The 57,671-nt window shown below is 55.7% G+C and carries 56 protein-coding genes (1 of these 56 only partly in view); 23 read left to right on the top strand and 33 right to left on the bottom strand.

The genetic code is table 11. The annotated features are described in order from the left end of the window. The 6 genes in view from U5J94_RS00740 to U5J94_RS00715 are tightly spaced (each overlapping or abutting the next) and all read right to left on the bottom strand, a layout consistent with a single transcriptional unit that may run on beyond the window. Positions 1-449 carry the start of a hypothetical protein gene (locus U5J94_RS00740; RefSeq protein WP_322563736.1) on the bottom strand. It extends 601 nt beyond the left edge of the window, so 449 of the gene's 1,050 nt are visible here — the first part of the coding sequence; it begins with the start codon at positions 447-449; the stop codon falls past the left edge of the window. Next, on the bottom strand, positions 443-565 hold the full coding sequence (locus U5J94_RS00735; RefSeq protein WP_322563735.1) for a hypothetical protein: 123 nt from the start codon (positions 563-565) through the stop codon (positions 443-445). The genes U5J94_RS00740 and U5J94_RS00735 overlap by 7 nt, the downstream gene beginning before the upstream one ends. Beyond that, a complete protein-coding gene (locus tag U5J94_RS00730; RefSeq protein ID WP_322563734.1) occupies positions 562-2,004 on the bottom strand; it encodes a sodium:solute symporter family protein in 1,443 nt (480 codons plus the stop codon). Before U5J94_RS00730 ends, U5J94_RS00735 begins: the two co-directional genes overlap by 4 nt. Further along, positions 2,001-2,753 carry an isochorismatase family cysteine hydrolase gene (locus U5J94_RS00725; protein ID WP_322563733.1) on the bottom strand — a complete coding sequence of 251 codons (753 nt, stop codon included), beginning with the start codon at positions 2,751-2,753 and terminating at the stop codon, positions 2,001-2,003. Before U5J94_RS00725 ends, U5J94_RS00730 begins: the two co-directional genes overlap by 4 nt. After that, complete coding sequence (locus tag U5J94_RS00720; protein ID WP_322563732.1) at positions 2,750-3,994, bottom strand: Zn-dependent hydrolase; 1,245 nt, start codon at positions 3,992-3,994, stop codon at positions 2,750-2,752. The genes U5J94_RS00725 and U5J94_RS00720 overlap by 4 nt, the downstream gene beginning before the upstream one ends. Then, positions 3,991-4,422 carry a hypothetical protein gene (locus U5J94_RS00715; RefSeq protein WP_322563731.1) on the bottom strand — a complete coding sequence of 144 codons (432 nt, stop codon included), beginning with the start codon at positions 4,420-4,422 and terminating at the stop codon, positions 3,991-3,993. Before U5J94_RS00715 ends, U5J94_RS00720 begins: the two co-directional genes overlap by 4 nt. Before the next feature lie 871 nt (positions 4,423-5,293). On the opposite strand from U5J94_RS00715, the gene U5J94_RS00710 reads away from it, so the two are divergent. The 4 genes from U5J94_RS00710 to U5J94_RS00695 all read left to right on the top strand — a co-directional run bounded on the left by U5J94_RS00710 (position 5,294) and on the right by U5J94_RS00695 (position 11,025). Further along, complete coding sequence (locus tag U5J94_RS00710) at positions 5,294-8,197, top strand: molybdopterin oxidoreductase family protein (RefSeq protein ID WP_322563730.1); 2,904 nt, start codon at positions 5,294-5,296, stop codon at positions 8,195-8,197. Next, on the top strand, positions 8,197-8,922 hold the full coding sequence (locus tag U5J94_RS00705) for a 4Fe-4S dicluster domain-containing protein (RefSeq protein WP_322563729.1): 726 nt from the start codon (positions 8,197-8,199) through the stop codon (positions 8,920-8,922). The genes U5J94_RS00710 and U5J94_RS00705 overlap by 1 nt, the downstream gene beginning before the upstream one ends. 113 nt (positions 8,923-9,035) lie before the next feature. Then, complete coding sequence (locus tag U5J94_RS00700) at positions 9,036-10,004, top strand: dimethyl sulfoxide reductase anchor subunit family protein (RefSeq protein ID WP_322563728.1); 969 nt, start codon at positions 9,036-9,038, stop codon at positions 10,002-10,004. Between the two features lie 391 nt (positions 10,005-10,395). Then, the gene (locus tag U5J94_RS00695; RefSeq protein WP_322563727.1) at positions 10,396-11,025 is read left to right on the top strand and encodes a response regulator transcription factor; all 630 of its coding nucleotides are present in this window, start codon (positions 10,396-10,398) and stop codon (positions 11,023-11,025) included. Positions 11,026-11,179: 154 nt separating this feature from the next. Here U5J94_RS00695 and U5J94_RS00690 read toward each other — a convergent pair whose 3' ends face one another. Then, on the bottom strand, positions 11,180-12,442 hold the full coding sequence (locus U5J94_RS00690; protein WP_322563726.1) for a diguanylate cyclase: 1,263 nt from the start codon (positions 12,440-12,442) through the stop codon (positions 11,180-11,182). 303 nt (positions 12,443-12,745) lie between these two features. On the opposite strand from U5J94_RS00690, the gene moaA reads away from it, so the two are divergent. Beyond that, positions 12,746-13,726, top strand: a complete 981-nt coding sequence (gene moaA / locus U5J94_RS00685; protein ID WP_322563725.1) for a GTP 3',8-cyclase MoaA — start codon at positions 12,746-12,748, stop codon at positions 13,724-13,726. A 436-nt stretch (positions 13,727-14,162) separates the two neighbouring features. Here the strand turns inward: moaA and U5J94_RS00680 are convergent, their stop codons facing one another. The 20 genes from U5J94_RS00680 to U5J94_RS00585 form a co-directional block, all read right to left on the bottom strand. Further along, positions 14,163-15,671 (bottom strand): cytochrome D1 domain-containing protein, encoded by a 1,509-nt coding sequence (locus tag U5J94_RS00680; protein WP_322563724.1) that lies wholly within the window; start codon positions 15,669-15,671, stop codon positions 14,163-14,165. A 115-nt stretch (positions 15,672-15,786) separates the two neighbouring features. Then, positions 15,787-17,010, bottom strand: coding sequence for a heme d1 biosynthesis radical SAM protein NirJ (gene nirJ / locus U5J94_RS00675; RefSeq protein WP_322563723.1), 1,224 nt, complete (start codon positions 17,008-17,010; stop codon positions 15,787-15,789). Positions 17,011-17,019: 9 nt separating this feature from the next. Then, positions 17,020-17,526, bottom strand: coding sequence for an AsnC family transcriptional regulator (locus tag U5J94_RS00670; protein WP_322563722.1), 507 nt, complete (start codon positions 17,524-17,526; stop codon positions 17,020-17,022). A 16-nt stretch (positions 17,527-17,542) separates the two neighbouring features. Beyond that, a complete protein-coding gene (locus tag U5J94_RS00665; protein ID WP_322563721.1) occupies positions 17,543-17,992 on the bottom strand; it encodes an Lrp/AsnC family transcriptional regulator in 450 nt (149 codons plus the stop codon). Beyond that, positions 17,982-18,560 (bottom strand): AsnC family transcriptional regulator, encoded by a 579-nt coding sequence (locus U5J94_RS00660; protein WP_322563720.1) that lies wholly within the window; start codon positions 18,558-18,560, stop codon positions 17,982-17,984. Before U5J94_RS00660 ends, U5J94_RS00665 begins: the two co-directional genes overlap by 11 nt. Continuing rightward, complete coding sequence (locus U5J94_RS00655) at positions 18,551-19,018, bottom strand: Lrp/AsnC family transcriptional regulator (RefSeq protein WP_322563719.1); 468 nt, start codon at positions 19,016-19,018, stop codon at positions 18,551-18,553. The genes U5J94_RS00660 and U5J94_RS00655 overlap by 10 nt, the downstream gene beginning before the upstream one ends. Continuing rightward, positions 19,015-20,202, bottom strand: coding sequence for a cytochrome D1 domain-containing protein (locus U5J94_RS00650; protein ID WP_322563718.1), 1,188 nt, complete (start codon positions 20,200-20,202; stop codon positions 19,015-19,017). The genes U5J94_RS00655 and U5J94_RS00650 overlap by 4 nt, the downstream gene beginning before the upstream one ends. Then, positions 20,199-20,534, bottom strand: a complete 336-nt coding sequence (locus tag U5J94_RS00645) for a cytochrome c (RefSeq protein WP_322563717.1) — start codon at positions 20,532-20,534, stop codon at positions 20,199-20,201. Before U5J94_RS00645 ends, U5J94_RS00650 begins: the two co-directional genes overlap by 4 nt. Further along, on the bottom strand, positions 20,524-21,315 hold the full coding sequence (cobA, locus tag U5J94_RS00640) for a uroporphyrinogen-III C-methyltransferase (protein ID WP_322563716.1): 792 nt from the start codon (positions 21,313-21,315) through the stop codon (positions 20,524-20,526). Before cobA ends, U5J94_RS00645 begins: the two co-directional genes overlap by 11 nt. A gap of 133 nt (positions 21,316-21,448) precedes the next feature. Beyond that, positions 21,449-23,182, bottom strand: coding sequence for a nitrite reductase (locus U5J94_RS00635; RefSeq protein WP_322563715.1), 1,734 nt, complete (start codon positions 23,180-23,182; stop codon positions 21,449-21,451). 254 nt (positions 23,183-23,436) lie between these two features. Then, positions 23,437-24,954: a 4Fe-4S binding protein gene (locus U5J94_RS00630; protein ID WP_322563714.1), complete on the bottom strand. Its 1,518-nt coding sequence runs from the start codon at positions 24,952-24,954 to the stop codon at positions 23,437-23,439. Positions 24,955-25,114: 160 nt separating this feature from the next. Then, on the bottom strand, positions 25,115-26,962 hold the full coding sequence (locus tag U5J94_RS00625) for a nitric oxide reductase activation protein NorD (RefSeq protein WP_322563713.1): 1,848 nt from the start codon (positions 26,960-26,962) through the stop codon (positions 25,115-25,117). A gap of 141 nt (positions 26,963-27,103) precedes the next feature. After that, positions 27,104-28,135 carry a 4Fe-4S binding protein gene (locus U5J94_RS00620; protein WP_322563712.1) on the bottom strand — a complete coding sequence of 344 codons (1,032 nt, stop codon included), beginning with the start codon at positions 28,133-28,135 and terminating at the stop codon, positions 27,104-27,106. 1 nt (position 28,136) lies between these two features. Continuing rightward, positions 28,137-28,538 carry a hypothetical protein gene (locus U5J94_RS00615; protein WP_322563711.1) on the bottom strand — a complete coding sequence of 134 codons (402 nt, stop codon included), beginning with the start codon at positions 28,536-28,538 and terminating at the stop codon, positions 28,137-28,139. After that, positions 28,519-29,337 carry a CbbQ/NirQ/NorQ/GpvN family protein gene (locus tag U5J94_RS00610; RefSeq protein ID WP_322563710.1) on the bottom strand — a complete coding sequence of 273 codons (819 nt, stop codon included), beginning with the start codon at positions 29,335-29,337 and terminating at the stop codon, positions 28,519-28,521. The genes U5J94_RS00615 and U5J94_RS00610 overlap by 20 nt, the downstream gene beginning before the upstream one ends. Before the next feature lie 10 nt (positions 29,338-29,347). Then, positions 29,348-29,659: a cytochrome C oxidase subunit IV family protein gene (locus U5J94_RS00605; protein ID WP_322563709.1), complete on the bottom strand. Its 312-nt coding sequence runs from the start codon at positions 29,657-29,659 to the stop codon at positions 29,348-29,350. Between the two features lie 6 nt (positions 29,660-29,665). After that, positions 29,666-30,253, bottom strand: coding sequence for a cytochrome c oxidase subunit 3 family protein (locus U5J94_RS00600; protein ID WP_322563708.1), 588 nt, complete (start codon positions 30,251-30,253; stop codon positions 29,666-29,668). Between the two features lie 68 nt (positions 30,254-30,321). Further along, complete coding sequence (locus U5J94_RS00595) at positions 30,322-31,710, bottom strand: cbb3-type cytochrome c oxidase subunit I (RefSeq protein WP_322563707.1); 1,389 nt, start codon at positions 31,708-31,710, stop codon at positions 30,322-30,324. Positions 31,711-31,724: 14 nt separating this feature from the next. Next, positions 31,725-32,159 carry a cytochrome c gene (locus U5J94_RS00590; RefSeq protein WP_322563706.1) on the bottom strand — a complete coding sequence of 145 codons (435 nt, stop codon included), beginning with the start codon at positions 32,157-32,159 and terminating at the stop codon, positions 31,725-31,727. Positions 32,160-32,294: 135 nt separating this feature from the next. Continuing rightward, entirely contained in the window at positions 32,295-32,978 is a 684-nt protein-coding gene (locus U5J94_RS00585; protein WP_322563705.1) for a Crp/Fnr family transcriptional regulator, read from the bottom strand. A 110-nt stretch (positions 32,979-33,088) separates the two neighbouring features. Here U5J94_RS00585 and U5J94_RS00580 point away from each other — a divergent pair, with 110 nt between their 5' ends. Together U5J94_RS00580 and U5J94_RS00575 are read left to right on the top strand one after the other, a co-directional pair. After that, on the top strand, positions 33,089-33,343 hold the full coding sequence (locus tag U5J94_RS00580) for a thioredoxin family protein (protein ID WP_322563704.1): 255 nt from the start codon (positions 33,089-33,091) through the stop codon (positions 33,341-33,343). 110 nt (positions 33,344-33,453) lie between these two features. After that, positions 33,454-33,939: a DsrE family protein gene (locus U5J94_RS00575; protein ID WP_322563703.1), complete on the top strand. Its 486-nt coding sequence runs from the start codon at positions 33,454-33,456 to the stop codon at positions 33,937-33,939. A gap of 100 nt (positions 33,940-34,039) precedes the next feature. On the opposite strand, the gene U5J94_RS00570 is transcribed toward U5J94_RS00575, so the two are convergent. Continuing rightward, on the bottom strand, positions 34,040-34,828 hold the full coding sequence (locus U5J94_RS00570) for a sulfite exporter TauE/SafE family protein (RefSeq protein WP_322563702.1): 789 nt from the start codon (positions 34,826-34,828) through the stop codon (positions 34,040-34,042). A 3-nt stretch (positions 34,829-34,831) separates the two neighbouring features. After that, the gene (locus tag U5J94_RS00565; protein ID WP_322563701.1) at positions 34,832-35,251 is read right to left on the bottom strand and encodes a hypothetical protein; all 420 of its coding nucleotides are present in this window, start codon (positions 35,249-35,251) and stop codon (positions 34,832-34,834) included. Between the two features lie 105 nt (positions 35,252-35,356). Here U5J94_RS00565 and U5J94_RS00560 point away from each other — a divergent pair, with 105 nt between their 5' ends. Next, positions 35,357-37,045 (top strand): EAL domain-containing protein, encoded by a 1,689-nt coding sequence (locus tag U5J94_RS00560; RefSeq protein WP_322563700.1) that lies wholly within the window; start codon positions 35,357-35,359, stop codon positions 37,043-37,045. A 103-nt stretch (positions 37,046-37,148) separates the two neighbouring features. Here U5J94_RS00560 and U5J94_RS00555 read toward each other — a convergent pair whose 3' ends face one another. Continuing rightward, a complete protein-coding gene (locus U5J94_RS00555) occupies positions 37,149-38,516 on the bottom strand; it encodes an NAD-dependent succinate-semialdehyde dehydrogenase (protein ID WP_322563699.1) in 1,368 nt (455 codons plus the stop codon). A 164-nt stretch (positions 38,517-38,680) separates the two neighbouring features. On the opposite strand from U5J94_RS00555, the gene U5J94_RS00550 reads away from it, so the two are divergent. From U5J94_RS00550 to U5J94_RS00525, 6 genes are all read left to right on the top strand, one after another. Continuing rightward, complete coding sequence (locus U5J94_RS00550; protein ID WP_322563698.1) at positions 38,681-39,646, top strand: complex I NDUFA9 subunit family protein; 966 nt, start codon at positions 38,681-38,683, stop codon at positions 39,644-39,646. Positions 39,647-39,833: 187 nt separating this feature from the next. Then, positions 39,834-41,057 carry a multifunctional CCA addition/repair protein gene (locus tag U5J94_RS00545; protein ID WP_322563697.1) on the top strand — a complete coding sequence of 408 codons (1,224 nt, stop codon included), beginning with the start codon at positions 39,834-39,836 and terminating at the stop codon, positions 41,055-41,057. 3 nt (positions 41,058-41,060) lie between these two features. Continuing rightward, positions 41,061-41,831: a class I SAM-dependent methyltransferase gene (locus U5J94_RS00540; RefSeq protein WP_322563696.1), complete on the top strand. Its 771-nt coding sequence runs from the start codon at positions 41,061-41,063 to the stop codon at positions 41,829-41,831. Between the two features lie 346 nt (positions 41,832-42,177). Next, positions 42,178-43,515 carry a 30S ribosomal protein S12 methylthiotransferase RimO gene (rimO, locus tag U5J94_RS00535; RefSeq protein ID WP_322563695.1) on the top strand — a complete coding sequence of 446 codons (1,338 nt, stop codon included), beginning with the start codon at positions 42,178-42,180 and terminating at the stop codon, positions 43,513-43,515. 157 nt (positions 43,516-43,672) lie between these two features. Beyond that, positions 43,673-43,933 carry a DUF4160 domain-containing protein gene (locus U5J94_RS00530; protein WP_322563694.1) on the top strand — a complete coding sequence of 87 codons (261 nt, stop codon included), beginning with the start codon at positions 43,673-43,675 and terminating at the stop codon, positions 43,931-43,933. 4 nt (positions 43,934-43,937) lie between these two features. Continuing rightward, positions 43,938-44,216 (top strand): DUF2442 domain-containing protein, encoded by a 279-nt coding sequence (locus U5J94_RS00525; protein ID WP_322563693.1) that lies wholly within the window; start codon positions 43,938-43,940, stop codon positions 44,214-44,216. 92 nt (positions 44,217-44,308) lie between these two features. Here the strand turns inward: U5J94_RS00525 and U5J94_RS00520 are convergent, their stop codons facing one another. Further along, a complete protein-coding gene (locus U5J94_RS00520; RefSeq protein WP_322563692.1) occupies positions 44,309-45,715 on the bottom strand; it encodes an integron integrase in 1,407 nt (468 codons plus the stop codon). A gap of 171 nt (positions 45,716-45,886) precedes the next feature. Between U5J94_RS00520 and U5J94_RS00515 the strand changes: the two genes are divergently transcribed. The 9 genes from U5J94_RS00515 to U5J94_RS00480 all read left to right on the top strand — a co-directional run bounded on the left by U5J94_RS00515 (position 45,887) and on the right by U5J94_RS00480 (position 51,972). Beyond that, positions 45,887-46,753, top strand: coding sequence for a hypothetical protein (locus U5J94_RS00515; RefSeq protein WP_322563691.1), 867 nt, complete (start codon positions 45,887-45,889; stop codon positions 46,751-46,753). 109 nt (positions 46,754-46,862) lie between these two features. Further along, positions 46,863-47,228 carry a hypothetical protein gene (locus tag U5J94_RS00510; RefSeq protein WP_322563690.1) on the top strand — a complete coding sequence of 122 codons (366 nt, stop codon included), beginning with the start codon at positions 46,863-46,865 and terminating at the stop codon, positions 47,226-47,228. Positions 47,229-47,337: 109 nt separating this feature from the next. Beyond that, positions 47,338-47,856 (top strand): DUF4468 domain-containing protein, encoded by a 519-nt coding sequence (locus U5J94_RS00505; RefSeq protein WP_322563689.1) that lies wholly within the window; start codon positions 47,338-47,340, stop codon positions 47,854-47,856. A 131-nt stretch (positions 47,857-47,987) separates the two neighbouring features. Beyond that, the gene (locus U5J94_RS00500) at positions 47,988-48,875 is read left to right on the top strand and encodes a hypothetical protein (protein ID WP_322563688.1); all 888 of its coding nucleotides are present in this window, start codon (positions 47,988-47,990) and stop codon (positions 48,873-48,875) included. Positions 48,876-48,975: 100 nt separating this feature from the next. Further along, positions 48,976-49,584 (top strand): type VI secretion system-associated protein TagO, encoded by a 609-nt coding sequence (locus U5J94_RS00495; RefSeq protein WP_322563687.1) that lies wholly within the window; start codon positions 48,976-48,978, stop codon positions 49,582-49,584. 125 nt (positions 49,585-49,709) lie between these two features. After that, the gene (locus U5J94_RS00490; RefSeq protein WP_322563686.1) at positions 49,710-49,916 is read left to right on the top strand and encodes a hypothetical protein; all 207 of its coding nucleotides are present in this window, start codon (positions 49,710-49,712) and stop codon (positions 49,914-49,916) included. Next, entirely contained in the window at positions 49,889-50,293 is a 405-nt protein-coding gene (locus tag U5J94_RS15175; RefSeq protein WP_416224139.1) for a nuclease-related domain-containing protein, read from the top strand. Before U5J94_RS00490 ends, U5J94_RS15175 begins: the two co-directional genes overlap by 28 nt. Before the next feature lie 479 nt (positions 50,294-50,772). After that, positions 50,773-51,168 (top strand): hypothetical protein, encoded by a 396-nt coding sequence (locus U5J94_RS00485; protein WP_322563685.1) that lies wholly within the window; start codon positions 50,773-50,775, stop codon positions 51,166-51,168. Positions 51,169-51,231: 63 nt separating this feature from the next. Then, the gene (locus U5J94_RS00480) at positions 51,232-51,972 is read left to right on the top strand and encodes a hypothetical protein (RefSeq protein WP_322563684.1); all 741 of its coding nucleotides are present in this window, start codon (positions 51,232-51,234) and stop codon (positions 51,970-51,972) included. 88 nt (positions 51,973-52,060) lie between these two features. Here the strand turns inward: U5J94_RS00480 and U5J94_RS00475 are convergent, their stop codons facing one another. Then, positions 52,061-55,807, bottom strand: a complete 3,747-nt coding sequence (locus U5J94_RS00475) for a translocation/assembly module TamB domain-containing protein (RefSeq protein WP_322563683.1) — start codon at positions 55,805-55,807, stop codon at positions 52,061-52,063. Then, positions 55,807-57,546, bottom strand: coding sequence for an autotransporter assembly complex family protein (locus U5J94_RS00470; RefSeq protein WP_322563682.1), 1,740 nt, complete (start codon positions 57,544-57,546; stop codon positions 55,807-55,809). The genes U5J94_RS00475 and U5J94_RS00470 overlap by 1 nt, the downstream gene beginning before the upstream one ends. Positions 57,547-57,671 lie beyond the last annotated feature (125 nt).

Genomic DNA, 57,671 nt, shown 5'->3' with positions numbered 1-57,671 from the left:
GCTTCCTCGTTGGAATCACGCAGGACCACCACATCGCCGTAATGGCTCATCATCTCGGCCACATCGTGCAATGACTCGCCCTTGGCCACGCCGGTGGTCGACGGATCGGTGATGGAGATCACGTCGCCGCCGAGGCGATGCCAGACGCTTTCGAAGGAGAGCCGGGTCCGGGTACTCGGCTCATAAAACGCACTGATCAGGATTTTGCCCGTGAGCGGAAACTGGCCCATGGTCTGGGTGGTCTCGAACTTGGCCGCCAGCCGACACAGCTGGATCGCCTGCCCGCGGGTGAACTGTTTGCCGGAGACCACCGAGCGATTGGCCAGATCGGCCAGGGCGGCCGGGTCCTCCGGGATCTGATCCATCAGCGACATCGGCATATCCAGCCCGTCCGTCCAGTTGGCAGGCTCGATACGTTCATCAAGTTTGGGATGTGTTTTATCTACCATAACTGCTCTTTTATCCAGTCTCTTATCCATAAATAAATCAGTATCAGCGGTGTCACCGCGGACATGGCCACGGCGGCGGTCACCACCACTGCGAGAAACGTCACACTTGCTGTCATGACGGGCTGCCCTCCTCACTCTGGCGCAACTGTTCCCAGTCGAACCGGCTTTGCGACAGGGCGGTGTTGATCAATACCACCGACATGGAAACCACGGCGGACACCAGCGCCGCCACATAAAAGCCAATGAAGTGATAGGCCAGCAGGCCGGTGGTAATCCCCAGTACCATCGCCAGCAGGGCACCACTGGCGGTGGTCCGTCTCCAGTATAGTCCAGCCACGACCGGCCAGATGGTGCTGGCCACAAATGCCCCCAGATAATGCAACAGACTGGCCAGGGTGGTGATACGCGGCAGACAGATCAACCAGGTAATAATACCCAGCATGATCACGATACGCTTGGCCATGATTCGCAGTTTTTCATCACTGGCCTGTGGGTTGAGATGCCCCCGATAGATATCCTGCAAAACCAGATCGCCGGTCGCCGCCAACAGGGAATCGAGGCTGGAAGCCAGTGCCGAGAAAACAATAATAAACACCAGCACCGCGCCGCCAAAGCCAAGCAGCTCCGCGGCAACCATCGGCCCCACCATGTCCGCAGCGGGCACATTTAGACCCAACGCCGGCGCGGCCAGAGCCACAAACCCGGCGACGATCGGGATCGGCACCCAGATGATTCCCGCCAGCAGGTAGGCGCGAAAGCCGACGTCCTTGCGAAAGGCGAAGGCGCGAGACCACCAGACATTGGAATGGAATATCTCGCCGACGCCGAATAAAAGATTGTTGAACAAAAACATGACCGCGGCCGGCATCAGCAGATTGAGCAGTTCCGGTCGCTCGGCCAGCAGGCTTTCATGCATGGCATCAAAGCCGATCTTGTTAATGGTCAGGATGGCCAGCGCCACCACGCCGCCGATGATTAACAGGGTCTGGATAAAGTCGGTACCGATGACCGCGCGCAAGCCGCCCAGCAGGGTGTACAACACGCAAATAGTCAGGATGACCGTCATCCCGAGCTGGTAATCGATCCCGGTCAGGGCATGGATTAGCACCCCGCCGGCCATGCCCAGGCTGATCAGCCAGCCGATGGCGTAGCAAAGCGAGATCACCAGAAAGACCCGCCAGGTCCAGATCCCGTAGCGCAGGCGAATAAAGTCACCGCTGGTATAACCGAAAGGCAGCAGCTGGCGAATACGCCGGGCCAGCGGAGCGAACAGCATCAGTCCCACCGAACCCAGCGAATAACCGAGCATGCCCCAAATGCCCAGTTGGAAAGCCAGTTGCGGCGCCACCATGGTGGTGTTGCTGGTGACCCAGGTGGCCATGGCCGTGGCGGTACCCAGCGCGATCCCCACCCGACGGCCGGCCAGCATGTAGTCGTCCAGCGCCTTGGCCTTGCGGCCCCAGAACCAGCCCAGCCAGACCCAGATGACGCTGAAGATCGCGAGGATCAGCCAGCCGACATTGGGGTCGAGTATCGCGGAGTTGACGCTATTCATGCCACGACCTTGTTGATCTCCTTGATGGCTTCATCGGTGGTCATGACCCGTGAGTAGCGATCCTTGACCGTACGAATCGTCGCCGTATGCAACTCGGGGGTCACCGTGGTGCAGCCATCCGCGATCAATGTGGTATAGAACCCGAGATCACTGGCATCGCGGATGGTGGTGGAAACACACTCGTTGGTATAGACACCGCAGACAAACAGGCCGGTGACGCCCATGTTGCGCAGTACATATTCCAGATTGGTGACATTGAATACACCGCTGGCGCTCTTGTTAATCACGATCTCGTCGCCAACCGGCGCCACTTCGGGCAGGAACTCCGCTTCCTTTGAGTCGGGAGCCGCATGCAGACCGAGACGCTTGTGGCCGGGACTACGATCGCGGCCATCCCGGGTCAGGGACTGGATACGAATATGGATCACTTCCAGTTTGTTGGCTCGAAAGCTGTCCTGCAGACGCCGCACATTGGGCAGCACCGTGTTTTCCAGCGAATCGAAATAAAACTCTTCGGCCTCGTGCGGCATCTGTTCCCGATCCACGTTGGCGAATACGCCGTAACCCCGTGCGGCATCCAGATATTGCAGATCGATCACCAGCAGGGCGGTATGGTGCTCCTCCAGCGACTGCTGGATCGCCTGTACCGGGGTGATCGATTTGCGGTATTTTTCCTCAAGCGGGTCGACCTCCAGAAACTCCGGATTCAGATCCAGATCTTCACTGAGATCATATGTCTCGTCGGTCATACCTGCTGTTCTCCGGCTAATTTATACAGGGCATTGAGCATCACATTGGCACCGCGCTCGATATCCACCAGCTCGGTCCATTCGGCCGACGAGTGACTGCGTCCGCCCTTGCTCGGCACAAACACCATCGCGGCACGGGCGATGCGGGCCATCATCTGGGTATCATGAGCGGCACCACTGGCCATCACCAATGGTTCCTGTTTCAACTGTTTGGCCACCTCTTCCAGATCATTGACCAGACCCAGATCGCATTTGACCGGCGCGAGTTCGCTCAGAATCTTGAACTCGAACATCAGATTGCGGCGCCGGGCGATGGCGGACAAGGCTTTGCGAAACGCGTGTTGCAGATCCTCCAACGTATGCTCGTCGGTATCACGCGCCTCCAATGAAAAATCTACCCGTCCCGGCACCACGTTGGGAGCACCCGGCCTGGTATCCACCCGGCCGATGGTGGCGACACTGCGTGCCGAGCCGTTCTCTTCCAGGATGCGCTGAATCTCGTTGGAAAATTCCGCCAGCCCCTGAAACGCATCGTTACGCATGTGCATGGGCGTGGTGCCGGCATGGTTGGCCGTACCGATCAGACTCACTTCCCACTTGAACAGGCCCGCGATGGCATCGACGACACCGACGCTCAGGCCCATTTGATCCAGAATCGGTCCCTGTTCGATATGCAGTTCCAGAAAGGCATGAATCGCTTCCGGCCGATAACGGGCGTGTAATGCATGCATGGCATCATAGCCGTTTTGTTGCATCGCCTCGGCCAATGTCACGCCATCGAGATCGACGGCCTGATGGATCGATTCGGGGGTCAACCGACCGGCGATCGCCTGGGAACCGACCATGCCGCCGAAGCGGCCCTCTTCATCCGTAAAGGAGATCACTTCCAGCGGGTAGCGCAGCGGCAGATTCTGCTCCTTGATACAGCGCAGGCACTCCAGTCCCACCAGCACGCCGAGCGCGCCATCCAGATGCCCGGCGCTGGGAACGGTATCCAGGTGCGAGCCGGTCACCACAGCCGGGGTCTCATCATCCCAGTTCAGCCGGCCATGAATGTTGGCCGCACCATCCTCATAGACCGCCAGTCCCGCCGCCTCAAGCTGCTCCTTGAACCAGGCACGGCCTTCCATATCGCCTTCGGTAAAGGCCATACGGTACAGGCCATGATCCTCCCGACGACCGATGGCCGAGAGCGTTTCAATATCCTGCTGCAGGCGGGCGGTATTAATCGATAAGGTCACACAGACTCCTTGATATGATAGCGGCGGTTGCCGATCAGAATGGCCACCAGAATCGCAATGAACACAATCGCGCCGATGCTGAAAAACCCCAGGGCGCGTGACAGGGGATGATGATCGACCTCTACCTTCACGGTATCAGACCAGCTGCCCGTTGGCCCGTCCACAGCGGCGATTCTGGCCCGGTAATAATAAATCCCGTCCGGGCGGCCGGTGATAACCGTCGCACGATCCCGGCCCTGATAAAGCCGGCGGGCATCGTCAAACGCAAGGTTATCGGCTTCTTCGATCTCAAAGCGGACATTTTTATCGGCATTCTGCCACTTCAGCTGGTAATAGCCGGCCGTCGCCACGTCGGTATCCGACTCCAGCTCCACGGCGCTGCAGATCGAGGTGGCGAAAAACAACGGAATAAAAATGAGAACAGTCAACCGTTCGCGCAGGGACTTGCGAACGGAACCACCATCAGACGATGATAGAAGCCTGGCCCGACGGGCTGTACGGCTTGTTGACTCAGAAGAATTCAATGAATTAGTCCATTATCTTCATTGCAACATGGCCCTGGGGATGTCCGGACAATGACAGCTGCCTTGAATGTGCAACGAAATTTGTTATCTATTTTGCCATGAGTGGCAATAAAATTCACATTGCCCCAAAAGTCTAGTTAAAAGAGTCACTTATTACCAGCCAGGGCAACCCGTCCCGGACCACACAACCTCGATGACTCAGTCACACCATGGACTTGTGCTGTCCCCTCAGCAAAGCCGGCCTCTCTTCAGCACGATCCCGGCTTGAGAGGATTCTGACCGCACCGTTGCGGGAAGTCGCGACAGATTCGCCCCGGGCACTCCTTATATTAATGGTATGTGACGGGCGCTTGGCCGGGTGATGACGATCCTGTCCCGCCGGGACGGCTTAAACTGGATTTGTTGTATCCGATTGGGCGGAATGAAAATGGCGCCGAAACGGGACCGTTTCGGCGGGACTTATACCTGATCTAAATATAAGTGAATTTTATTTCTGTCCTTCGAGGTGCACGGGGTTTAAATTTGCTCGTGATCGGCTATAGTTTGGCCGACCTCACCTGCAAGCTCAAAACTCCCGTAAAAACAGATGTTTAGTCGGGCTATGGCTATCTCTCTTCGGATAGGGAGCGGGCCCGGTCACTATCTCCGTCTGGATACGGTTATCATATAATCATTTTAGTATATAATGATTCTATAACCTTTTAATAACGCTGATTAGTCACTGTGCGACGAGCTACCTATAATCGCGCACCCCATTAAAAAGGCCAGGTTGACGATGGCAGTAATACACGACCCGATTCAGAAGCCCGCGGGGCGCACTGAAACCAAGAACACCACCTGTTACATGTGTGCCTGCCGCTGCGGCATCCGCGTGACCGTGCGTGACGGGGAGGTGCGCTATATCCAGGGCAATCCCGATCATCCGCTGAACAAGGGCATCATCTGTGCCAAGGGTTCCTCGGGGATTATGAAACAGTACTCCCCGGCGCGGCTGACCAGGCCGCTGATGCGCAAGCCCGGCGCCGACCGCGGTGATGCGCAGTTCGAGGAGATCAGCTGGGATCAGGTTTTCGACCTGCTCGAGGAGCGCCTGGGCAACATCCGCGCCACCGATCCGAAGAAATTCGCGCTGTTCACCGGCCGCGATCAGATGCAGGCGCTGACCGGGTTGTTCGCCAAACAGTACGGCACGCCCAACTACGCGGCCCATGGCGGCTTCTGCTCGGTCAACATGGCTGCGGGCATGATCTACACCATCGGCGGCTCGTTCTGGGAATTCGGGGGCCCGGATCTGGAACGCGCCAAACTGTTCGTGATGATCGGCACCGCCGAGGACCATCACTCCAACCCGCTGAAGATGGAACTGTCCAGGTTCAAGCGCAACGGCGGCCGCTTTATCTCCATCAACCCGGTGCGCACCGGCTACTCCGCCATTGCCGACGAATGGGTGCCGATCAAACCCGGCACCGACGGCGCGCTGCTGCTGGCCCTGACCCATGAGATTATCAAGCAGGGGCTGTTCGACCGGGATTTTCTGGTCAACTACACCAACTCCGCCGAGCTGGTGAACCTGGACGAAGAGAGCACCGAATACGGCATGTTCGTGCGTTTCGAAGTCCCCGAAGAGGAAGGCTGCTTCGATCCCCAGAACAAGCTGTGGTGGGATCGGGATCTGAACAAACCGATTTCCACCCATACCCCGGGTGCCGATCCGTATCTGCTGGGTAATTTCACCTTGCCCGACGGCACCCCGGTCAAACCGGCCTTCCAGATGCTGACCGAACGGGTGCAGCAGTACACCCCCGAATGGGCCGAGAACATCACCGGCATTCCGGCCGAGACCATCCGTCGCCTGGCCTATGAAATGGGTATCACCGCCCGCGACGAGAAGATCGAGCTGCCGATCGCCTGGACCGACGTGTGGGACAACGAACACGAGTCGGTCACCGGCAACCCGGTGGCCTTCCATGCCATGCGCGGTCTGGCCGCCCATTCCAACGGCTTCCAGACCATCCGCGCCATGAGCATCCTGATGTCGATTCTGGGCACCATCGACCGGCCCGGCGGCTTCCGCCACAAGGCGCCCTTCCCGCGCCCGATTCCGCCCTGCCCGAAGAACCCGACCTCGCCGGACGACGTACAGCCGAATACCCCGCTCAACGGCATGCCGCTGGGCTGGCCGGCGGACCCCGACGATCTGTTCGTCGACGACCAGGGCGAGCCGGTGCGGATCGACAAGGCCTTCTCCTGGGAGCATCCGCTGTCGGTGCACGGTCTGATGCACAATGTGATCACCAACGCCCACCGCGGCGATCCCTACAACATCGACACCCTGCTCCTGTTCATGGCCAATATGGCGTGGAACTCCACCATGAACACCGATGAAGTGCGCAAGATGCTCAACGACAAGGACGACAACGGTGAGTACAAGATCCCGTTTCTGGTCGTGGCCGACGCCTTCCAGTCGGAAACCGTCGCCTACGCCGATCTGGTGCTGCCGGATACCACCTATCTGGAACGCCATGACGTGATGTCCATGCTGGATCGGCCGATCTCCGAGTACGACGGTCCGGTCGACTCGGTGCGTATCCCCGTGGTGCCGCCGACTGGCGAGTGCAAGCCGTTCCAGGAAGTGCTCATTGAACTGGGCTCGCGGCTGAAGCTGCCGGCCTTCGTGGATGAAGACGGCAACCGCAAGTTCCGCGACTATCCGGACTTTGTCACCAACTTCGAGACCGCCCCGGGCTCCGGCATCGGCTTTCTGGCCGGCTGGCGCGGCAAGGGCGGCGAGAAGTCCATGCGTGGCGAGCCCAACCCGGATCAGTGGAAGATGTACGAGAAGAACAACTGCGTGTTCCATTACGAGCTGCCCAAGTCCTACCAGTACATGCGTAACTGGAACCAGGGTTACCTGCAGTGGGCCCAGGGCAACGCCCTGACCCGCTATGCCGAGCCAATCAACTGCCACATCTACTCCGAAGTGCTGCAGAAGTTCCGCCTGGCCGCGCAGGACAAGAACCCCGGCGGTCGGGTGCCGCCCAGGCATCTGCGCAAGCGCATCGAGACTTTCTTCGATCCACTGCCGTTCTACTACGAGCCGCTGGAGTCGCAGCTGACCGACAAACACAAGTACCCGCTCAACGCGATCACCCAGCGGCCGATGGCCATGTACCACAGCTGGGACTCGCAGAACGCCTGGCTGCGCCAGATCCATGCCTACAACTACCTGCACCTGCATCCGCAGACCGCGAAAGCGGCCGGTATCGAGGACGAATCCTGGATGTGGATCGAGTCCATGCACGGCAAGGTGCGCTGCCTGAGTCGTTACAGTGAGGCGGTCGAGCCGGGCACCATCTGGACCTGGAACGCCATCGGCAAGGCCAGCGGCGCCTGGAACCTGGACAAGAACGCCAACGAATCCCAGCAGGGCTTCCTGTTGAACCACGTAATCAGCGAGGAGTTGCCGTCCAACCCTGCCGGCGAGCATATTTCCAACTCGGATCCGGTCACCGGCCAGGCCGGCTGGTATGACGTGCGGGTTCGGATCTATCCGGCGAGCGAAGACGATGAACCGGTCACCTCCCCGCAATACAAAGAGATGCATGCTGTGCCGGGAACGACACCGCGCCGCAAATGGCTGCAGTACTTCGCTGGCAAGTTCAGCAAAGGAGCTAAATAATGTCCCAGTTAGCCCTCGTTATCGATCTGAATGTTTGCGTGGGTTGCCACGCCTGCGTCACCAGCTGCAAGCAGTGGAATACTTCCGGTGCCGCCGGCCCGCTGTTCGACGAGAATCCGTATGGCAAGGACCCCACCGGGACCTTCTTCAACCGGGTGCAGACCTATGAGGTGGGCAATTTCCCGAACACGGAAACCATCCACTTCCCGAAGAGCTGCCTGCATTGCGAGGACGCGCCCTGCGTGCCGGTCTGCCCGACCGGCGCCAGCTACAAGCGCGAGAACGACGGCATTGTGCTGGTAGACTATGACAAATGCATCGGCTGCAAATACTGCTCCTGGGCCTGCCCCTATGGCGCGCGCGAGCTGGACGAGAAAGAACAGGTGATGACCAAGTGCACCCTGTGCGTGGATCGTATCTACGACGAATCCCTGCCCGAAGCCGAGCGCAAACCGGCCTGCGTCATGGCCTGCCCGACCAACGCCCGGCTGTTCGGTGACGTCCACGATCCTGACTCGGAAGTGTCGGTCGCGATTCGCGAACAGGGCGGTTACCAGCTGATGCCCGAATGGGGCACCAAGCCGGCCAACCATTACCTGCCGCGGCGCAAGACCAAGATGCACATCCATGAAGACGAGCTGGTGCGCGTGGACAATCCGCTCAAGAAAGAGGATATCCGGCACAAGACCACCAAGGATGTCACCCTGGACGACTGGCTACTCTAAAACAAAGTGACGAGGGCCGAGTTACGAGTGACGAGGAAAAAAGATATACCTCGATTCGCTGTTCCTCGTAACTCGGCCCTCGTCCCTCGTAACTCAAATTCGGAGAATTTGCTATGCATCCTGCATTTTCGGTTATTTTTCTCACTACGCTGATCGGTGCCGGTCAGGGGCTGTTTCTGGCGCTGTTCAGTGGCCAGTTGTATTCCGCCGTCAACCTGCTGCCGGCACAGAGCAGCGGTTTCTATATCACCGGCAGTATCATCGCCCTGGTGTTGATGGTCGGTGGCCTGGCTGCGTCCTTCCTTCATCTGGGGCGGCCGGAGCGGGCCTGGCGTGCCGCGAGCCAGTGGCGCACCTCCTGGCTGTCGCGGGAAGTCATCATCCTGCCGGCGGTCATGGGCCTGGTGTTCGTCTACGGCGTGCTGCACTTCAGCGGCTGGCAACCCGACTGGTTCGGTAACGGCATGCCCAATCAGCCGGCACTGATCGTCGGGGCGATCACGACCCTGGCCGTGTTCGTGTTGTATATCGCCACCGCCATGATCTACGCCAGCATCAAGTTCCTGCAGGAATGGGCCAGTGTCCTGACCGTGATTAACTACACCTTGCTGGGCGCCGCCTCCGGGTTCACCCTGGCCACCGCGCTGGCGGCCTGGCAGGGCGCCGGCCTGACCGGCTTCTACGGTAGCTGGGCGGTGATCCTGACGCTGGTCAGCCTGATCACCCGCGCTGCCTCGCTGTATCGCAACGCCCGGATCAAGTACAAGTCAACCGTCCAGACCGCCATCGGCATGCGCCACAGCACCGTGGTACAAAAAGCCATGGGCATGATGGGCGGCTCCTATAACACCCGGGAATATTTCCACGGCGCCAGCGCGGCCTGGTTCCGGTCGATCAAGTACATTTTCCTGGTCCTGGTGTTCCCCGTGCCGCTGATCCTGCTGTGGGCCGGCCTCAGCGCCGCCAGTGTCCAGGTTCTGGCCGTCGCGTTCGTGGTGCAGTACATCGGCCTGCTGTTCGAGCGCTGGTTTTTCTTCGCCCAGGCCAATCATCCGCAGAACCTCTACTATCAGACCATCTGATTGCCAACCGGCAACGCACTGCCAAAAGCGCATCCTCCGATGCGCTTTTTTTCGCCTTCCGGGCAAAATTAGGGTAATCCCCAATAACGTTCCCCTGACCGCCTCCTATATGCTGGATGACGAAAAGAGCATTATCTAAAAAGGGATATTTAGCCCGTGATGAAATCACCTCTTACACTAAGAAAAAATTTGAGAACTGCATCACATTGCCGATAACCACGTGGAAAATGCGAGGTTTCCGGAAGTGCCCGGGCTGGCCGCAGCAAAGCGTCCGACGGGGCTGTTTCGAACCCGCATCACAGCGCCCGGCAAATGGACTATTCAAGGGTAAACCCGCCAACCGGTTTCAGGGGCAACGACACCGGTGGAGGACCAGACAGTTAGTACAATAATGAAAAAAGCGACCATCCACGTAGTCGATGACGATCAGGCCGTACGCGAGTCCATTGAATGGTTAATCGAGTCGGTCGGTCTGAACATCCGGACCTACGGTTCGGCCAACGAATTTCTGGATAACTACACCGAGGATTCCCTCGGTTGTCTGATTCTGGATGTGCGCATGCCCGGCATCAGCGGTCTGGATTTACAACACATTCTCACCGAGCGGGGCATTGACCTGCCTATCGTCTTCGTCACCGGCCACGGCGATGTACCGATGGCGGTACGCGCGCTGAAAAACGGTGCGATCGATTTCATCGAAAAGCCGTTCAACGACCAGGTCTTGCTGGATACGATCCAGGCCGCCGTGCAGAAGCATCGCAACCGACTCAAACAACGCGCCGAACTGGAGAATTTGCAGGCCCGCTATGACAACCTCACCACCCGCGAACAGGAAGTCATGGACCGGGTGGTCACCGGCAAGCCCAACCGGGATGTGGGTGAGGAACTGGGCATCAGCGTCAAGACCGTGGAAGTGCACCGCGCCAAGGTCATGGAAAAAATGCGGGCCCGCTCCATCGCCGACCTGGTCAAAATGGCCATGATGATGCGCGAAGCCGGCAACGGCAAAACCAGCCGATAAATATTTTTCACCGCAGAGACGCAGAGTAATGCAATTTTGAATTCTTAATGTTGAATTTTGAATTGGGTGCACAACCGAAATTCAAAATTTAAAATTTAAAATTCAACATCCAAAATTATATCTCTGCGCCTCTGCGTTATTCTCTTTTCTCTATTCAGCTGCCGCTGAAGGCGATCACGCGATTGCGGCCGGTGTCCTTGGCTTTGTAAAGCGCCTCGTCGGCACAGCCAATTAACATGTCGGCGTTGGCGGCATCATCGGGATAGCAGGCGAGCCCGATGCTCATGGTGATACGGATATCAATGTCCTCGTTAACAACGAATTGTTCCGCTTCCACTACCTGGCGAATCCGCTCCGCGGTTTCACTGCCATCCTGTTCGGAGCTATCGGTGAGGATGATGCCGAATTCCTCGCCGCCGTACCGACCGATATAATCGGCGTCCCTGACCTGCGTTTTCAACAGGGCGGCCAGCTTTTGCAGAACCTGATCGCCCGCCTGATGCCCGTGAGTATCGTTGACCAGTTTGAAATCATCCAGGTCCAGCAGCAACAGCACGAAGGGATGCCGGGCCCGCCGGGCGCGGCGCACCTCATCGTTAAGGCGTATCTCGAACTCGCGTTTGTTCAGCAGGCCGGTCAGGCTGTCATAGGCGGCCAGAAATTCGAGCTGATCGGCCATTTCATTGAAGGTCTTTGCCAGCCGGCCAAATTCGTCTCGGTCCCCCAGTTGAATCCGGTGGCTCAAATCGCCATTACCGAAACGCTCGGTGCCCTCGCTTAACACGGCGAGCGGCCTGAGCACCTGGCGAGCCAGCCGGTTGCCGATACTGACTGCCACCAGTACCCCCGCGATGAATACCACCAGCAGCAATACCTGGATCTGTTGCTGGTTATGCAGGGCATCTTGATAATTGCTGCGGATCTCGGACTGCAGGGTGATATAGACCTCATCCAGCATCCGGCTGGTTTTCTGCTGCTGCTTTTCGAAGTGGGTAATATTCGCCAACGGAACGGTGTGACCGGTGCGGTCCCGCTCGATAATCGCCTCGCCCAGCATGACCAGTTCGCGCCAGCTTGCCGCCGCGCGGCTGATGTCCCTGCGATATTCCCGCTGCAAGCCTGAATTGTTCAGCAAGGCGGTGAATTGGCGATCGATATCCCGGGTCTGTTTGCTGAACCGCTGACGCTCGCGCTGGCTGCCGCTGAGCAGGTATCTGTCCAGCGGCATATCAAGCTGCAGGATGTCACGATGGAGCTCGCTGACCGGCAGGCCCACCGGCAGGCTTTCCTGAATCACCGCCTCAAACGAATCAATGGTTTGCAGATAAAATAGATAGCCGATAATGCCCAGTAACAGCAAGGGCACCAGCATCAGGCCGGTACCGAACAGCATTCGCTTTCGTAAGGAGTATCGCATTTGAATCGCCCCCCGCGGGGGGAACAGTCTTGTCGAATTCAGGGTTTACCCCAAGTTAAATAGGTAATAAGGGTATCGGCACAGGATATCACTACTTTAGAATATTTGAATTAGTTCCAAGTGAGCGCTCACTTACTCTCCGGTGCCGGATTGCACTCCGTCATCCGGCGGCTATACTGGCTCTGTCAGATCGGCCCACAATAGCGCCAATTAACCGGATTTTTTGAAGATTTTTCAGTACATTACAAGCTACTAATTTTCGCCTATAATTTCGTCTATCCATCGCAACACGCTCAGGTATTTATGACAGATCTCATCGACCCCTTCGGCAGGCGCATCGACTATGTCCGGCTCTCGGTCACGGACCGCTGTGATCTGCGTTGCAAGTACTGCATGCCCGAAGGATTCAAAGACTTTGAGGAGCCCGCGCACTGGCTGACGCCTGAGGAGATCGAGCGGGTCATCGCCGCCTTCGGCCGGCTCGGCACCCGCCGGGTTCGGATCACCGGCGGTGAGCCCCTGGTGCGCAAGAACCTGCCCGAACTGGCTGCCCGTCTGGCCGCCCTGCCCGGTATCGAGGATCTGTCGCTGAGCACCAATGCCACCCGCCTCGACAACCACGGCCAGGCGCTGTTCGAGGCCGGGATCAGCCGTATCAATGTCAGTCTGGATACCCTCAAACCCGAGCGCTTCAAGGAAATCACCCAGGGCAAGCTGGAGAAGGTGCTCAACGGCCTGATGGCCGCCAAACAGGCCGGGTTTCATCCCATCAAGATCAATATGGTAGTCATGAAGGGCGTCAATGACGACGAGGTCGAGGAGATGGTCGAGTTCTGCATCGAGCACGACTTCACCCTGCGCTTTATTGAAACCATGCCGATGGGCGAAACCGGCCGCGCCGCCACCGATCAGTACATCAACCTGCAGGATGTCAAAGCGCGTCTCGCCGAACATTACGAGCTGATACCCGGCATGATGCCCGGCGGCGGCCCGGCCCGCTATGTGCAAGTCGCCGGCACCGAGCTGCGCATCGGCTTTATCACCCCCATCTCCCAGCACTTCTGCGAGACCTGCAACCGGGTGCGCCTGTCGGTCGACGGTACGCTGTACATGTGCCTGGGCCAGGAAGAGCGCTACCCGCTGCGCGAACTGCTGCGCGCCGGGATCAGCGATGCCGAACTGGAACAGCACATCGTCAGGGCCATCGCCCTCAAACCCGAGCGCCACGAGTTCAACGAAAAACCGGAACAGGTGTTGCGCTTCATGTCCATGACCGGCGGCTGACGCCGCAGTCTCTAGGGGCCAGGGGCTAGGGGCCAGGGGCTAGTAGATACCAGGTACTAAAATCTAACCACGAAGACACCAAGACACGAAGTGGTCACGAAGGTAAACCTGGATAACAACAACGATCTTCGTGGCTTCGAGTCTTCGTGGTTAAAATGTACCGGATGACGTCAACGCATAGGGCGTATTGAACACACCCTGCCAGGGCCTGGTACCCAGGACCTAGGACCTAGCGACTATTTCTAGTGGGAGGGGCTTTCAGCCGCGACCTCTCGCATCCCGGCAAGTCGCCGATGGAATCGCCTCCCACTGGTGGCTGACGCCACAGGTACCAGGTAAATTATTGAACCACGAAGTCTCAAAAACACGAAATTATTTTATTAACACTTAGTGTCTTGGTGTCTTGGTGGTGAAATATCTTTCTAGCATCTAGAGACTAGTGACTAGTGCCTTCCGTGTAGCGGGTCTTGTTGTAGACGTTGTATTTGCCCGATGGCTTGTTCATGGGCAGGCGCTTGACCTCTTCGAGGGTCTTTGCATCGTAGACGATCACATAACCTTCCTCGTCCCAGATGCTCAGCAGGGCGTGTTGGCCGTCGCGGTCGAATTCGACATGGGCGGCGGTTTTGCCCGGGGCCGGCTTCAGGGTCTTGACGATCTCCAGCGTGGCTTTGTCGATGATGTGCACCTGGTCATGATTCGGGCCGAAGAAGACATCGACCCAGGCGTAGGGGCTGTTTTTGTGACTGCGCATGAAAAACCCGGGGCCACCGGTTTTTATCCGTTTGATGGTCTTCCAGTTCTGCATGTCGATGATGCTGACTTCACCCTTTTTCAGGTTCGGTGTCGCCAGCACTCGACGACCCTGGTACTCCCAGCTGATCCCCGATCCCAGATGCGGCAGTCCCTGCAGGTCGATCTCGGCAATCTTGCGTCCCACGATCAGATTCACCACCTGACCGTTGTTGGCATTGCGTGCCGCACCGATCAAATGTTTGTAATCCTGATCGAAAAAGAAGTCATCCAGATAGTCGTCCAGCACGATCCGTCGCAAGGGAAAAGGACCACGATCCATATAGCCCTCTTCATAGCGATAATCATGCATATAGCCGGTGGCCACCGGCTCCGGCTCATCCAGATAGCTGATCTCCCAGACTTCCTTGACGTCTTTCAGCGCGGCGACAAAGCTGCCCCGTGGCGGCGCCGTATACACGGCACTGACCCGGGAAGAACGGCCAGACTTATCTTTGACATCGAAGATTTTGATCAATGAAAGATCACGGGCATCGAACAGCACCAGGGTGTGTGGCAGGTAGTTGCCAACCATGACATAACGCCCGTCGGCGGAGACGGCCAGATTGCGGGTATTGATCCCGGCGCGTACCTCGGCCACGGTCTTGAGGTTGTACATATCGAACTTGCTGATCCAGCCATCGCGCGAGGCAAAATATACATAACGCCCGCCCGGCGAATACTTGGGCCCACCATGCAGGGCGAAATGGGTCTCGAAACGATGAATGGGTTCAAACCTGTCACCATCCAGCACGGTGGCATGATGATCCCCGAGTTCCACCACAATGAAGAGGTTGAGCGGGTCGGCTTCGAAAACCGGTGTATCAGAGAGTTCGGACTGCCGATAATGAAGTTTATGCGAGGCGGTTATCTCCACCTCACCCCATGAAGGCGATTCCGGCAAGGGGGTATAGATATACTCGACCAGTGCGGCAACCTGCTCATCAGTGAGTTTGTCGGCAAAGCCCGGCATTTGCGTGGCCAGCCGCCCCTGGCGGATGACGTCCATCGCCTCGTTCTTTTTCAAACGCTTGAGATTGCCTGGCAACAAAGCAGGTCCCATAGCGCCAAGACGGTTTGGAGCATGACAGCTGGCGCAATTTTTCTGGTAAAGCTTTTCGGGACTCGCCGTAACTGCGAAGGACAACAACATCAATAATATGATAGATCCAACCCGACGATCTGTGACAGGACCAAACAACTTTGACATGCACTTATCCTTTTGAACCACTGGATCCAGCCCGCACAATACGTTCAATTCAATGTGTTCAGGGTTTGTGCTGTGCAACCTTACGATGGCGGGAATAGGGGTAGAGCTGTAAGCGCTCATGCAGGCCGGTATAACCGATTTCTTCATCGGTGAGATAGCAGGCCGGATCCTCCTGCCAGGGATCGCCACTCAACTGCCAGGCACGTACCCGGGTATTGCCGCCACACACGGCCAGGTGTTTGCACTGGGCGCAACGACCCTTGAGCGGACGTTGTTCGGCCTTGAGACCGGCCATCAACGGGTCGCTGGTATCTTCCCAGATTTGCGAGAAAGGCCGCTGTTTGACATTGCCCAGCGTGTAATCCCACCAGAAAGTATCGGGATGCACGTTGCCCAGGTTGTCGATGTTGGCAATATTGACGCCCGTGGCATTACCGCCCCACTGTTCCAGACGTGCCTGCATGTATTCCAGATGCTGCGGGAAATTGCGCGCAATCCAGAACAACAGGTAGACGCCGTCGGCATCATTGTTACCGGTCACAAATTCGCGCTCAACACCGTTTTGAATATTATCCCAGCAGGTTTCAAACAACAGATCCATGGCATCGCGGGTCAACTGATGCACAACATCATCCTTGCGGTTCTTGTTACCACGACCGGCATAGTTGAGATGCGATAGATAAAACTTGTCGATGTTTTCCTGTTCCATCAGCTCCAGGAGATCAGGAAGCTCGGTGGCGTTATCCATGGTCAACGTGAACCGCAGACCGACCTTGATGCCATGATCACGGCACAGGCGGATCCCGTTCATCGCCTCCTCAAAAGCACCTTCTTTGCGTCGAAAATAATCATGTGTCTCTTTAACACCGTCGACACTGATGCCGACATAGTCATAGCCCACTTCGGCGATCTGCTCGATATTCTCTTCGCCAATCATGGTACCGTTGGTGGACAGGCCTACGTAAAAACCCATGGCTTTAGCGCGATGTGAGATATCGAAAATATCCTTGCGCATCAGTGGCTCGCCGCCAGAGAGAATTAAAACCGGCACGCCGTACTGTTTCAGATCGTCCATCACGCCATAAACCTGTTGCGTATCCAGTTCACCGGGAAAGTCTTTGTCTGCCGATATGGAATAGCAATGTTTGCAGGTCAGGTTGCAGCGCCGAATCAGATTCCAGATAACGACAGGTCCCGGCGGCTGACGTTTGGGAGGCAATATAGCATCGGCACCCTTCACAAGCTTGTCCAGCTCTTTCATGTACTGGGTTATTCTGAACATAATGTTCTCCTAGGATATCAGCCGCATTCCGGTCTTTTTCAGAATGCGACGACTGAATAATATGTCGTGACCGCGATTATTTTCACCCAGCAGACGGGCGATCTCGGCCACCTTTTCCAGCGCCTCGTCGCGACTGGTGGCATGGACCATGGCAAACAGGTTATAGGGCCAGGCGGGCAGGTGACGGGGCCGACGATAGCAATGACTGACAAATTCCAGCGCCCCGATCCGTTTTCCCAGTTTCTCTATAGACTCATCCGGCACATTCCAGACACTCATGGCGTTGGCGGTATAACCCAGCTGGTAATGGTTCGGGACAGCTGCGATACGCCGAATGATGCCGGTATTCAGCATACGTTGCAGGCGCTGCATGACTTCCTCGGCACTGATCCCGAGTTCCTGCGCAACCGCCGCATAGGGTTTGGGAGCCAGCGGCAGCCCTTCCTGGGTGGTCAGAATGAGACGACGATCGGTCTCATCAAGCATTGCCGTGTCTTTTGGCTTTATTGCCTGCATCGATTTCATTTCCTGTTCAAACCACGAGCTTCAGTTTGACGAAATATTCATCCTGCTTGGGCATGTTGTAACAACTATAACCGCTGTCCAACTCAATTTCGGTCAATACGGCATCAATACGCTTCGGGTCATCCGTGGCCACGACAAACCACATATTAAAGTGGTGTTCGCGCTCGTAATTATGCGCGACCTCCGGAAAACTGTTAACGATCTCCGCGACTCGCTCAAAGTCGTCCTCCCGAACACTCATGGCCACCAGCGTGAATGCGCCCCCCAGCTTTTCCGCCTGAAACATCGGTCCGAAACGGGTAAGCACCCTGTCGGCCAGGAGCCTTTCAAGACGCGCGATCAGTTCATTTTCACTCAGTGACAGCTGTTCCGCCACTTCCGCATAAGGCTGCTCGGTGATCGGAAAACCTTCCTGCAGGGAATTGATAATCTGCCGGTCAATCTGATCAAGTTGCATAGCGTTTGTCCTGTATCACCGGCTCATCACCCTTTCGGTCAGAGCGATACACCGCGCCGCGCTGTTTGAAGCGGCGCCGACTGAACAGAACATGGTGTGGTAATGATTCCAGATGACACTGTTCGATCAGCCAGTCAATACGTTGCAGCACATCCTCACGGGATTTGCCATGAATCATGCAAAACAGGTTATACGGCCAGTCTGGCATGACCCGGGGACGGCGATAACATAGCGTAATAAAATCATACTGACTCAGGCAGCGTCCCAGTTCCCCGACCCGATCATCGGGCACATCCCAAACCAGCATGGCGTTGGCCCGGTAACCCAGCTCGCGGTGACGGACGACAACGCCCATGCGCTTGATCACGCCCTGTTGCTGCAAGGCGGCCAGGCGGGCCAGAACCTCCGGCTCGTCAATTCCCAGCTGATCGGCAATCTGCGCATAAGGGCGCGAACACAGCGGCAGGCCGTTCTCGATGGCACGGATCATCGCATCATCCACCGCATCCAGTTCGGCCAGATGCCGGTTGATGCTTTGCAGCTGTTGACTGAGCGTTTTCATGTCCATTGCAAATCAAATCCCAGATCAATATGGAAGTCCTCGAGGAGCGGAAGTGCAAGGATGGTATGGCTGGTTCTCTCTTCCATCTCCCCGAGGACAGAACACAACTCAGCCTCACTGGCGGCCGTAGCAACAAACCACAGATTGAACTCGTGTTCGCGTTCGTAATTGTGATTGACATGCGGATAGCTGTTGATAATTTTAGCCACCGACTCCAGTTCCTCCTCGGCGACCGACATCGCCGCCAGGGTGCTGGCGCCCACCCGGTTGGGCCGAAATACCGCACCGACCCGGCTGACCAGGCCCTCGCGCTGCAGCCTCTCCAGGCTATCGAGTACCTGCTGTTCGCTGACCCCGAGCTGTTCGGCCATGTCGGCATAGGGTGTCGGCGACAACGGAAAACCATGCTGATAGTCGTTCAGCAGATGGCGTTCCAGTTCACTCAGTTGCCGTTCGCCGCTCATAAGCCTATCCGATGTGCCCGGTTGGTAAAGAAAATCCCGCTGGGCGAGGTCATTTCCAGCGAGGTAATCTCGCGCCGGGTATAGGCGTCATACACGCGGACCCGATTGGCGTCGCGCACCGAAACCCAGACTTCATGCCCGCGAGGGGTAAACTCCATATGCAATACAGCCGGGCCCGGCTTGAGCGTATCGATCACTTCCAGGCTGGCGACATCGATCACCTGAATCGTGTCGTTGTCCGGGTGGGCAAAATTGACCCAGACATGACGCTGATCCGGACTGGCCATGACAAAGACCGGTTGACTGTGCACCGGTATACGCCTGACCAGTTCCCAGTTTGATCGATCGATGACCAGTACTTCATGGCTCCCCACCGCCGGCACCAGGGCATAATCACCGGCCATGGCCCAGCCTTCCAGATGCGGCATCTTGTAAACAGGCAGTTTTTCTTCACCACGCCCGTAGTCGCCCAGAATCCGTTTGACGCCAAGCTGCGGCTGCCAGAGATCGAATAGCGCCAGGCCATCCTCGCCAAACAGGCCGGCGATGTAATAGCGCCCTTCGCCGGAGATCAGCGCGTCATACGGTTGTTTGCCCACATCCCGGTAACGGGTGATATCGGGTTCGTCCGGCTGACTCATGTCGGCGATCCAGATTTCATCGGACTCATACAGACTGAAGACAAACCGTTTTTGCGGCGCATCCACCAGTCCCACAACCTTGGAGCGTTTGCCGTTTGCGCCGTTCGCCGGAATGTCGGCCACGAGCTCCAGCGTTTGCGCATCGAAGATCTTGACCCCACCGGGCTCGTAATTGGAGACGGCAATCAGCGCGCCATCCTGGGAGATGGCGCCGCCGATACTGTTGCCGGACTGGATAATGCGCTTGTCGACCCGTTGCAACAGCATATCCACCTTGCTCAGCCCGCCATCGCGGCCGAACACATAGGCATAACGCTCGTCCCGCGAATAGACCACCGAGGCGTGAGAGAGATCGCCCAGCCCCTCGATCCGGGCCAGCGCGGTCCGGCTGCTGGTGTCGATGATCTGCACACTGCCCGAGGCCCGCTCGATCACCAGACCGAGATCGCCGGTCGCCCGCGGTGCCAGACTCTGACATCCCGTCAGTAACAGGGTCACCAGCACCACAAGATAAGCAAAATAGCGGGAAACTCTCCGGCTCATTGCTCAACTCCCCGATACAGCAATTCAATAATCCAGCGGGCTTCCTCCCGGCTCAACAGGTTGGACCAGGGCGGCATCGGTGTGCCGGGTCGGCCATGCAGCACGGTTGCGAGCATGGCGTCTTTCGGCTTGTCACCCAGGGCAGCGGGTGTCAGGGCCGGTCCCAGCCCGCCCTTGAGGGTCAGGCCGTGGCACGAACCACAATCCTGCCTGACCAGGTGGCGCAGTTCAGCCGCGCGCTTGTCGGTGATCGACTCCGCGCTCCAGCCGGTGGTTGTCAGACTGAACATGCCGACAACCAGCAACACGCCGAGCAGGACTCTAGGAAACATGATATTTTTCCTCCGCAACCGGCGATACCTGCCGGGGCTGATACCAGTCCATCTGCTCGGCCAGCGCCACCACCTTGCCGAGCACAAACAGGACCGGCGGTCTGAAGGCCTGTCGCTCTGTTTGCTCCGCCAGATCGGCGAGCGTGGCAATCAAGCGGCGCTGCCGGGGTGTCGCCCCGTCCTGAATAGCCGCCGCCGGGGTCTCGGCCGGCAGACCGGCTTCCATCAGCTTGCGGGTAATATAGTGAATATTGGCCAGCCCCATATACACCACGAGTGTGGTATCTTCGTTGGCCAGCTTTTGCCAATCGTGTTGCAAATCAAGATTGTTACGGGAGTGGCCGGTAATGATCTGTACACCGGTGGCAAGACCCCGATGGGTCATCGGGATACCGGCATAGGTCGTGGCCGCAGTGGCCGCCGTCACGCCGGGCACGATCTCAAAATCAATATTGTGCCTGGCAAGATAGGTGGCTTCCTCGCTGCCGCGACCGAACACCAGCGGGTCGCCGCCCTTGAGGCGGATAATCGTTCTCGCCTTGTGGGCCATCTTGACCAGCAGGGCGTTGATCTCGTCCTGCGGAAGGGTGTGATGATCCGTGGCCTTGCCGACAAAGATGCGGCTGCTGCCGGCGGGGATCAGTTCGAGAATCGATCCGGAGACCAGCCGGTCATAGACGATCACATCGGCCTGTTTGATCAGACGCAGTGCCTTGACCGTCAGCAGGTCCGGATCGCCGGGCCCGGTACCGACCAGATACACACAGGACTTGTTTTTCATGACGCACCAGCCTTTGGTGTTTCTTACAAACCTTGCAGGTCGGGATTCAGGCCGTTTGACGGGGATGAACCCCGAACTGCAATTTCTGTAAAGAGAGCAGGCAGAGCTCCCGGCTCTGCCTGCCGATACAGCTTTAGTACACGTCCTTCATGGTGTTGTACACATTGAACTTGCCGGTCGGAGTCACCAGGCTCTTGTCCTTGATAACCTTCTTCAGCTTCAATGTCTTGTCATCCACGATAACCAGCGCTGACTGCTGTTCCTTGCCGTTCCAGACCGAGAACCAGACCTCGTCGCCCGCCTTGTTGTACTCGGGCTGGACAACTCGTTTCGGTCCTTCGCCAAGGTCGGCCCATTCCGCAATCGGCAGTACCTTGAAACCTTCATCCAGATTGCGAGTATCGAATACGGCAACCGACTGGCTGATTTTCTCTTCCGGGTTCAGTGCCGTATCCACATACAGATGATGCGACTCGGGATGGGTCTTGATGAACAGCGAACCGCCACCCTGGCCTTTCAGCGTCCGAACCACCTTCCAGGCATACTGCTTGTGGTTTTTCGGGTCGGTACCGATCAGCGAGATGGTGTCATCCCCCAGATGGCTGGTCGCCCAGACCGGACCGTATTTCGGATCCACGAAGTTGGCACCACGACCCGGATGGGGAATCTTGCCGACATCGATCATCGCTTCAAGCTTGCTGTCCCTGGAATCGATTACCGCAATTTTGTTAGAGTTGTTCGCTGCCGTCAGGAAATAGCGTTCGGTGGCATCCCAACCGCCATCATGCAGGAACCGGGCTGCCTCAATGTTGGTGATCTTCAGATTTTCCAGATCCGCGTAGTTCACCATCTTGACTATGCCGGTTTCCTTGACGTTAACGATAAACTCCGGTTTTTCATGCGAGGCGACAATCGCGGCCACACGCGGTTCCGGATGGTATTCCTGGGTGTCCACGGTCATGCCACGGGTAGCGACAATCTTCTTCGGCTCCAGTGTATTGCCGTCCATGATGACAAACTGCGGCGGCCAGTAGGTACCGGCGATCGCGTACTTGTCTTCATAGCCCTTGTACTTGGACGTTTCTACCGAACGCGCTTCCATGCCGACCTTGATTCTGGCGACGGTGTCCGGTTTCTTCATCCAAAGATCAATCAGATTGATCTTGGCATCACGCCCGATAACAAAAATATAACGTCCTGAATGAGACATGCGCGAGATATGCACCGCGTAGCCTGTATCTACAGTCGTTATAATCTTCTTGCTGTCGCCGTCGATCAGAGCAACCTTGCCCGCATCGCGCAAAGTGACCGAGAAGATATTGTCGAGGTTATACTTGTTCTGTTTCTTGTTCGGCCGCTCTTCCGGTGGAACAATAACCTCCCAGGTATCCTTCATATCGGCCATGCTGAATTCCGGCGGAGTCGGTGGCTCGTGCTGCAGAAAGCGGGCCATCATGTCGATCTCTTCCTCACTCAATTCTCCGGACGTACCCCAGTTGGGCATTCCCGCCGGTGAACCATAATTGATAAAGGTCTTCAGGTACTCCGTGCCCTTTTTCCGGGTGATGTCCACAGTCAACGGTTTACCGGTGGCCCCCTTGCGCAGGACCCCGTGGCAACCGGCACAGCGTTCAAAGTAGATCTGTTTGGACCGGGCAAATTCTTCGTTGGTCATGGCCGGTCCGTCGACACCGCGGGTATCTTCGGTCGCTGACTCCGGTACCGGCGCGCCCTTGTAACGCATCTCTTCTTCGGGCGTACCGGGATGACCGCTGTCGGTGGCCGCCCACAGTGGTACTGCGGTAAGTGAGAAGGCAAGCGCCGCGCATACGGTAGCGACAGCTTTGCCTGTGTTGAGGTGTTTCATGGTCGTCCCCTCCTGAGTGATAATATTTGACTTCACTGTTGTTTTATGACTTTGTGAACAATGCCGCCTTGACATCGATCAAACTGTGGAATTTCTATTGTCTCTGCTTCTTGTTCCGATCAAGGCTAGTCGGGTATTGATGGTTTTCAAGTCTTGATTAAATTCATTAATCACCGGGCGAGTCCTCTGCTGCCAAACAGGTCACAAACCCGCAACCACATCCTCCGTGACTCTGTTCCTGCGCCAAACCGGGGTCAGGTCGGGGGATCGACAGGCGACGCCTTGTCCGCCACCTTTCCCGACTGTTTCTGATGGCGCTCCTGGCGGCGGCGCTTGTCGATCAGCGGCGGACATTTCTGAGTATTCCAGTAGGTTATTTGGCAAGCGAGGCAATAGTGGCACTCGGTTTCGATGATCTCGCCGGTGCCGCGAATCGATCCCACCTCACATTCGTTGCGACAGATCTGACAGGGATGCCCGCACTCCTTGCGCCGACGCAGCCAGTCGAAAATCCGGAACCGGGCCGGAAAGGTCAACGCCGCCCCGAGCGGACAGACATAGCGACAAAAGAACTTGCGAATAAACAGACTGGCCAGCAGCATCAGCAAGGCGTAAAACACGAAGCCCCATTCGCGCTGAAAGCGCAGGGTAATGGCGGTCTTGAACGGCTCCACCTCGGCATAGGTCTCGGCCAGACTCATCGAATGCAGTGACAGGCCGAACAGTCCCAGCAGGATGATGTACTTGATGGCCCATAAGCGTTCATGCACCACCTCCGGGAATTCGAACGAGGGGATCTTCAAATAGCGTCCCAGCCGAAAGACAAACTCCTGCAGAGCACCGTAGGGACATAACCAGCCGCAATACACTCCGCGTCCCCACAATACGATGGTGACGGCCACAAACGACCAGAGAATGAACATCGCCGGATCGATGAGAAAACTTTCCCAGCTGAACTCCCGGAACAGGGAGCGCAGGAAGGTCAGCACATTGACAATGGACAGCTGGGCAAGGGAATACCAGCCGATGAACAACACAGTATAAATCAAAAATCCGGTGCGCAGGCGCTGCAGCAGGCGAGGATGGCGTGCCAACCAGTCCTGCATAATCAGAATAAACAGCAAAACAAACAGTCCCAGCGCCAGCACCACGATTTGAAAAATACGCTCCTGCCAGACCTGTACCCAGATAGGCGCATAATCCCCCGGCGTTGTCCCGGCTGCGCCCGCCTTGTCAGAGGGACTCACCCCGTCCGAGAGGGTCAGAGACTTGCTCACCTCTTCCAGGGAGCGCGTGATACCGGCATTGAGCACCATCACCGTGATCGTCGCGCCACTGATGCCATCGAGTACCGTCGAACCCTGCCTGGGACGGCCGCCTATCTTCAGCGTTTCCCCGATACGTTTTCCGACGTACTGGTCGATAAACTGTTGCAGATCGTCATCCGTGATCCCGACCACCAGGATCGGCTCCTCGTGCGCGAGTATCCGAACCCCGGTAATCGTGCCCGCCGTATCGATTGTCACCAGAGTATGAATCGGCTCACCGGAATAGGCCGGGATGGAAACAATATCGCTGGTAACAAAGGCATAACCCAGCAAGACATTGCCCCGATAGATCCGTGTAACCGGCGGTTTCTCCCCGGCTTCCTCAAGCCGGTCGGCGACCGGGAAGAATTCCCGTACCTGCGATAGATCAAACTCCGCGCTGTCCGCCGCCAGCGGCCCAACGACAAGCAGCAGCAGACAGGCGACAACTATTTGTTTTATCACTGCCAGCAACACTGCCCCCAGGTAATTTTGAATTTTGAATGTTGAATGTTGAATTAAAGCATATCCGCAATTCAAAATTTAAAATTCAACATTCATAATTATGTCTATCATCTTTGCGTTCTCTGCGCCTCTGCGCCTCTGCGGTAAAACTATTTTTTTCTTACACACTGTGCTGGGTGATGCGGGCGTAGAGCAGCGGCAGGTCGCGAGGCAGTTCGGCCGGTTTGCGGATCACCACGAACGCGTCGTTACCGAAGATATAGGGCAGGTAGTCATTCCCTTTCTCGTCGATGGTCACGCAAAACGGCTGAATACCCTGCTTGCGTGCTTCGACGATGGCCATGCGGGTATCCTCGATGCCGAAGCGCCCTTCGTAGTGATCCAGGTCGTTGGGCTTGCCGTCGGTCAGAATCAGTAATAATTGATCGTGCGCGACCTGTTTTCCCAGGGTTCGGGTGGCCTGACGAATCGCCGTGCCCATGCGGGTGTAGAATCCCGGCTTGATGACGTTGATGCGGCCCCGTATCGCGGCGTTGTGCTTCTCGGCGAAGGTCTTGATCGTATGAAAACGGACATGATCCCGGTAACGGGAGGAGAAGCCGTAAATGGCGAACCGATCGCCGCTGGCGGAGAGCGCTTCGGAAAACAGCATCAGGCTGTCGCGAATAATATCGATCACCCGCGATTCATTGTTGACCCAGGTATCGGTGGAGAGGGAGAGATCGGCCAGCAGCAGGCAGGAGAGATCCCGACGCCCGCCGCGAAAATCGCGATACAGCCGCTGTTCGGCCATGGCCTGGCCGCGCAGGCGCTCGCTGGAATATTCCAGATAGGCGTGCAGATCGATCTCGCTGCCATCGCTTTGCTGGTTGAACCAGACACGTTGCGGCACCAGCGACTCGAACTGTTTTTTTAACCGCCGCGCGGTGGTGAGAAGATGTTCGGGCAACTCGCAGGCCGGGGCATCAGCGGCGATCATCGGCAATACACAGCAGTGATCCGCCAGCCATTCCTGTTTGCGGTAGTCCCATTCGGGCAGCCGTATCCCTTCGCCAATCGCCCGATCGTCATCGTCCTCGCCCGGCAGATCCAGATCGAAGCGCAGCCGCTTGGCGGTGCTTTTGCTGTCCCGGGCGACACTCACCACTTCCATATCATCCAGGGTCTGTTGTGCGCTGTCGATGTCGTCATCCTCCTCGGTGCTGCGATCCACCTTGACGTATTCCGCCCAGCTGAGAATATTCTCGAACCGGTCCAGCACCAGTCCCTTGTCCCCGTCCGGCATGTCGACCTGTTCGGCCCGATGCCGGCGCTCGTCGTCCAGTTGCTCGACCTCCCCCTCGGCCTCGGGCAGATCGTCCTGCGCCGGCTGTTGTCCGCTGCGCCGATCCGGCGCCCGCGGCGGCGCCGGATGCAGCCATAACAGGACCGGCTGCGGCGACTTGCCGGCCTCGGGCAGATCCGCGAGCTCGCCGGGATTGCTCAGCGCGGTGCGAATCGCCTGCTCGCGGGCCGCCTCGTCACGCGGCAGGCTGGAAGGCTCAGGGCGTCGGGCCAGCTCCGCCTCCACCAGCCGCCGATAACGGGCCGCCAGGCCCGGATAACGCTGCAGAACCTGGCGGGTCAGCCACTGGCTATAGGTAAACCAGGCCTCCTCGGTCGGCCGGTATTCGGCCGCCAGGGCCGCCAGCCAGAGATACAGATCCCGGTTCAGATGGCGTTCAGGATAAGCGTCGACCCGGGCCGGCAAAAACAGCGACTCCTCGGTGCGCCAGCACAGCTCGATCTTGTCGCCGCTGCCGGCGATACGCTCCAGCAAACTGCGCCGGCCCTCGTGTTCGCTGGCACTGGTCGCCTCGATACGCAACCCGCCCTCGCCGCCGGCGGCGCGGAACAGAATACCGATGGTCTTGCTGACCTCGGCCAGCGTCACCGCCTGTTCGGGATAACTGCGCTGCGCCGAACGGGTGATGAAGCGATGCCACAATTTGCCAACAAATTCTTCCATTTTTTAAAGCCTCACCGCAGAGACTAAAAGATATAATTTTGAATGTTGAATTTTAAATTTTGAATTGCGGTTGTATATCTCATTCAAAATTCAACATTAAGAATTCAAAATTGCATTGCGCCCTCTGCGTTAATGCTCTTTTCATCGCCGATAGCACCCTGTCGGCACGTCGGGTTTGATGCCGAAGTCCCGCTCGGAGGTGTCCCGCGCGCATTCGTCCTGGATCCATTGCAGCAGGGGTGTCTGGATCTTGCCGCTGTTGCCCGGGCCGCCGGCCTGGACCTGTTCGCAGGCTTCCAGGCACTGGGCGCATTCGGTGCAGGTAAACATGTGGCGTTTGATATCGCGCGGTTTGAGGCGCATCGGGCAGGCCTGCTCACAGGCGGCGTTGCAGCTGCGGCAATCGGCCGCGCGGCTGCGATCGAAACCGACCACCATGGCCTTCTTGTTGGCCATCCAGGCGATACTCTGAAATACGCCCACGGCGCAGGCGAAGCGACAGAACAGATGCCGGGCGAACAGAAACTCGATACTCAGGGCGATCGTCGCCGCGCTCAGAAAAATGGTTTCGTTGCGGGTCAGTTCGAAACCGATCAGGTGCGAGTAGACTTGCGCCGGCGGCAACAGGTAAGTGAGAAACACCACCGCCCATAAAAAGGCAAAACCGATCGCCGCCAGCCAGACCAGCGGCCAGAGACTGCGCCGGGCGGGAATATACCGACCATCGGGACGCAGTTCGTCGGACTTTTGTCTGTCCCAGAGGCTGAACTTGCCGCTGGCGCGACGCATCAGGTTATTGATGGTTTCCACCACCGAAAAATGGGGACACAACCAGCCACAGTAGAGTCGACCGTATTTCCAGGCCGTATAGATAAACGCCCCAACCAGCAATACCAGGGGCAGCAAGCCACGCCAGACCAGATTCCAGGTGGCCTGGGCGGTGCTCAGTTCACCGCTTTGCCAGCCCGCCAGTCCGAGGGTCCAGTCCTGGCCGAACAGGATCAAATGCCCCAGGGTCAGGTCGATACGAAAAATGTCGAATACCGGCGCCAGGATAAACAGCACGAAGAAACCGACCTGATACAGCCGACGCTTGCGCTGCACGCGCGAGTAATGGCCGTCGCGATTCAGTGCGTCGAACTGCACAAACTGCGTCTCGCCCTGATTTTTCACTCTACAATCCATGACACTTTTTACCGATCAACGGGTATTCAAACGGTTTGCCGGCCATGGCCCTGGCCAGGCCGATGGTGCCCAGAATCACCAGCGTGGTATGCGCGACGGTGAAATAGAGCACCAGCACCACCCAGGTATAGGCGGCGTCATAGCCCCCGAGTAACAGGATGGCGATGTTGGCCAGAATCAACAGGACGCCGGCCCAGAGGCTGGCGAACAGCGTCTGCTCCAGATGACAGCGGGCCAGCGGCGAACTCTGGTCGACGTGCCGCCAGTAAAGCACCAGCAGCGCGATAAACGCGAACCCCGGCAACAGCAGCAGGTTCACCAGATAGAGGGCTTCGGCGACAACGGCCAGCGACTGCCCCGGTGGAGGTTGTTCATTGTCCGTAGGTTGCATAAACCACTTCCATTAACGCTTCGACGGTCTCTTCGTCATCGGTCAACGGTTCAATCAACGCGGCACGGCAGGCCTCGGCCGGCTCGAAACCGCTTTGAATCAGAATGGCGGTATAGAGCAGCAGGCGCGTGCTGGCACTCTCTTCCAGATCGTGTTCTTTTAACTTGCGCAGGGACTGGCCCAGCGACACCAGCCGTTTGGCATTGAATTCGTCCACCCCGCTTTCCTGCATGACGATCTGCTGTTCCTGTTCAAACGGCGGGTAATCGAAACGCATGGAGATAAATCGCTGGCGGGTGCTCGGCTTCATGCCCTTGAGCAGGTTCTGGTAGCCGGGGTTATAGGAGATCACCAGCATGAACTCCGGCGGCGCCTGTAACTCCTCGCCGGTACGCTCGATAGGCAGGATGCGCCGGTCATCGGACAGGGGATGCAATACGACCGTGGTATCCTTGCGCGCCTCGACCACCTCATCCAGATAGCAGATGCCCCCCTCGCGCACCGCACGGGTCAGCGGACCATCCACCCAGTAAGTCGAGCCGTCACCGATCAGATGCCGGCCGACCAGATCGGCCGAGGTCAGATCGTCATGGCAGGAGACCGTGTATAACGGCCGACCCAGCTGTGCCGCCATATAGCTGATAAAGCGGGTCTTGCCGCAACCGGTCGGCCCCTTGATCAGCACCGGCAGCCTGTTCTTCCAGGCATGCTCGAACAGGGCGATCTCGTTGGCGGTGGGCAAATAAAAAGGCGCATCCCCCTCACCCTGCCCGGCCATCTGTTTTGCAAATTCACTCATATCGCCTCTCCTATAGGTTTCCCAGCCACCAGGCCAGCCCGATCAGACCAATCACGACGACCAGATAGACCGTGACTATCATGCGCCATAACAGCCGGCTTTGTCTCAATCCCATGAACCTGTCGGCCACCAGCCGGGTCTTGAGCAGGGTGGCAACCAGCAGCAATGTCACCACGATGCCGCCAGAAAGTCCCATCTCGCCCACCACCAGCATCGCGAGAGTCAGCCCGACCAGCGCCAGCCAGACCCGGGTGCACGGCCGCACCAATACACCGGTTTTTTTGCCGACGGTCGTTTCATTGTGAGTACGGGCGTCCATCATCGCAGCTCAACGGATCACATAAACCAGCGGAAACAGAATAATCCAGACCAGATCCACCATATGCCAGTAACTGGCGCCGGTTTCCATTCCATCATGCTCCTGCGCGGTATAATCGCCATTACGAATTTTGACCGCCATAATGGTGAGAATAACCACTCCCAGTATAACGTGCATAAAATGGAAAAAGGTCATGGACAGATAAAACATGTAGAACGTATTACTGCTGAGGGTAATACCTTGCTCGTATTTGGCATAAAACTCGAAAAGTTTTATGATGATAAAGATACTGCCCAGCCCGATCGCCGCCCACATCCAGTAACTCGCCTGTTTTTGCAGGCTCTCACGAATTGCCGCGATAGAGCGAACCACAAAATAGCTGCTGGTAATCAGCACCAGCGTATTGATCGCGCCGGCGGTACGGTTCAGTTGCAGCTGGGAAACATTAAAGAGTTCGACATTCTGACTGCGGGCAAACGCATAGGATAAAAAGAAGATACCGAAGGCCAGCAATTCAGCGTAAATGACAATCCAGATCACAAAATCGCCCGGCGGATAATCCTCTTTACCTGCTGTCAATGCCGTTGTTTGTTGCATAGCCCGTTTGGAGAAAGACAGGGCCCGGCCAACCGGCCGGGCCCTGTCTTTTCAGGACTTGCCCGACCTTATGTCTTGGCCGGTGCAGTCCGCTCCTCGCCTCCTATGAAGAAGCTGATGATGTACAGAACCAGGCCGATCAGGAAGATCACGCCGGCCACTTCACGCATCCAGTAGAACAGAGCGATCTTGTCCTGCACCACCATGAACGACTGGGACTCCTCGGCGATACGCTGCAGCCAGATCTGCAGAATCCCGGCACCGGTCAAAAACAGCGTGATGAACACCATCGCGACAGTCATCAGCCAGAAGGACCACATCTCCAGCACCTGGGACTTGTCGCTGTTGGCGGCCGCCCGGCCCCGCAACATCGGCATGGCGTAGGAGATAATCGCCAGCACAATCATCACGTAGGCACCGTAAAAGGCCATGTGACCGTGGGCCGCGGTGATCTGGCTGCCGTGGGTGTAGAAGTTCACCGGTGACAGGGTATGCAGGAAGCCCCACACACCGGCCCCGAGGAACGCCATCACCGGGGTCCCGATGGCCCACAACATGGCCGCCTTGTTGGGATGCTGGCGACGCCGGCGGTTGGCCATATTAAAGGCGAAGATCACCATCATGAAGAACGGAATCGGCTCCAGGGCGGAGAAGATGGAACCCCACCACTGCCAGTATTCCGGGGTACCGATCCAGTAGTAGTGATGGCCGGTCCCGATGATCCCGGTCAGCAGGGTCATGGCGATGATTACATACAGCCATTTTTCCACCACTTCGCGATCCACACCGGTCAGCTTGATCAGCACGAAGGCCAGAATCGCGCCCATGATCAGTTCCCAGACGCCTTCCACCCACAGATGGACAACCCACCACCAGTAGTACTTGTCCAGCACCAGGTTATGCGGGTTATAGAACGCGAACAGGAAGAAGATCGCCAGCCCCCAAAGGCCCAGCATTAATACCGAGCTGACGACCGTCTTGCGTCCCTTGAGAAAGGTCATGCTGACGTTATACAAAAAGCCCAGCACCACGACCACAATCCCGATCTTGATAATCGTCGGCTGCTCCAGGAACTCGCGGCCCATGGTGGGCAGTATCTCGTTCCCGGTGATCTTGGCCAGCGTGGCATAGGGTACCAGCAGGTAACCCAGCACGGTGACGCCCCCGGCCACCAGGAATATCCAGAACAGGATATGCGCCAGTTTGGTACTGTGCAGTTCCGTTTCCGCCTCCTCGGGGACCAGATAGTAGGTCGCGCCCATAAAGCCGAACAACAACCAGACTATCAGCAGGTTGGTGTGCACCATGCGCGCCACGTTGAAAGGAATCTCGGGAAACAGGAAATCCCCGATAACATATTGCAAGCCCAGGATCAGACCAAACAGAATCTGACCGACGAACAGAGCAATTGCGGCAATAAAGTAGGGCTTTGCCGCCATTTGTGATTGATATTGCATGATGGATTCTCCCCTTATCCCTGAATGTTCGGCGGCCAGCCGGCAGTATCAATTTCCGAGGCATATTTCAAAAACGCGGCCACGGCCTTGAGGTCCTCTTCGGACAGATTGAACTGCGGCATACTACGACGCCCCGGAATACCCTCTTCCGGCCGGCTCTTGATAAAGGCAATAATCGCCTCTTCGCTGTTGCCGAAGCGCTTGTAAACATTCCCCAGCTCGGGTGCAAAGTAGGCACCCTCACCGAGCAGGGAATGGCAGCCTACACAATTGTTCTCTTCCCAGACCGTTTTACCCCTGGCAACCTCGGGGGTAATGGCTTCCCGGTTGTCCCGCTCGGGCAGTGCCTTGCTGGTATCGAATGTCAGGGCCAGGAACAACAGGAAGAAAAATACGGCACTTCCATAAAACATGTTCCTTGCCATGGACTTGGTGAATTTTTCGCTCATGGTTTATCCCCTTCCTCCATTGAGTGGCGGTTGTATTTATACCTGTAGGGTATAGTCAACAACCTTGATCTACGTCAAACCGAAATTGCCGTTCGGGTTAACAAATCCGTATGAAAAACAACCAAATAATGAGAATCAGAGCAGATCGCGCAATCCCTGCACATCCAGCAGGCTGATATCGTTCCCTTTCACCTGAATCAGACCCGCGGCGGAGAGTCGGGTCAGGATGCGCGAGAAGGTCTCGGGTTGTATCGAGAGACGTGAGGCGATGACACTTTTCGGGGTACTGAGATGGATTTCCGCCAGTTCGATGGCGTCCTCCGGAAGTTGCTCGAGCAGAAACACAACCAGCCGGTAGGTTGCATTGTGCAGGGTGAGATTGCTGATCTCGTTGATCCGGGCGTGCAGCCGCCGGCTCATCCCGGCCATCAGCCGAAAGCAGGTCTGTTGCGACTCTTCCAGTATCTTGCGAAAACCCTTCATATCGAAACTGTACAGTTCCGTGTCTACCAGAGCCTGTGCCGAGACGGGATAGCGTCTGGACTGCATGAACATAATGGCTTCGGCAAAGGTATTGCCCGGATAGAGGATTTCCATGACCTTCTCATCGCCGTCGATGGAAAGACTGAAAAGCTTGATCTGCCCCTGGTGAACCAGATAGAAGCGATCCGCCGGTTGCCCGGCTTCGAACAGAAGGGATTTGGCCGGCAGACTGACCCGCTGCGAATGACGCAGTACCCGCGTCAATTGCTCGTCATCAAGCTCTTCAAACAAATACACATGGTGCAGTTCGTCGAGTAGTGCCTGATCCGTTTCCATCAGGTAGGGCTCCTGTCGCCAATCGGGAATTGATCAGGGTCAAAGCCTAGCACACCTTATCTGCCGCAGAATAGCTTGTCGATTTATTAACAGGCGGGTATGACACGACAATGAAGTTGCAGCTGCTTATAGCGGGACAATTGCCCAGTTGCCTGGAAGCCCGGGATGTCTGGCAATCCGTCTGTGAACAGCAAGGGCTTGAACTGGAGCTCATCGAAGTGGAGGACGAGCAGGGTCAGGAACTGATCGACAGGCTCGGTATCAAGAGTTTTCCAGTACTGCTTGCCAACGGCAAAATCAGGGCTGTCGGCCGACCGGATCCGCAACACGCCGCCAATATTCTTCAGCAATTGCTAATATCTTGAATTACCTCTCCCGCCGGATTCAATCGGTTTACTGAACTTTTTCTGCTCGTCGGCGACTTATCTGGTATACCTTAATCTTCAAGAGTTGCCATGCCTTGCCGGAGATCCTCATGCCATCTCTACGACACGGGTTATTGCTTGCCATCCTGCTGATTCCCGTCAGTCTGTCGGCCAACAGCGAACGGGCCGTGACGAATATTCTCCAGCAAAACGAAGCCCCCGAGGGGGTGGTCTTCGAGATTGTGACGGCCGATAGCGAGGGGCTGGAGTGGGCATTGCCGCTGACCCGCTCCTATATCAAGCGGTTGCGCGAACAGTTCCCGGAGCTGCCGGTTGCGGTGGTAACCCACGGCCAGGAGCAATTCGCCCTGCAAACCCGCCACAACGACAGCCAGCAGGCGGTACACAACCAGGTCCAGTCGCTCACCGATGGCGATGTGCCGGTGTATGTCTGCGGTACCTATGCCGGCTGGCGGGGATTGAGTGATGAGGACTTCCCCGAGTATGTCAATGTCGCCGCCGCCGGGCCGGCACAAATCAACGACTATGTCTCACTCGGTTATACCCGGGTGCTCATCCGCCAGCGACCGCACTGATCCGGCCGCGGCCGGTCGTAAATTTTCCGCTTTCGTTCAGCTGCCGTTCAGGCTCCTCCCGCTACAGTCTCCCAAACCTCGGGGGCATCCGTTACCAACGCTAACCAAGCAACATCCGAATACCCAGTGCATACAACAACAGGGCAAAGATTCGCTTCAATTGCGCCTGTGGCAAACGGTGCGCCAGGCGCGCGCCAAACGGCGCAAACAAAACGCTGGCGATCACGATGCCGATAAACGCCGGCCAATAGACATAACCGCTGCTATGGGCCGGTAATCCGGCCTCTGTCCAGCCGTTGATCACAAAGCCCGCCGCCCCGCCCACGGCAATCGGCAGACCGCACGCAGCGGCGGTCGCCACCGCCTTGCGCATAGCGACATTACACCAGACCAGAAATGGAACACTCATGGTCCCGCCGCCAATGCCCACAATGGCCGAAATGGCGCCGATCAGGCTTGAGGCCAGGGTCAATCCCGGTAACCCTGGCAAATCCCGGTGCGGATTCGGCTTGTAGGCCAGGATCATCTGGGTGGCAACGGTCAGTTCGAAAATCCCGAACACCCATTTGAGTATCCCGGTCGGCATCCAGTCGGCAATCACCGACCCGAGCAAGGCACCGGCGATGATCCCCGGCACCATCCGCCTGAATACCGGCCATAACACGGCACCATGGCGGTGATGCGCGCGCACCGAGGAGAGGGAAGTCAGGACGATTGTCGCCAGCGAGGTGCCTACCGCCAGATGCACGATAACCCCGGGATCAAACTGTTGGCGCTCGAAGATAAACACCAGCACCGGGACGATGATCAGACCGCCACCAATGCCCAGCAAACCGGCGGCAATGCCGGCAATCATCCCCAGCAACAGGTAGAGCAGGTAATATTCCATGAGTCAGTTTATGACGAATTCGTAAATCTGGGTGCTCAAAAACAACACACTGACCACCGCCCCGACGCCCGGCACCCAGATGATCAGCAACAGACCGCCCATTTCAAACAGTGTCATGATCACCGCAACCGTCACCGACTGGGCTATCCCCCAGATTACCACTGCGCCCAGTATCAAAAGCATGACCAGAATCACCAACCCGTCGGAAAACTGAACATAGACCTTCAAATAACCCGCAAAACCGTGCATCAGAGTAGCGAAGGCCAGCGGCGTCAACATGCCGGCGACACCGGCCACCTTGCCGACCAATACATAAATACCGGCACCCAGAATGGTGCCGATACCATAGAATGTCACCAGCGGCAATGAAAGAGTGCGCCTGAGCGTCGCCACTTCCTGTGTGCGGGGTTTGTCATTTCTCATACGGATATTCTATGCTTATAAATAGTAGTAGCACATCTCTAATAGCCAACGTTTCTACTGGGAATTTAACCCCGGCGCAGGCATGCGTCACACTGGAGAGTAAATGTGTCGAACAGCGTTCGAGACAAAGCCGTACCCCCCTATATCAGTGGCGAACAACTGCTGAATAATCTCAGCGACGGGGTTATCGGGGTTGATCGTGAAGGCCGTGTTACTTTCATTAATCAGGCCGCCTCGCGCTGGCTAAATCAAAGCCGGGAGCAGGCGCCGGGGCAGTCGCTTGGCGCTCTTTTCCAGCCCCTGCCCGACAACCAGCCTCTGGACCCTGCTTTTATCCAGCAGTTCCTGGCGGACACACAACCGTCTATCGCCTTTACCTCTCAACGAATAAAAACAGTCGACGATCAGACTCTGCTGGTGGACTACAGCATAACCCCACTTGATAAGAATACTGCTGCAATCATATTTCATGATCTCAGCCATACCGGCGAGAACCATTACATCCAGATCGATCAGTCCAACTATGACCCACTGACCCATCTTGCCAATCGCGATGCGATTCAACAAACCCTGATTCAGCTGCACGAGCAACACAAGAAAAGCAAGACGCCTTACACTGTTCTGTTGATCGATCTGGATCGTTTTAAACTAATCAATGACAGCTACGGGCATCCGGTAGGCGATACGTTGCTACAACACCTCGCCGGCCACATACAACAGCTGGCCACACAACAGGAGCTGATCGGTCGCTGGAGCGGCGAAGAGTTTTTATGCATTCTTCCGCAAACGGATATTCAGGCCGGGCTTAAAACTGCCAAACAGATACGCGCGAGCATTGCCGGGTTTTCCATCACGTCCCGGCAGAGAGAAATTTTCACCACCTGTAGCATCGGGGTCGCGAGTTACCCGCATGATGGCAAAACCGTTTCTGACATTTTAAGGACGGCGGATGCAGCACTGTACGAAGCCAAACGAGCCGGACGAAACCGCGTCGCCAGCAGTCAGGAAAATCGCGGCTCGTTTTTGAGTATTGCGACCCGGCTGGAAAATGCACTGCAGGAAAACCGAGTCATACCGGCCTACCAGCCCATTGTTGACTTGCAAACCGGCCAGGTGGTCGCCGACGAAGCGCTGGCCCGGATCATCGTCCCCGGCAGCGAACCCATCCCCGCCGGACAATTCATCGATGCTGCCGTCCATCTGCAGCTGGTGCACCGGATCGATTTCGAGGTGACCCGGCAGGCTATCCTGTACTGCAGTGAGAGTATTCGCCAGAACAACCCGCCTCAGCCTCATTTTGTCAACATATCCGCGGAACTGCTCCGACATCCGGAGCTGGTCCAGGGCATACTGGATACCGCCCTGCGGGAGTGCCAGGCATGCAGTGACCAGCTAGGTAATGAAAAACCTCTGGTCATCGAAATCACCGAACAGGCTTTGCTGCACAACCTTGACGATACGCGAGAGATTCTTGCGCCGTTTCTGGATTTCGGCCTGCGCCTGGCAATCGATGATTTTGGCGTCGGTTATTCGTCACTCAACTACCTGGCCGACTTGCCGGTCTCTTTTCTCAAGATAGACGGCCAGCTGGTACAACGTGTCGCCACCGAAAGCCGGATACGCGCCATCATCAAGGGCATTCAAAGTATTGCCAATGACCTGGATCTGATCACCATTGGTGAATTTATCGAAAATCAGCAAACCCTGGAAACTTTACGCGAAATCGGCGTCAACTGGGGGCAGGGTTATTACTTCGGCAAACCACGAATCCTCCACGAGCGGTTTGACATATAATAAAGGCAATGTTGAATGTTCAATTCTGAATTTTAAATTAACTATTTAGTAACCTGAGCCGGCCCTTTCCTTCCATTCAACATTCAAAATTGAAAATTCAAAATTACTTAATCCACACGGTCTTGGCGTTGACGAATTCGTGGATGCCGTGATGGGACAGTTCGCGGCCGTAACCGGAGAGTTTGATCCCGCCAAAGGGCAGACGCGGATCGCTTTTGACAAAGCTGTTAACGAAGGCACAACCACAGTCCAGTTGTCGGGCCAGTCGCTCGCCCCGATCACTGTCCCGGGTCCAGACATTCCCCCCCAGTCCGAAGGTGGTGTCATTGGCAATCCGCAGTGCATCGGCCTCGTCCCTCGCCCGGATCACGATCGCCACCGGACCGAATAACTCCTCGCTATAGGCGCGCATGCCGGGACCGACCTGGTCCAGAATCGACGCTTTATAATACGCCCCGGGCATATCCTCATAGAGATCGCAGCCGGTGACATTGACCGCGCCCGCGGCCAGGCTGTCGACCACCTGCTTGTGCAGCTCCTCGCGTAAATCGCTGCGTGCCATCGGCGCCAGGCTGGTGTTTTCATCCAGCGGATCGCCGGGCTGCAGGCTTTCGACCCCGGCCTTGAAGCGGGCAACAAAATCCTCGGCAATCGCATCCACCACAATAAAGCGCTTGGCCGCGATACAACTCTGTCCGGCATTGAGAAAGCGGGAGGCCACTGCACTTTTGACCGCCTCGTCCAGATCCGCGTCCTCCAGCACCACAAAGGCGTCGGATCCGCCCAGCTCCAGCACGCTCTTTTTCAATACCGATCCTGCCACCGCGGCCACCTGGCGTCCGGCCGGTTCGCTGCCGGTCAGGGTAACGGCCTGCACCCTGGGATCCTCGATCACTTTTTGCACCTGCGAGGCGCGGATCATCAATGTGGTGAATACACCATCGGGAAAGCCCGCTTCACGAAATATCGCTTCGATTGCCTGCGCGCACTGCGGCACATTGGAGGCGTGCTTCAACAGTCCGGTGTTACCGGCGCATAACGCCGGCGCCGCGAAACGAAACACCTGCCAGAAGGGAAAATTCCACGGCATTACCGCCAGCACGGTGCCCAGCGGCTGATAGGCCACATAGCTTTTGCCTGCATCGCTCTCGATCGGCTCGTCGTGCAGGAACTCTGGGGCCTTATCCGCATAATATTCACAAACCCAGGCACATTTTTCGAGCTCGCCCCGGGCCTCGTTGATCAGTTTCCCCATCTCCCGGGTAATCAGCGCGGCGTATTGCTCCTTGTTGTCACGCAGGACCTTCGCGACCCCGCGCATCAGTTCACAGCGCTCGCTAATGGTCAGGGCGCGCCATTGCGGTGCGACCTCGGCCGCCTGTTCCAGCGCCTGATCAATCCGGGCGTCCTCCCAGGCCGGAAATTCGCCTTCCTTTTCACCAGTTGCCGGGTTGATGACTTCGAAACTCATGCGGACTCCTTTATCGTTCGCGTCTGTCGTTCATACATATTAAAGTATAGACGTCATATTTTCGCCCAGGCTCTGATTTTACGGGCTCTCGCATTTGAACCATTGCCATGCCTATAATAGGGACAAATAATGACAATGCAACCGGACAAAAAGGTGAAACATCCATGAGACGACGCATCTGCATCCTCGGCGGGACCGGCTTTGTCGGAACGCATTTGATCAACCATCTGGTCAGAGAGGGTCACAGCATACGGGTCCTGACCCGACGCCGCGAGGCGCATCGGGAACTGCTGGTGATGCCGACCGTGGAAGTCTTCGATGCCGATGTGCACGATGAAAAGACCCTGAGTCGATTTTTCGCCGATCAGGATGCGGTTATCAATCTGGTCGGTATACTCAACGAGACCCGCGACAACGGCAAGGGTTTCTATCGTGCCCATGTCGAACTGAGCGATAAGGTTATCAAGGTCTGTCGCGCCCACGGTATACAGCGGCTGCTGCACATGAGCGCGCTCAACGCCGATCCGGGCACCGGCAGCAGCTATTATCTGCGCAGCAAGGGCGAAGCTGAACACCGTGTCCATGCCACCACCGATCTCAATGTTACCTCATTCCGTCCTTCGGTGATCTTCGGCCCCGAAGACAGCTTCATCAACCGCTTCGCCTCGCTACTGAAAAAAACACCCTGGCTGTTTCCCCTGGCCTGCCCCGATGCCCGCTTTGCGCCGGTCTATGTGGGCGATGTGGCCACCGCCTTCACCCAAAGTCTCAACGATCCAGCCACCTACGGCCAGCGTTACAATCTGTGCGGCCCCCACGAATATACCCTGCGGCAGATTGTTGAACGCATCATCGATACCCTCGACATCAACCGCCGTATTATTCCGCTGGGCCGTATCGGTTCCACCCTGCAGGCCAACCTGCTCGAATACGCGCCCGGCAAGCCTTTCTCCCGCGATAACTACCGTTCGCTGCAGATGGACAGCGTCTGCCCCGAAAGCGACAAGGTGCTGCGTGAGGTATTCGGGATCGAGCCGGCCGCACTGGAAGCCGTTATACCGCAATATCTGCGGCACAAGACCTACCGGGATCGCTATCAGATCTTCCGGCGCAAGGCGCGGCGGGAGTAACAATCCTCGACACATGGTCGGGTTGAGCAATGTTGAATGTTGAATTTTAAATTATCTGTTTACCGGACCCGAAATCATTGACAATGTTGTTTCAGGATCGGCACTGTCACCTCCTTCGCCGACATTAAACATTCAAAATTCAGCATTCAAAATTCAACATCGCCCCTGGCGGGAGTATGATCGCAGCATGGAAAAGTATCACGTAGGCGGCTGCGTCCGCGACAAACTGCTCGGCCTGCCGGTCAAGGACCACGACTGGGTGGTGGTCGGCAGCACGCCAGAGGAGATGCGCGAGACCGGCTATCGCCCGGTGGGCAAGGACTTTCCCGTCTTTTTGCACCCCGAGACCCGGGAAGAACATGCCCTGGCCCGCACCGAGCGCAAGACCGGCCCCGGCTATACCGGCTTCACCTTTCACGCCGCCCCCGATGTCACCCTGGAAGCCGATCTGGCCCGCCGCGATCTGACCATCAACGCCATGGCCGAAACCGACACCGGCGAGATCATCGACCCCTTCGGTGGCCAGCAGGACCTCAAGGATCGCCTGCTGCGCCATGTCTCGCCGGCCTTTGTCGAGGACCCGGTGCGCATCCTGCGAGTGGCGCGCTTCACCGCCCGGTTTGCCGGGTTCGGCTTTCGGGTGGCCGACGAGACCCAAACACTGATGCAGCAGATGGTCGACAACGGCGAGGTCGACGCGCTGGTGCCCGAACGGGTCTGGCAGGAAACCCTGCGCGCCCTGCAGGAGAATCACCCGGAAACCTTCTTCGAAGTACTGCGCGAGTGCGGCGCGCTGGCCAGACTGTTTCCCGAAGTCGATCGCCTGTATGGCGTGCCACAACCGGAACAGCATCACCCGGAGATCGACACCGGCGTGCACACCATGCTGGTGCTGCAACAGGCGGTGAAGTTGTCAAAGGATCCGGCAGTGCGTTTCGCCGCGCTGGTCCACGATCTGGGCAAAGGCACCACGCCGGCCGAAGAGCTGCCCTCGCACATCGATCACGAAGAACGCGGCGTGCCGCTGGTCGAGGCGCTGTGCGATCGCTACAAAATCCCCAACGAGTTTCGCGAGTTGGCGATCATGGTGACCCGCTATCATCTGCACTACCACCGCGCCGGCGAGCTCAAGGACACGACGTTATTAAAAACCCTGGAAGCACTGGACGCCTTTCGCCGTCCCGAACGCTATGAACAGTTCCTGCTGGCCTGCGAGGCCGACTCGCGCGGGCGTCCCGGTTACGAAGATCGGACCTTCGATCAGCCGCGCATCATGCGGGAGGCCTTCGCCGCCGCAAGCGCCATCGAGGCCAGACCGTTCGTCGAACAGGGCCTGCAGGGTCAGGAGATCGCCGAGGCGATGCACAAGGCCCGCCTGACCGCGATCAAACAGGTCCGGCGCGCTGCCTGATGCATGGCCTTCGCCGATCACTTCTCGACTCAGGCGGCGGACTACACCCGCTACCGGCCCCACTATCCGCCCGAGCTGTTTGATTATCTGGCCTCGCTGTGTCCGCAGCATGACCGGGCGCTGGATGTGGCCACCGGCAACGGCCAGGCCGCCGTCGCCCTGGGCGGATACTTTGCCCAGGTCATCGGTTGCGAACCGAGCCTGGCACAACTGCGCAACGCGCAAAAGCAACACACCATCGAGTATCTTTGCAGCACCGCCGAGCAACTGCCGTTTCCCGATGAGACCTTTGATCTGATCAGCGTCGCCCAGGCCGCGCACTGGTTCGACCACGCCCGCTTCAATGCCGAGGCCACTCGCCTGCTCAAACCCGGCGGCGTGCTGGCCGTCTGGGGCTACGGCCTGTTTTCCATCGCCCCGGCGATCGATGCGCTGGTCAACGACTATTACGCCAACACACTGAAAGATTACTGGCCTGCCGAACGCCACTGGATCGAGGCAGGCTACACCGGTTTACCCTTTCCCTTTGCACAACTCGACACCCCGGCCTTTCACATCCAGGCGCAATGGACCCTGCCCGAGGTCATCGGTTACCTCGCCACCTGGTCCGCCACCCAACGCTACCTCGCCGATCACAATCACAACCCGTTACCCGAACTCGAAAAACAGCTTGGCGAACACTGGCCGGATCCCTCACAACTCAAACCGATCCAGTGGCCAATCCACTTGCTTGCTGGTCGCAAGCAAGAGGGCCGAGGGACGAGTAACGAGTAAAAAAAACTGAACCACGAAGACACCAAGACACGAAGTTCATGAAGAAATCATTCATTACATTGGCGTCATTCCGGCGCAGGCCGGAATCCATGCTAGACAGGGGATAGGCCCGATATAGCAAAGCGGTATCGGGCAATTCTCCGGCTGCCGGACACCGCGTTGCTATGTCCGGCCTACACCCAGTCTGCGCCGCAATGTCCCCAATACAATGAGTTAATCTTTTTAACCTTCGTGTCTTTGTGCCTTCGTGGTTGAAGATTTTCCTCGTCCCTCGTAACTCGTCCCTCGGCCCTGTGTTGATAAGTGATATACTCCCGCCCCTCGCAACCACAACCCGAATACCCCTATGTCAAACCCCGCACCCAGAGTCGGTTTTATCAGCCTCGGCTGCCCCAAGGCGCTGGTCGATTCGGAACAGATCCTCACCCGGCTGCGCGCCGAGGGCTACGACATCGTCTCCGATTATGACGATGCCCAGCTGGTGCTGGTCAACACCTGTGGCTTTATCGACAGCGCGGTGGAAGAATCCCTGGAGGCCATCGGCGAGGCGCTGGATGAAAACGGCAAGGTGATCGTCACCGGCTGCCTGGGCGCCAAGGGCGACATCGTGCAGCAGACCCACCCGCAGGTGCTGGCGGTGACCGGCCCGCACGCCCTGCAGGAGGTCATGGATCATGTACACCAGCATCTGCCCAAACCGCACGATCCCTATACCGATCTGATCCCGGCCGAGGGCCTCAAGCTGACGCCGAAGCATTATGCCTATTTGAAAATCTCCGAAGGCTGCAACCATCGCTGCAGCTTCTGCATCATTCCCGCCATGCGCGGCGATCTGGTCAGCCGGCCGATCGGCGAGGTGATGCAGGAGGCGGAAAACCTGTTCAAAAGCGGCGTCAAAGAGTTACTGGTCATCTCGCAGGACACCAGCGCCTACGGCGTGGATGTCAAATACCGCACCGAATTCTGGGGCGGACGCCCGCTGAAAACCCGCATGACCGAACTGGCCGCCGCGCTGGGCAAGCTGGCGCGCGAGTACGGCGCCTGGGTGCGATTGCATTATGTCTATCCCTATCCGCACGTGGACGAGGTCATCCCGCTGATGGCCGAGGGGTTGATCCTGCCCTACCTGGATGTGCCGTTTCAGCACGCCGCGCCGCGCATTCTCAAATTAATGAAACGCCCCGGCAACATCGAAAAAACCCTGCGCCGCATCGAAGACTGGCGCGCGATCTGCCCGGACATCACTTTACGCTCCACCTTCATCGTCGGCTTCCCCGGCGAGACCGAACAGGAGTTCGAGGAGCTGCTGGAGTTTTTAAACGAGGCGCAACTGGATCGGGTCGGCGCCTTCGCCTACTCGCCGGTGGAAGGTGCCAGCGCCAACGACCTGCCCGATCCCGTCCCCGAAGAACTGCGCCAGGAACGCCTCGAACGCTTCATGCAACGCCAGGCCGAGATCAGCGCCGAAAAACTGCAACAGAAGATCGGCCAGACGATGCAAGTCATTGTCGACGGCTTCAGCGAGGAAAACCTCCTGCTCGGCCGCTCCAGTGCCGACGCCCCCGAGATCGACGGTGCCGTGATCCTGGACCAGGTCGAAGACGAGGTACAGCCGGGGCAGTTCATGGAGGTGAAGATCGTCGCGGCCACCGAGCATGATTTAATCGGGGTGCCGGTCGACTAACCACAGCATCCCCTTCGAACCTGCCTGGTTAGGTAATTACCTGGCAATCCGATAAAAAACGGCTATTTTTATCATGGGGACTTTGAATAATCTGACTGTCTGGAACGCCGGTCAGTATCCCCACAACATCATTGGCACGATTAAAAGGAGAGATACCGTGCCCGAGATTAGCCGCTTTCTGGGAATTATCATCGCGATGTACTACAACGATCATGCGCCTCCACATTTTCATGCGAAATATGGCGATCTCGAGGCCGTTGTCGCAATTGATACGGGGGAGGTTGTGGGCGGCACCTTACCTCCGCGAGTCCTGGGCCTGGTACAGGAATGGTGCGAATACCACAGAGCCGAACTCATGGAGGACTGGAATCTTGCCCGTGAAAGAAAGGCCCTGAAGAAAATCGAGCCACTGGTGTAAAACAATGCTACCAAGACTTAAAGAAGCCAAATACCGGGGTGACTACCGCATCTGGCTAAGCTTTACTGACGGCGTAGAAGGCGAAATCGACCTTTTCGGCGAACTATGGGGTGAAATATTTGAGCCCCTGAAAGATAAAGACCGGTTTAAAAAATTTGAGCTGAATGCGGAACTCGACACAATCACCTGGCCGAACGGTGCGGATTTCGCACCAGAATTTCTTTATCAAAAACTACGGCCTGACTATAAACTCAAATCGACACATCGAACCGGTACCGATTGATATAAACGCACTCAGGGTACATGCAAGATAATTGCAACAACATGCATTAATCCAACCAGCCATACTGCCTGGCCTGCGTCGCAGCAGAAGGACTACCGTTCCAGCATATCCAGCGGACTGACCACGCTCACCCCGGGCATATTCAGTACATGTGTATAGATCATGGTCGTCGAGACATCGGCATGCCCAAGTAATTCCTGTACCGTACGAATATCGTAACCCGACTCCAGTAAATGGGTAGCAAATGAATGGCGCAAGGCATGACAGTTCACTTTCTTGGTGATGCTGGCCTGTTCCGCTGCCCGCTTGATATACTTTTGCAACCCGTTTTCATGAATATGATGCCGACGAACAACGCCTGTTCGCGGGTCGGTTGAGACTCTGGATGAGGGAAAAACATATTGCCAGCGAAACTCTTTTTCCGCGTTAGGGTATTTTCTTGCCAATGCCCCGGGGATATACACCCTGCCAAAACCATTTTCCAGATCTTCTTTATGTAAAGCCCTGATCTTGTCGACCTGCTCCTGCAAGCAATCGATCAATTTGTTGGGAATCGGTACAACCCGGTCTTTCTTCCCTTTTGCTTCACGTACGAGTATCTGTCGATAGCCGAAATCCACATCCAGAACCCGCAGTCTGACGCACTCCATCAGTCGCATTCCACATCCATACAAGAGATTTGCCATTAACTGTTGCGTTTCTCCGTCAATTTTCTCCATCAACTTCCTGACCTCATCGCGCGTAAGAACAACAGGAAGCCGTCGCGGTTTTTTTGAATGTGCAAATGAAATCTTTTCATTCATCTCACGCTGCAATACCTGCTTGTAAAAAAATATCAATGCATTCAATGCTTGACTCTGGGTGCTGGCGGCTACATTGCGATTCAAAACCAGATAATCGAGGAACTGACCGATGTGTTGCTCTGACAATCTCGCCGGATCAGTCATATCATGGTACCTGATATATCTCAAAAACCAGCCAATGTAGGATCGTTCAGTGCGAATCGAATATTGCCTGGTGCGTATCGCCGCCACAAAGGCTTTAACATGTTCGGGATATCGCTTGAAAACATGCTTGTAAAGAACCGAATCTTTTTCATCCAGTCCGGCGGCATGGGCTTCAGGATCGTGCCCACCATCGGCCTGATAATCCCGGGCGACAGTAGCATGATTGTCGCGCAGGGACTGCGCTGCCATGGACCAATCCTGCCATGAAAAGTCCCCTGCCCAGGCAGGCTGGACCATCTCCACAAATAGAATCTTGAGCGCGTCCACGATCTGGCGAAACTGCCAGTCTTCCAGGGGTGCATTTCTGCCTTTGTCCCGCAGATATTCCTCGACTTCGCGCGGGGTGTGGCTCCCCAGACGCTGATTGGGGTGCGCCTTGATGTACTGCTCCGCATGGCGCACGTACCATCGCGCCACCTTCGGCTTGATGTTATAAGTTTTTGTTTTTTCGATATAATTATCCCAGAACCGGGATACGGAAGGGTTGTCCATAGCGCTACTCCTTTAGCTGTTATTGGATGCAGGCAGTCCAATTGCCTGCTAGGATTATGGGAAATAATTCAAGAAATTTCAAACGGAATAGGCAGATTCTGTCTATATCCGGGAAAATACAGATTCTGTCTAAATCACTGTTAGCGCTCAAAATTGGACATGGAGGAAATCGTGAAAATAGCTATTGAGTTTATAAAAATCGCACTATTGTCGGCTATTGTCATCATCATGGGTATGAACATAGGCATATTACAGACGCCAACATCCAGTGAAACTGGATACAAGTCCTCAGAAGAAATTGATTTGAGCGAGGATTCAAAGAGTCAATCTAATCAACGAGAAACTGACCTAAGAAAAATTATGGAGCATAGCCTTTCACAGCTTTTCAAGTTTCCTGAAAGTGTAAGGTTTCGGAATACGAACTATGAATATATGCGCGTACTTAACGATCATGGCATTAGTGTAGCGCCAGAGAAGGAGTTAGAGTTTGCGACCCTATGTGGCCAATATTCAGCCCAGAATGCTATGGCAGTTTATGGGTCGGCACGGCCTTTTTATGCCGAAGTGGCTGTAAATAATGAAGAAAAGGGTATTACGGGGGATGTCTGGTTGGAAATTGATGGAGAGATTAAAAAGTTAATATCGCTAGATTCTACTATCGCTCTGGATGGTGACAAGGAAGAGTTTGAGGAACTATATTCAAAAAACTGTGGAGATATTCGAAGCGCATTCATGGGCGTGTTCGGACAATATGATATAGGCTATACCGCGTTGTCCGTCAAACACTATATTAAAGAACTGGACAAGCTGTCAAAATATCCAGGAGCTAAAGAATCGTTAATGGAATGCTCGAACTCAGATGCTTCTCATGATTATTGTATTGGTGCGGAAATATGCCAAAGAGTGAAAGAACTGGATGAAAATATGAGTAAATTCTGTTCAATCAAGAAGCAGGTTTGTTCAGGCAACGATAAGCATGCTGATTGTGAGGCAAAACTAGAAGCCGCATATAAGGAAAAGATGCCATCAAAGAAATGAGCGCTAACAATCACATACACTCGGATAGCAAAAGGCGCCGCTCCTTCGTCGCTCTGCTTTTTGCTGCAGGTGATGTGAGGCGTTAGTTGCTATCAAAAGGGAGAGATACATGAAAACTACAATAATCGCATTTCTTTTCACTCTATCTTTAATATCTGGATGTGCCACATCGAATTATTCTGTGGGTAACCCGTTTCCTAGTGAAAATGTAAATAAAATCGTAAAAGGAAAAACCACTACAGCAGATTTAGCTAATTTATTTGGCCAACCATTTTCGAAAACAGTAATTTCTGCTAATGAAGAAAAATGGATGTATATGCATTCTAGCGGCACAAGCACAGCTCAAAGCTATGTTTTTACAATGGATGTAAAAACTACCGGGATGCAGAAAACCCTAGATATTTTAGTTAAAGATGACGTTGTAGTTAATTTTGCATATACTGAAAGTCCAGTGCCGTCAGTTAATGTCCAATAAAAAAGCAACTAACAATGGCATCGTACGGGACTGTCAACCGCGCCGCTTCGCTTTGCGGTTTCCAGCCCCACATGCCAAACGTTAGATCAATCACAAAAAGGGGAGCTATATGAAGTTCAGAAATTTTATTGCAATATTTGGAGTGGCCTTGGTCCTGGGAGGCTGCGCCGGTATGCAGCCTGTTGCCGAAGCCGATAGAACTTTTGAAAGGGTAGTCGAGGTTCCCAATCATACAAAAGACCAGATATACACCTCAACCAAGATATGGATCGCAGAAAACTTTAAATCTGCAAAATCTGTCATCGAACTAGATTCAAAAGAAGACGGCATAATAATTGGTAATGGGATAATTCAATACCCATGTAGCGGGATGGGTTGTTTAGCTAAGAGTGACTGGAAAGTCCCATTCACAATGCGAGTTGACATGAAAGATCAGAAATTCAAGATCAGCTTTTCAAACATTAAATTATCTTGGCCAGCATCATATAGTTCAGGTATTTCAAGCCCCGCATATGATGGCCCTGTCAACTCTCAAGGAGATATGGATAAAATCAAGCCAGCCTTGCTAAAGTTTGGTGATGAGATTCTGGCGTCGATCAATTCCAGTAAAAGCAAAAGTGACTGGTAAAGTGATCTAACAAGCGGCTGCACCGGACAAATTTCCGCTGTCACCATTTTTGCAAGAACACGCAAAAATACCGCCAACAAAAATTTGCTCGGTGAGCCGGGCGTTAGCCAATACAGGATGGGCTGTCGACCATGGACCAAACGGCATTCTTCGCGGCGCAAAAGAACATCTTGGAAAGCCTTTTCGGCAAAGAGTGGTTCCACGTTGCGCACGCGTCTAGACAAGGCCATCCGGCCTACGTGCGTTGGTCTTTGTGCAAGGATCTCCTTGAGAAGGATGGTAATCTCCGGTTGCCCGACGATGAACCGAAGCTCCACGCTATCGCTGAGGTCATTCTGGATAATGCTCTTATCATCCAAGCGACCCAAGGTAACGTGCAGAAGCTAACAATCGCTGATCTCGCGAACTTGGGAGACGACTCAGTATTGGCTAGGTTACGGGGCGAAATTAAGAACCACGGCGGATTTCTTTCCGTGATGTCGGAGATTGCATATGCAGCTTGGCATATATCACACGGCGATTATGTGGAGGCGTACGAGCAGCCCTCCGCAGCTGACTTTCGGATATGCAATCACGAAATCAATGACCCAATAATCGTGGATTGTAAGCGTATTGACGAAAAATCCAATGACCAGCGGATTGCCAAGGTCATTCAGAAAGCGAATAAGCAAATAAAGTATATGGATCAGCGTGCATTCGGTATAGCTGCGCTAGACATATCCGATCGCATAAATAATCCGACAGACTTTTCGGATGATATCCCCAATCGTGTCAAGGAACACATTGCACTAGCGGAAAAGGCCATTGCCGGCAAGAACACATCGGTCAATGTCGTTCTTCTGATTTGGAATGACTGCCTTATCCATAAAGACACGCAACCGGGCACACGAACCCCGTACTGGGTAGCTCTTAGGCGGAGAAGTGTGGTTGTAAGACAGCCGGAACCCCGATATGCAATCGAGCTTAACGACGAGACAATACAAGTAGGTAACACGGTGGAATATGGTATCCGCACGTAGTAAGTACAGCTAACTAGGTGCTGCAACCGACGCCAAAACCGCTATGCGGTTTCAGCGCGGCTGAGCAACATCGTTAAGCCTCACAAGGAGAAATCGAAGCATGATTAAGAAATTTACATTCTTGGCAGCCTCACTTCTTTTGGCTGTAAACTCATACGCTGCTATAGACGAAAAAGAATATGCTAAATGTGCAGTTATTGAGGGTGATTTGGCTCGGCTTGAATGTTTTGACAGGCTAGCAAAATCTAAAAATCTGGATGGTCGTCAGAATCAACCAACATCTATAACAGGAAGAGGTAAATGGCAGGTTTCTGTTGATGTAAACCCCGTGGATGACTCTAAAACAGTTACATTGGTTCTACATGCAGATTCTGGAAAAAACAAATGGGGGAAGGCTGTTTATCTGGTTGCAAGGTGCAAGAGCAATACGACTGACCTATATATTGGCTGGAACGATTATCTTGGTAGCGAAGCCGATGTTCTAACCAGAGTAGGTGATAATAAGGCAATGACTCAAAGGTGGAGTCTATCCACTGACAAAAAGGCAACATTTCACCGCAAGCCAATCCCATTCTTAAAAGAGATGCTGACTTCAGCAAAATTGGTTGCTCAAGTTACACCATACAACGAAAGTCCTGTGACCGCAGTTTTTAATACCGCAGGGCTAGAAAATGCCATTAAACCACTAAGAGAAACTTGTAGTTGGTAATGCATAACAAGTCATTCAAACCGACACCGAAAAGCGGTGCGGTTTAATACAATCGTTATGTGTAATTAGCGAACTGACCTATTTTGATGGCATAGCTTCATAAACAAATTAATTTATGGTTAATTATGGCTATTGTTGTAGGGAAAATAGAGCCTCTCAAGAAATTGAAATCGGTATTAAATGACAATGGTATAACCAGATTTAATTCTATTGGTGAAACTAATGATTTTTTAAAGAATTATGAATCAGAAAAGGAAGAAATACCTAAAATCACTAAGATCACACTAAATCAGGAAATAAAAGAATTAGACGAAAAAATAAAAAGGCTGTAGAAAAAAGCAATAAAAACTTATTTAACAAAATAGTCTATTTTTTTAAAATAAAATCATTAAGCCACAAAAGATCAAAACTAGAAAATAATTATGAAAAAGTTCTATATGTCAGATGTGCTGAATCAATTAAAAAACTAGATTATACAAAAGAAGTAGTCGACGGACTCTATACGTTAATAGTCGGAGCGGTTGGAGAAAATTCTACTGTAAAAGAATTAGAAAAGCTTTCAAATGACTATTATTTGATCAATGACTTTTCAATGGAATTTAATCCACCTATTTATAACAAAAGAGAAAACGACAGAATATTTAGTATTCAAATAGATCACCTATTAATTAGCAAATCGGGAATTTTTCTTCTTGAAACCAAGAATTGAAGCAAAAAATCAATAAACAATCTAGACCTAAGGTCTCCAGTAAAACAAATATCAAGAACTAGTTATGCGTTATTTGTGTTGTTAAATAGCGAGTCAAATATTAATCTGGTTCGCCATCATTGGGGCAGCACAAGAATACCGATCAGAAATGTTATTGTAATGACAAAAATTAAGCCTAAAGAAGAGTTTAAACACGTTAAAGTCTTAACCTTAAACGAGATAAATGGATATATACAATATTTTGATGAAATATTTAACAACTACGAAGTAGAGCATATATTTAATTATTTAAGTAATGAAATGCATTAAAATACATAACAATGTGTTCAAAAATGGACGCTGCAAAAAAGCGCGGCGCCCTTTAACTTAAACGTTAGCTCTACCAAAATTTACGGAATCAGGCCCAGATCTTGCCTTTTGCCATTCCGCCATGAACGATCTCAGGCCGGATAAGGCCTGATACTGATTTGGAGAGAAAATTGAATCATCCATTCTACCTCAATCTAATACGAAAAAGCCTGGCCCTTATCGCGGTGCTTTTTGGGGTGGTAACGGTCTTTGCGGGCAGTCGTGTCCTGACCGGCTCCGATCCGGGGTATGTGGTCTTTCTGCCCTTGCTCGTCTACAACACGGTAATGGGATTTATTTACATCGGCGTGGGGATTGTCGCGTGGCGTAATGTTCATTCTGGGCGAAACGGGGCTGCAGCTGTCTTTGTGCTGAACCTGCTTGTCCTTGCCGCCATCTGGCTGCTTTACAACTCGGGCGGGGCCGTGGCGATTGACAGCCTTCGGGCCATGACATTGCGTACGGCTGCCTGGCTGCTGCTCTTTATTGGTCTGTTCTGGCTGAGCCGCCGAACAGCAGAGACTTGAGACCGGTGCCAAACCGCGCATTGCAGGCTCTTTAATCAGCATACCAACCAGCAGCCGAATACTATGGCAATGAAACTGAAAAAATTTCTGGGTTATGAATGGGACGCCATTGCAGGGATCCTCGCCGCAGTGATTGCCGTTATCCTGCATCTTCTGCATGTGGTGGATGAGGCGGTAGTGCTGCCTATTCTTCTTGCCCTGCTGGGTTTGCTGTTTATCAACTTCATGCGCCATACCCGTAACAATGAACTGACCGCCGAGCAGGTCGAGTCCACCGCGCAGGCGGTAGAGCGCATCCAGGCCTCGCTCAGGATGCCTGACGTGGTGCTGGTCGGGCCGCGTCATCTGCGTCCGGTGAATGAACATTTCGTCCGGAATATGAGCGGGGAGACGATCTGGTTTAATGTCTGTCTGTCCATGTATATCCCACGACCTCTGTTCGATGCACTACTCAAACCGGCTATCGATAATCCACTGGTAACATCCATCCAGTTTGTACTCGACGCGTCACAGAAAGATTTGTGGCAGACTTTGCAGCCCCGAATCGCCGAATGCTCCGGTCAGTTAAAGGTCAAGGAGCCGCGCTGGTGCCACTTGAGCAAGACGACCTCGTTTATTCTGGCCGACAGTCAATCAAGCGGCGGGACCGAGGCGCTGCTCAGTTTCTGGGGAGAGCCGTTCATGGCCCAGAGTACCGAACAGGATGTGCCACGCTTTATCTTCCACATCCAGAAAAATTCCGAACTGCTGCCGCATCTTGTCGAGCTGCAACGCACACAGTCCCGTTCTGCCGGGGCCGTCTGAACTTCAGACCAGTCCCGCTAAATCCAGGTCAGGACCCGGTTTTCTTCCATAAGTGACGTTGGTGACAAACTGGTAACTTATCATTCTGTTACCGATCGATGGTAAACAGAATATCCGCACTCTGGTGCTCGCCGCTTTCGCCCTTGATATACCAGCGGTCGGATAACTGATATCGCACGCTCAGGGTATTGAACGACTCGACAATGCCAACGCCGTAACTGACGTAGAGCCTGGGTGCCAGGTAGCGACCCATGACCAGGGAAGCCTGTTCGCCGGTGTCGCTGGCTTCGACACGCATCTCATCCAGCCCGAAACGATCGCCGATTTGGCGTGCCAGGCTGTCGCCGCCGCTCAGACTCAGGGCCAGCGCCGCTTTGACCATCATGCTGCCCTCTTCACCGGAGGCGGTTTCCAGCGGACGCCCCAGCATCAGGTAGGCCAGTGCATCGGTCTGGCCCATGGCCGGGATGGAGAACAGTTCGACTTCCGGTTGATTGAGGCTGCCACGCACGCGGATGCCGGCGGTGACGTTATTTACCTGGCGTATCGCACGCAGATTCAGGCCGGGGTTGCTGACCGGACCACCCGTATACAACAGACGTCCGTGCTCCACCGTGAGACGCTGGCCGTAGGCGGTATACCGACCTTCGACAACGTTGATCTCACCGGTCGCGGTGGTCAGTTCGCCGGGGCTGTCCATGAGCAGCAGGTCGCCGCCCAGCCGCCCGTCGAAACCGAAGCCGTACAGGCTCACCCGATCCCCCAGCGTTACTCGCACTCTGGTGGTGATTTGCCATTTCTCCTCGACCGCTTCCTCGCCACCGACGATCACCACGTCCTCCGACACCCGTGCAGCGGTGGTGACATCTTTCGGTTGCAGTCGGGCAAAGGGCACATGGACCTTGCCACTGATATCAATGCTGCGCCCCTGCAGCTCGAGGTGCAGATCGGGTGTGACGACAACCCGGGCCTCGGGAATGCGGGCCACTTCGAAGTTTTCACCTTCAATGCGGATCGTCGTTGGCCAGCCGGCCCGGTTGTCCAGCACGGTCTGGCCCTCGGCCCGCAGATCACCGTCGCCCGAGCGAGCGGTCAGTGTGTAGCGGAGTCTATCCAGCCCTTCGCTGCGGGCGTCCACACGAATTTGCGTCAACTGCAGACCGAGACGGGGTATACGCAGCCCGCCCTGTTCCAGGCTTGCCTTGCCGCTGTAGCGCGGTTTGGCCAACGTCCCGTCGACATCAAGCTGCATGGCCAGCTCACCATCGAGGTCCTGCACGTCGGGCAACAAGGCCTCGATAATGCCGAGCCGGTTAATCGTGACACTGGCGCTGCCCTGTACCGGCTGGCTGTCGCGCTCAAGGTTCAGTAGTTGCGCATCGGGCAAGGCCAGTTTGGCCGAGAATTGATCGCCACTGCCCATGGCCAGGCGGGATGTCGCCTGTAAGCCCTTCTCATCCAGCGTCAGATCGAGGCTGCCCGCGCGGTATTCCCAGCGCTCCGGTTCCCCTTCCAGTACGGGATAGGTGACCGCGCCCGCCGGCAATTCGACATGGGCCCGGCCGGACAATTGCCCGGAAGCATTCAACTGGAATGCCGCGGTGGCATTGGTCACTCCGTCAAGCACCAGTTCACCCGGCAACCAGGGGGTGAAGACTTGCAGCGGAAAGTTCACCAGCTCAAGTTCCGAGCGCCAGTTTTTTCCGGTTTGTTGCAATTGCCCGCACAGGCGGGCTGTTTCACTTTGCACACAGAACGGCGCCACAGAGAAACGATCCCGAATCAGGTTGAGGGCGACGGGACGTTGCAGATGCCAGTTGTCCTGTTGCGGTCGCTGCAGATCGATCGCTTCGATGCGTCCGCGCCAGCCTTCGGCATTCGCTTCACCCTTCAGTTCAACCCGGGCGGTATTGCCGCCGGCCTCTGCCGTGAGTTGCAACCCGCCCGGGTCGGCATTGATCCGCAGCGCGTCAATCCGCTGTTCATGAACGCTGAGTTCTTGTGCGGCGAGATCGATATCGATCTGTTGCCAGCGGAACAGATCCACGCCCAGCTTGCCGGACAGGTTGCCAACGCGATAACCCGGCAGGCTCAGGCGTTCGCCGTTAAGCGTGGCGTGGATCACCGGCTCGGCCTGCGTGCCGCTGATTTGTCCCGAGGCCTGCAGCTGGCCGCCAGCTTGCGGATAAAGTTGCGCCAGATCGGCTGCGTCGACGGACCAGTCGAGGTTCATGTGTTCGCCGAGCGCCCCTTGCGCGCTCACGTTTGCCGAACCGGATTGCAGATCAAACTGTTTAACCTGTAACTGTGTCCGCTCCCAGGCCAGCCGACTGCGCAGCTTAACCGGCTGGCCGCGCAACTCGCCGCTGACACGGGTAATATCCGCCTGTGCAATGATCTGCCCTGCCTCTATATGTCCTGTCGAGCTGAGACTGGCATCTAACCGGCCGGGCCATTGTCGCCACTGCACAGCAGGATTGAGATTGTTCCCTGTTACTTGCACATCCCAGGCGAGCCGGGGTGACCAGTCGAGTCGGCCCGCCAGAGTGGTTTCGCCATCCAGCGCCGTGATCCGCAGGCTGTCGAGATCGAGCCCTTCGAGATCGCCGGTCGCTTTGGCATACCAGGTCGATGGCGGCGCCTGCGGCAGGGGGCGATCGGCGCTGAGCGATAGCCGATACTGATCCGGGCGGCCCTCGACGCGGCCCTCTCCGCTTGCGCTGTCTATCCAGGCGTTGCCGGTCAGCGGCCAGCGCAGGTTCTCCCAGTCGAGCTCCAGGGCAAACTCGCCGCTCTGGAGTCCTTCGCTGCCGGGCGTCCACTGGCCCCGGGCATTGACCGAGGTCCTGGTGGACGGGGAGCGCAATGACAACTGTTCAATGCGTAACCTGCCATCCTGCGCGAGTTGCAATGTTGTGTCGGCTTCGAAAGGGCCCTGTTCAGGGTACTCTCCCGCCAGTTGCCCGCGGAGTGACGCGGTATGCCTATCCCCCTCGCCCTGCACTTGCAGCTCGCCCCTGATTGCCGGCCACTCCGTATTGAGTTGAGCAAGGTTAACCTTGCTCACATCCGCACTGGCCAGCCAACGGAGCCGGCTTAACAGTTCGCGAGCTTCAACCTCGAGATCCAGCTGGAACGGGCCACTGATCTGCTGCTGTAATGCAAGTTTGTCCAGATTGCCCCGGCTTCGGCCCTGGCCTGTGAATTCAGGTTGATCCGCCAGTCCAAGTCGCCATTGCATATTCAGCGTGTGTTGATAATTACCGACCGGCTTCAACGTACCGTCGATGTGCAGATCAAATTCCGCCGCGCTGACATCGAGCGCATCGATATGGATCCTGTTACCCCGGCTGCTGGCGTTCAAGATGACCTGTTGCAGGACAAATTCCTGCTCATCTTGCATGATATGGATGTCATCGATTCGGATATCCTCAAGTGCCATACCTAGCGGCAGACGCAACTCCGGCAGTTCCACGACCTGCGCCGCCTTGCTTTGCTGCGTGGCGGGCAGCGTGATAACCATCGACTGGACGTGCAGCTGGCTGACGACCAGATTGCCTGTCAGTAACTCGAAGGGCCGCCACTTCAGTGTTGTCCGCTCAAGGACAACCCGGGTATCCGCATGCTGATAGTGCAGATCGGTGGCGCTGATACGGCCGAACAGCCGCCCTTCGAGTTTGCCGATACGCAACTCGCCGGGAATGGACTCGCGGCTCTGTTGATAAGCCCAGCGCAAACCGCTTTCGGTCGCGCCCAGCCAGAACAACCCGCTGGCCGCGAGCAACAACAGAAGCACGAGCAGGGCGAGCAGGTTTTTTTTCAACCCCGGGCGCATCAGAGATCCGGACCGATATTAATATGAAGTCGCCAGGGCTCACCCGGTTGCGTGAGCGCGGAGGCGACATCGACACGCACCGGACCGATAGGTGATTTCCAGCGCAGTCCCAGCCCGGCGCCGCGTTCGAGTTTGTCATCGAGATCGTCGATGGCGTTGCCGGCATCATAAAACACCGCCACACCCCACTTGCCTCCCAGGCTGCGTTCGAGCTCGATGCTGCCGGTCATCAGGTGCTTGCCGCCAACCACCTGGCCGCTGTCATCGACCGGTCCCAGTGACTGATAGGCATAGCCGCGCACGCTTTGCGAGCCACCGGCGAAGAAGCGTACCGAGGACGGCAATTGGTTGAATTCATCGGTGCGGGTACTGCCCAGCCGGCCGCGGGCAATAAGCCGATAGTTTCTGCCCAGCGAGGTAATCCCCTTCAAGCCGCCCTGTACCTGGAAAAAGTCTGTATCGGAGATCAGCTGTTCACTGGCACCGCGCAACTCAATATCGAATCGCAAACCATCCAGCACATGCACAAACTCCCGGCCCCAGGTACGGCTCCAGTCCACGCTGGGAATCAGCAGTGTCGAGTCACCCCGATCGTCGGCGACGACGAACTCCTCCTGTTGATATTTCAGCGCAAGCGACTCACGCCACTGACCCCGCCCCCGGTTCAGGGCAACACCGAGAGTGCGCAGGGTACTCTCGCTGGTGTCGGTCTCTTCATTGACCACGCCGGCGCTATAGATCAGTTGATCGGTTCGGGGATCGAGTACCGGAATCCGATAACGAATGCCGAGACTGTAGCCTATTTCGGAAACGCCGGCATCGGTGTTGAGACGATGGCCCGACTCATTCAGACGCGGCATCTCCCAGCCGAATTTGGCACGGGCCCCGGTATCCGTCCCGTAACCCAGCCCCAACGTATAGCGATGCGGTTTGCGCGGGGTCAGCTTGACGTTGATGGGCACCTCGCGCGTCATATCCTCTACCTCGCCGGGGGAAACCTCAACACGGGAAAAATAATCACTGTCATTAAGCGCATGCTGCAGATCGATAACCTGATTAAGGTTATAAGGATCGCCCTGTTTGAACGGGATATAGCGTTGCAGCAGTTGCGGTTCGAGTACATCCTGTTGCAGCGAGACCTCGCCAAAGTTATAGCGCGGACCACCCTCATAATGGATACGGACACGGGCCTCGTAGGCGTCGAGATCGATCTCTACCCGTTTTTCGACAAAACGGGCACGAAAGTAACCCCGCTCTGTTGCCAGTCTGGCCAGGTTACTCTTAATGGATTCGTACTGAATATGATTGAATGTGCTGCCTTGCTGTAACGGCAAGTTGGCTATTAAATCCGAAAATGCCGAATCCCGCTGCAGTTCCTCACCCAGCCGTAATCGAAATTCAGCGATAGAGAGTTCCGGCCCTTTATCAATTATATAAATCGCCTGCCACTGTTCGGCATCCGACTTCGTCAGCTCGCTACTTATTTCAGGTCGGTAGTAACCATAGGGCTTTAACGCATTGGCGATTTCCAGTGGTGCCTTGCTATGCAGTCGCTTAACACGTCCTTCAGTCAGCAGCGGGCTCTCTTTTTGCTGTTCGAGACTCAGGTAAAGACGAACGTTCGTTTCCAGCTCGGCATCGATACCACTGACATCAATTGAAAGATTGATTTGGGCGGCCAGCGTGTTGCAATAAAAAAAGACCGTCAGAGCCAACAACCATTGCTGCGTCTTGCACATCAAGATTCCTTATCGCGTCGTTATATCCGAGCAGTTGTCGCACAAATCCGGTATATACGAACATTGTATATTATATAGTCAACAAATGGACGGCTCCGGTTCCCCCGGCGGCCAGCAAATGGCTT

The organism is Thiohalophilus sp. (assembly GCF_034522235.1).
In the GTDB taxonomy this organism is placed as follows: Bacteria; Pseudomonadota; Gammaproteobacteria; order UBA6429; family Thiohalophilaceae; genus Thiohalophilus.
This window is presented reverse-complemented; position numbering and strand designations above follow the sequence as displayed.

Excerpts from the sequence above, each read along its gene's own strand:
- U5J94_RS00735 (WP_322563735.1), bottom strand. The coding sequence starts at position 565 with ATGACAGCAAGTGTGACGTTTCTCGCAGTGGTGGTGACCGCCGCCGTG.
- U5J94_RS00730 (WP_322563734.1), bottom strand. The coding sequence starts at position 2,004 with ATGAATAGCGTCAACTCCGCGATACTCGACCCCAATGTCGGCTGGCTG.
- U5J94_RS00725 (WP_322563733.1), bottom strand. The coding sequence starts at position 2,753 with ATGACCGACGAGACATATGATCTCAGTGAAGATCTGGATCTGAATCCG.
- U5J94_RS00710 (WP_322563730.1), top strand. The coding sequence starts at position 5,294 with ATGGCAGTAATACACGACCCGATTCAGAAGCCCGCGGGGCGCACTGAA.
- U5J94_RS00705 (WP_322563729.1), top strand. The coding sequence starts at position 8,197 with ATGTCCCAGTTAGCCCTCGTTATCGATCTGAATGTTTGCGTGGGTTGC.
- U5J94_RS00700 (WP_322563728.1), top strand. The coding sequence starts at position 9,036 with ATGCATCCTGCATTTTCGGTTATTTTTCTCACTACGCTGATCGGTGCC.
- U5J94_RS00695 (WP_322563727.1), top strand. The coding sequence starts at position 10,396 with ATGAAAAAAGCGACCATCCACGTAGTCGATGACGATCAGGCCGTACGC.
- U5J94_RS00690 (WP_322563726.1), bottom strand. The coding sequence starts at position 12,442 with ATGCGATACTCCTTACGAAAGCGAATGCTGTTCGGTACCGGCCTGATG.
- moaA (WP_322563725.1), top strand. The coding sequence starts at position 12,746 with ATGACAGATCTCATCGACCCCTTCGGCAGGCGCATCGACTATGTCCGG.
- U5J94_RS00680 (WP_322563724.1), bottom strand. The coding sequence starts at position 15,671 with ATGTTGTTGTCCTTCGCAGTTACGGCGAGTCCCGAAAAGCTTTACCAG.
- nirJ (WP_322563723.1), bottom strand. The coding sequence starts at position 17,010 with ATGTTCAGAATAACCCAGTACATGAAAGAGCTGGACAAGCTTGTGAAG.
- U5J94_RS00670 (WP_322563722.1), bottom strand. The coding sequence starts at position 17,526 with ATGCAGGCAATAAAGCCAAAAGACACGGCAATGCTTGATGAGACCGAT.
- U5J94_RS00665 (WP_322563721.1), bottom strand. The coding sequence starts at position 17,992 with ATGCAACTTGATCAGATTGACCGGCAGATTATCAATTCCCTGCAGGAA.
- U5J94_RS00660 (WP_322563720.1), bottom strand. The coding sequence starts at position 18,560 with ATGGACATGAAAACGCTCAGTCAACAGCTGCAAAGCATCAACCGGCAT.
- U5J94_RS00655 (WP_322563719.1), bottom strand. The coding sequence starts at position 19,018 with ATGAGCGGCGAACGGCAACTGAGTGAACTGGAACGCCATCTGCTGAAC.
- U5J94_RS00650 (WP_322563718.1), bottom strand. The coding sequence starts at position 20,202 with ATGAGCCGGAGAGTTTCCCGCTATTTTGCTTATCTTGTGGTGCTGGTG.
- U5J94_RS00645 (WP_322563717.1), bottom strand. The coding sequence starts at position 20,534 with ATGTTTCCTAGAGTCCTGCTCGGCGTGTTGCTGGTTGTCGGCATGTTC.
- cobA (WP_322563716.1), bottom strand. The coding sequence starts at position 21,315 with ATGAAAAACAAGTCCTGTGTGTATCTGGTCGGTACCGGGCCCGGCGAT.
- U5J94_RS00635 (WP_322563715.1), bottom strand. The coding sequence starts at position 23,182 with ATGAAACACCTCAACACAGGCAAAGCTGTCGCTACCGTATGCGCGGCG.
- U5J94_RS00625 (WP_322563713.1), bottom strand. The coding sequence starts at position 26,962 with ATGGAAGAATTTGTTGGCAAATTGTGGCATCGCTTCATCACCCGTTCG.
- U5J94_RS00615 (WP_322563711.1), bottom strand. The coding sequence starts at position 28,538 with ATGCAACCTACGGACAATGAACAACCTCCACCGGGGCAGTCGCTGGCC.
- U5J94_RS00610 (WP_322563710.1), bottom strand. The coding sequence starts at position 29,337 with ATGAGTGAATTTGCAAAACAGATGGCCGGGCAGGGTGAGGGGGATGCG.
- U5J94_RS00605 (WP_322563709.1), bottom strand. The coding sequence starts at position 29,659 with ATGATGGACGCCCGTACTCACAATGAAACGACCGTCGGCAAAAAAACC.
- U5J94_RS00600 (WP_322563708.1), bottom strand. The coding sequence starts at position 30,253 with ATGCAACAAACAACGGCATTGACAGCAGGTAAAGAGGATTATCCGCCG.
- U5J94_RS00595 (WP_322563707.1), bottom strand. The coding sequence starts at position 31,710 with ATGCAATATCAATCACAAATGGCGGCAAAGCCCTACTTTATTGCCGCA.
- U5J94_RS00590 (WP_322563706.1), bottom strand. The coding sequence starts at position 32,159 with ATGAGCGAAAAATTCACCAAGTCCATGGCAAGGAACATGTTTTATGGA.
- U5J94_RS00585 (WP_322563705.1), bottom strand. The coding sequence starts at position 32,978 with ATGGAAACGGATCAGGCACTACTCGACGAACTGCACCATGTGTATTTG.
- U5J94_RS00580 (WP_322563704.1), top strand. The coding sequence starts at position 33,089 with ATGAAGTTGCAGCTGCTTATAGCGGGACAATTGCCCAGTTGCCTGGAA.
- U5J94_RS00575 (WP_322563703.1), top strand. The coding sequence starts at position 33,454 with ATGCCATCTCTACGACACGGGTTATTGCTTGCCATCCTGCTGATTCCC.
- U5J94_RS00570 (WP_322563702.1), bottom strand. The coding sequence starts at position 34,828 with ATGGAATATTACCTGCTCTACCTGTTGCTGGGGATGATTGCCGGCATT.
- U5J94_RS00565 (WP_322563701.1), bottom strand. The coding sequence starts at position 35,251 with ATGAGAAATGACAAACCCCGCACACAGGAAGTGGCGACGCTCAGGCGC.
- U5J94_RS00555 (WP_322563699.1), bottom strand. The coding sequence starts at position 38,516 with ATGAGTTTCGAAGTCATCAACCCGGCAACTGGTGAAAAGGAAGGCGAA.
- U5J94_RS00550 (WP_322563698.1), top strand. The coding sequence starts at position 38,681 with ATGAGACGACGCATCTGCATCCTCGGCGGGACCGGCTTTGTCGGAACG.
- U5J94_RS00545 (WP_322563697.1), top strand. The coding sequence starts at position 39,834 with ATGGAAAAGTATCACGTAGGCGGCTGCGTCCGCGACAAACTGCTCGGC.
- U5J94_RS00540 (WP_322563696.1), top strand. The coding sequence starts at position 41,061 with ATGGCCTTCGCCGATCACTTCTCGACTCAGGCGGCGGACTACACCCGC.
- rimO (WP_322563695.1), top strand. The coding sequence starts at position 42,178 with ATGTCAAACCCCGCACCCAGAGTCGGTTTTATCAGCCTCGGCTGCCCC.
- U5J94_RS00525 (WP_322563693.1), top strand. The coding sequence starts at position 43,938 with ATGCTACCAAGACTTAAAGAAGCCAAATACCGGGGTGACTACCGCATC.
- U5J94_RS00520 (WP_322563692.1), bottom strand. The coding sequence starts at position 45,715 with ATGGACAACCCTTCCGTATCCCGGTTCTGGGATAATTATATCGAAAAA.
- U5J94_RS00510 (WP_322563690.1), top strand. The coding sequence starts at position 46,863 with ATGAAAACTACAATAATCGCATTTCTTTTCACTCTATCTTTAATATCT.
- U5J94_RS00505 (WP_322563689.1), top strand. The coding sequence starts at position 47,338 with ATGAAGTTCAGAAATTTTATTGCAATATTTGGAGTGGCCTTGGTCCTG.
- U5J94_RS00500 (WP_322563688.1), top strand. The coding sequence starts at position 47,988 with ATGGACCAAACGGCATTCTTCGCGGCGCAAAAGAACATCTTGGAAAGC.
- U5J94_RS00495 (WP_322563687.1), top strand. The coding sequence starts at position 48,976 with ATGATTAAGAAATTTACATTCTTGGCAGCCTCACTTCTTTTGGCTGTA.
- U5J94_RS00490 (WP_322563686.1), top strand. The coding sequence starts at position 49,710 with ATGGCTATTGTTGTAGGGAAAATAGAGCCTCTCAAGAAATTGAAATCG.
- U5J94_RS00480 (WP_322563684.1), top strand. The coding sequence starts at position 51,232 with ATGGCAATGAAACTGAAAAAATTTCTGGGTTATGAATGGGACGCCATT.
- U5J94_RS00475 (WP_322563683.1), bottom strand. The coding sequence starts at position 55,807 with ATGCGCCCGGGGTTGAAAAAAAACCTGCTCGCCCTGCTCGTGCTTCTG.
- U5J94_RS00470 (WP_322563682.1), bottom strand. The coding sequence starts at position 57,546 with ATGTGCAAGACGCAGCAATGGTTGTTGGCTCTGACGGTCTTTTTTTAT.